We start from the raw sequence: 40,785 nt of genomic DNA on the forward strand, positions 1-40,785 counted from the left end.
ACACCAATACACATCGTTACCATACCATATTGTGTATCCGGGCGTTTTTTCATTTCTGAAAGTAATCTGCCAACCAACATCGCACCCGTAGCACCCAATGGATGACCTAAGGCAATTGCTCCGCCGTTAACATTCGTCTTTTGAGCATCTAAACCTGTCTCTCTCATTGAAGCGATTGTTTGAGATGCAAATGCTTCATTCAACTCTACTAAATCAATATCATCTACATTCAAGTTTGCCTGTTTTAACACTTCAGGAATTGCATAAGCAGGTCCAATCCCCATCAATTTAGGATCTACACCAACTGCTTTAAAACCTACGAATCTCGCAATTGGTTCTACGCCTAATTCCTTTACCTTTTCACCTGACATTACTACTACAAAGCCTGAACCGTCAGTTAAGGGTGCCGAGGAGCCTGCAGTCACTGTGCCATCCGCCTTAAAAACAGTGGGTAATTTAGATAATGCTTCTTGATTCGTATCTGGTCTAATCAATTCATCATCTTTAAATACTGCCTGCGATACGACCGGACCATTTTCATCATAATTCACTTTATTCACTTCAATCGGAATAATTTCATCTTCAAATTTACCTTCTGCTTGTGCTTTAGCAGCACGGGCATGACTTTGTACTGCATAGGCATCTTGATCTTCTCTAGAAACCTTGTAAGTGTCAGCCACCATTTCTGCAGTTAACCCCATTGGATAAGATACACCAGAATCTTCGTCTTGCAGTATCGGGTTATTGGTTGGCTCATTGCCCCCCATCGGTACCGCACTCATAAGTTCAATACCTCCAGCAACTAGAATGTCTGCTTGGTCCGCTATAATTTGATTTGCTGCATGTGCAATTGTTTGTAAGCCTGAAGAACAATAACGATTGACTGTTTGACCAGGTACTTCATTTGGCATCCCTGCTAATAAGGCGATTGTTCTAGCAATATTTTGTCCTTGCAAGCCTTCTGGAAATGAATTCCCAACAATGACATCTTCAACCATACTAGGTTCAAATGAACCTCCAACTCTTTCTAAAACACCTTTCAATACTTTTGCAGCTACTTCATCAGGTCTTTCATGAGTCATTGCACCATTTTTTGCTTTACCAGCTGCTGAACGTCCATAAGCTACTATATACGCGTCTCGCATTTAGTTTCACCCTTTCCTCTATAATGTTCGATTATTAGTTGCGTAGCGGTTTTCCTTTTTCTAACATGTGAGAAATTCTATCGTATGTTTTTTTATTTTGAAGTAATTCTAAAAATCTTTCTTTTTCTAGTTTTTGTAAATATCTTTGATTTACATAGGTGTTACGTGGAACATCTCCACCACTTAGTACTTCTGCAATCTTCAATGTTATTTCATAATCGTAATCACTAATAAAGTGACCCACACGCTGTGCATCTAATTGACCTTCCGCTAACGCTTTAAAGTCTCGACCTAAAGCGATATATTGAGTTTTTGGAAGTGGTACATAATTCGCTTCAGATTCATAGCGCGCACGTTTCAATGCAATTTCAATACGTCTTTCGGTATTTAAAATAACTGTATCTGTTTCTTTTAAATAGCCATATCTTTTTGCTTCATAAGCGTTTGTAGATACTTTAGCAAAGCCAATTTGCATTAAAATATTGGTAATAGACGCTTGTTTATCATCTTTTTTATGATTTGTACGCATAATACGATCTGTTAGTTCTGCTAGTCCGCCACCTGCTGGCAATAAACCTACACCTGTTTCTACAAGGCCAATGTAAGACTCACTCGCCGCTACAACAATTGGTGAATGTAATACAAGTTCACAACCGCCGCCTAATGCACGTCCTTGAACAGCTGTTACAACAGGTTTCAACGCATGTTTTAGTCTCGCAAATACATGGTGTAATTGTTCGACCGCTTCACCTACTTCAGAAACCACTTTCCCGTCTTCATGTGCTTTCTTCATTTGATATAAATTAGCACCTACACTAAAGTTGTTACCACCTGCGTAAATCACCATGCTCGTGAAGTCTTCATTTTCAAGCTTATCAATTGCTTCTAATAAGTCAGATAAAAAGCTATTTGAAATGACATTATTTTTACTTTGTAATTTTAATAATAATTGATCTTTATTTGCTATAGATAAATTAGAATCGGATCTATCCCACAATTCTGAATCGATATAAGCTGTTACAGGTGTCACGCGTTCAATAGATTCACCTTCAGCATAAAACGGTTCGTTGCGTTGCTCAATCCAATCTGGTAACTGACCTAATTCTTCTTTCATACGAGATTTAACACGTTCATATCCCATTAAATCCCATAATTGGAATGGTCCTAATTTCCAGTTGAATCCCCAAACTAATGCGCGGTCAATATCTTTAAAATCTTCCGCAGCTTTTGGTACATTCAATGCTGAATAATAGAAATTATTTCTCAATGTTTCCCATAAGAATACACCTGCATCATCTTGTGCATTAAAGATAACATCTAAATTTGAGGCAAGGTCTTTACTAAAATGACCTAAAATTTCTAGTTGTGGCTGCTTTGGCTCAACGTAGTCATTTTGCTGTTCATCATAAACATAACGTTGTTTATTTACTTTTTTATAAAACCCTTGTTTTGTTTTATTTCCGAGTGCACCATTTTCGGCTAATTTTTCAGAAAGTGTTACATCTTTGAAGAATGGTTGCTCTTCTGGAATTTTTTGCAATCCTTTGATTACAGCCATAGCAATATCTAATCCTACTAAATCAGACAGCCCATATGTGCCCATTTTAGGTCGACCAATAATGCGACCAGTTAATGCATCAACATCAGTAATAGAGAAACCTTGCTGTTCTGCGCGATACATAATATCATTCATTGTTTGTGTGCCAACTCTATTGGCAACAAAACCAGGTACATCATTTGCTACAATTACCCCTTTACCTAATACATCTTCTGCAAAGGTTTGTACCCGTTCAACAACCGCTGAATGTGTTTGTTTATTGGGGATAATTTCCACTAATTTCATGATTCTAGGTGGATTGAAGAAGTGCATACCGAAAAATCTTTCTTTATCACTATCATCAAATACCTCTGCAATTGCTTCAATTGGAATACCTGAAGTATTTGTTGCAAACACTGCATCATTATTCGCTACTTTTTTAACTTGATCCCAAATTTGATGCTTTATGTCCACTTCTTCTTTAACCGCCTCAATATATATATCTGCATCATCATCTTGTAAATCTTCATTGAAATTACCGTATGATAAGTTTGAGGCAAATGATAAATCAAACAGTTGTGGACGTTTAGGATTTGTAATTGCTTCATAAGCCTTTTTCGAGATTTTGTTAGGATCATTTTCATCAATGACAATATCCAATAATTTAACTTTTAAGCCTGCATTTACAAGTAGTGCAGCAATTTGACTACCCATTGTTCCTGCACCTAGCACTGTTGCTTTTCTTATCGTCATACTAAACCCTCCAATTTTTTCATTAACATCTTACACATAAATCTTTATATAAATGCGGAATCTCCTGTAATTGCTCTACCGATAACTAATGCATTGACTTCGTGTGTACCTTCGTATGTGTATATTGCTTCTGCATCTGCAAAGAAACGAGCGATATCATATTCTCCAGCTAATATACCGTTACCACCATGAACACCACGACCCATGGCTACAGTCTCTCTCAATCTTAATGAATTCATCATCTTAGCTGTTGAAGTCGCTACTTCATCATATTCACCGTTAGCTTGCATACGTGCGAGCTGTGCACATGTAGCCATGGCTTGTGCTAAGTTTCCTTGCATCATTGCCAATTTTTCTTGAATAAGTTGGAATTTACTAATTTCTTTACCGAATTGTTTACGTTTTGTTACGTAATCTGTCGTTGCTTTCAATGCGCCAGCCATTGCACCTGTCGCCATATAAGCCACACCTGCACGTGTTGAATATAAAACTTTCGCGATATCTTTAAAGCTATTAATATTTTGTAAACGCTGTTCTTCTTTGACGACAACATTTTTCAAACGAATTTTTGCATTAGGTACGATTCTTAGTGCAATTTTATGTTCTAACAGTTCAATTTCTACGCCTTCTTGACTTGGCTCAATTATAAATCCTTTCGGTTTGCCAGTTTCAACATCTACGGCATAGACTGGCATGACATCTGAAACATTTGCTCCACCAATCCATTTCTTTTCTCCATTAATAATCCATTCATCGCCTTGACGTTTTGCAGTTGTTTCTAACCCTCCTGCGACATCAGAGCCATGTTCTGGTTCTGTCAACGCAAAACAAGTACGTAATTCATGTGATTGTAACTTGGGTAGATAATAGGCCTGTTGTTCTTTACTACCGCCAAACCAAAATGAATTATGTCCTAATCCTTGATGCACACCTAACAATGTTGCTAAAGATACATCAAATCTTGCAATCGTATATGACATGAAAAACTGGAACATTTGACTCGGTGTACGGGCGCCTTCACGACCTTCAAACAGCAATGGATTATTAAAATAGTTAAGTTTTCCTAACTCGTCAAAATAACCTTCTGGCTCAGTGGCATTTAACCAATGTTCATTCACAGAATCACGATATTTTTCTTCTAACATATCATTCAATTGTTTTAATAATTTCACTTCGCCTTCCGTTAAATCTTTTCCAATACTTAAAATATCTTCTGGGTACAATGCTTTTAGTGTTTCTTCTTTTGTTGGCATAATTAAAACCTCCATTTTTTGATAGCGCTTACATTTATAGTAAAAAAATTTTGTGCTTTTCAGCATTTTATTTTAATTCAAATCGTCAACACCTTTGGCTTCTTGTTGAGCTTTCTCATTCATGTATTTCTGAAGTTCTAATTTGTCTGCTTTTGATGTAGAGTTCAATGGCATGTGTGTCAATTTCAAATATAATCTCGGTATTTTATAACCAGCAATATTTTCACGCATATGCGCATCTAATTTTGCTTCAAAATCCGGATCATCTTCGGTAAGCACAACTGCTGCAGCAACTGATTCACCATATTTAGGACTATCATATCCAACGACAACCCCTTGAGCTACGAGTGGGTGTTCTGCTAATACCGTTTCCACTTCGGAAGGTAGGACATTCTCACCACCAGTAATAATCATTTCTTTACGACGATCAACGATATAGACATCACCATCTTCGTCTACTTTTGCTAAATCGCCTGTTAAGAAATATTCGCCATGAAATGTTTTTGCAGTTTCTTCAGGTTTATTCCAATAACCAGGTGTTATATTATTACCACGAACGCCAAGTTCACCGATTTCACCAACTTCTACCTCTTCAAAGTTATCATCGAATATGCATATATCCATAAACATGACTGGTTTACCAATACTGCCTGGTTTCTGCGCACCATTTTCCGGTGTATTGACCATTACGAGCGGTGCTTCAGTTAAGCCATAACCGTTAATAATTGAATAGCCTAAACTATTAAATTTCTTTTGTACCATTGGTAAAGGTGATGAACCACCTTGAATTAAGAAATCGATACTTTCAAAGTTTTTTAAGTCGAAATTTTCTGCTACCAACATGGCATAATACATCGTTGGAATCTGAATTAAATAATTTGGTTTGTACTGAGCCATTAAATCATTTAGCGCTTCGCCATTAAAATAACGCTGTAATATCAGAGTGCCTCCAGCCATTAATAAAGGCAGCGTCAAATCGTTAAATCCTAAGACATGGAACATTGGTGTGGAAATAATTGTTGTATATGTCGAATTAATTTTATAAGTCAGTGCAATATTGATTGGATTATTTACAAAAGAATCGTATGAAAACATAACTCCTTTAGGTAATCCCGTTGTACCGCTTGTATACATTAACGATGCTAAATCGTTTCCTTCCACATTAACAGTATTGAAAGGACGGTGTTGCGAAGGATCTACTATATCATCATATACTTTTGAGTCAATATCCATGTGCAGTAAGTCATCTGCAATACCTTCTAAACTTGAGACATGCTTCTCAGCGTAAAAAATGAGTTTGACATTTGAATCTGCAATCACACTTTTTATTTCCTGTGTTTTCAAACGCCAGTTAATTGGTAAGTATACAGCCCCCAATTTAAATGAAGCGAACATCAAATCTAATAATGCTACGTCATTAGGTGTAAATATACCGACGACATCGCCACGTTTTACACCTTGATCTTGTAAATGATTAGCTAAATTTTCTGCACGAATATTTAAATCTTGATAAGTCCATTCTGTGCCTTTGAATGGGTCAATCACTGCGGCTTTTTCATCATCAAATGTCGCTCTTGTTTTAATCCAGTCGTAGTTCATATTTTTCTCCCCCTTAGTTTAAATACGATAATCCGACTTTATTGCATCAGACAATCCTCCCCACTTATCTTGATAAATATCGCTATTTATTTCTTTCAAATGCGTTGCAATGAGCGGCTTGAATTCCATATTTGCTAGAATATCTCGCTCTAAATCAAGACCAGGAGCTATTTCAATGAGCATTAATCCCTGTTGTGTGAGTTCAAATACAGCCCTTTCGGTGACAAAGTAAATCTCTTGTTCAAGCAAAAACGCATTTTCAACATTGAAATCAATATTATCAATTTCATTGATAAATTTTGGTATGTGACCTTCTTGTTCTACATTAACCTTGCGCTGTTCATAACTTAGTTGACCCCCGACAACTAACGAACCGGAAAAGACAATTGTTTTTACCGTTTGACTTATGTCGATAAACCCACCACAGCCATTCATTTTATTGCCAAATTTTGAGACATTTACATTACCCTTGGAATCTACTTGAGCAAAGCTTAGAAAGGCTATATCAACGCCTCCGTTATAAATGAAATCCCAAGTCATATCGTGTCTCATACGTGCACTTAAGTTATAGTTCATACCAAAATATTTTCCGCTGCTAATCAAACCACCAAACACGCCTGTATCTATATTGGGCTGTACTAAATTATTAACCCCTTCTTCAGTTAAAACATTGGATAACTCATTATTTATGCCAAAACCAATACTGATGACATCACCTTGAAGTAAAAATTGAGCAGCACGTCTCAAAATTACTTTTCGAGTGTTCAATTCTATATATGGTTCTCGCATCTCTGTAATTTGATAATGTCCTGAAAGTGCCGGATCATAGTACGTTTGAATCACTTGTCTATGATATTTTGGATCACGGTTCACTACAATATAATCTACTAATTTGCCAGGTATAAACACTTCATTTGGATTGAAACGACCACTTTGAATCACTTCTTTTACTTGAACAATGACCTTTCCATTATTTTTATGCGTAGCTGCTGCTAAACTAAAACCTTCTCCTAAGTGTGTCTCATGCTTCATATAAATATTGCCTGCTTCATCAGCATATGTACCTCTTAGTAAAGCTACATCAATTTCTGGAAACTGATATTTCAAATAAGTGTCATCATTGATATTTATTAAAGAAACCAAATCCTCAGTCGTACATGTATTGACTTTTCCACCAGAATAACGTGGATCCACATTTGTATTTAAACCAATTTTAGTAATCGGCCCTGGAAAAGCTTCCGTACTTCCTCGATAATGTGTGGTTATAACACCTTGAGGAAGGAAATAAGCCTCTATTTCATTGTTCTGCATTGCTTGAATCGTTGCTGGTGAACCAGTAATAATACTCGTGATTAATCGTTTAACCATACCCCTTGAAACGAATGAATCTAAATCATAACTGTCACCTCTATAGTCACTAATATCATTAGCAAGCATGAACGTTAAATTATTAAGTGATTGATCCTCATCATATTGTTCGACTAACGTTTTAAGTATCTCAGCTGGTAAATTTGCTGTAGATAAGGCTGCCAGAGCTATAACATCACCTTCTTTTACGATGTCTTTCAAATCTGAAAATGGAATAATTTTCATACAGTTTCTCCTATCTATGTTTAATCCAACTAATAAAGTATTGAGTGATAAATATCTCCTTTCTTTATGTATGTAAGCCCTTACATGTAATATACCATTATTTTTGAAATTTATGCAAAAATTTTAAATTTTACGATTATAGTGAATTGTGAAAATATCCACAACATCTGCTATGACGGTTTTAGAAGTGTGTGAAGGAAAATATGAAAATCATTGAAAGAGAACTAGGCAAACAAAATGTTTTATTAAAAAAAGGATATATCCGAAGACGATAAAAAATCTGGGACATCATTGCTTTGTCCCAGACGTATTCATTTTATCAGTAGATAATTGAACTGAAAATAAAAATTCCATTTTTCAATTAATTGTGTTGGTGGGATTTATGTATGCGATTTAGCTCAGATAGTCATTTTACACTTTTTCAACACATATATTGAGAAGGTTAGATATTTAGAAAAACACTCTTAAATTTGCCACTCTTCTCTCAAAACACCCATTTGTATCGCATCATAGAAATTACCATTAACTACTCTCCCCTTACGTATACGTGCTTCCTCAATCATCCCAGATTTACTTGCTACCTTCATCATTCTAATATTACCTGACCACGTTGAAATACCTATTCTATTAGCATCTGTTTCTTTAAAAAGATAATTAATCCAATTATTGAATAATTGAGAACCTAAACCCTGTCCCCAGTTATTATTTTTGTATATGACAATACCACATTCTAACCATTTGGACTTTTTATCTTTCCAATATGATGAAACTATACCTATAAACTCATTTTCATACTTTATTGCTAAGATAGATAATGCATTTTTATAAAGATATTTGTTTTCTTTATATTTATTTTTGAATTCAATAAACGTCATTTTTTCTTCCTCGATGTATGGTCCGTTCCATTCCTTAGCTTTTTGTAACGGATCTAAATATTTCCAGTAATAATAATTGTATAAATCATCTTCATTCAGTTCCACTAGCAGTGGCTTTTTATTTGTATTTTTCAATCTTAATCTACTCCTACATTGTTCATAATTTATTGATAGTATATACTTTTTATTGAAATGATTACACATGATAAATTTAATTATTTTCAAAATACCGGATTTATTTTTAGAATCTTGAATATTTTTATTAAGTTATATCTTGTTATTTAAAAATTAAAACACATACATATAGTGTATGTGTTTGGCTATATTTATATCTTATAATTTAAAGAAACTAATAAAAATCGATACAAAATACTCTTAAATTACATTTTCTATCGCATAGATTTTCTCTAGCTGGCAATAATTTTTATTTAAAGGTTAAGTACTATAAAAAATGAAAGTAGTAATTTGTATTTTCTTTTTTCTCGCGCTGTACTTTTATCTATTCATTCTCCAACAATTTAAATTTTTCTTCTAATGTTTGAAGCCCTTGATCTATAATCTTTTTTTGTTCAATTAAATTTTTTTGATGTTCCAAAAATATATTTTTCCGCTTCGTTTTTGTGTCACTACCTTGATGATATAACTCCGCAATTTCTTTTAATTTTGATATAGGCATATGTGTCTGACGCATGCATTTTATAAATTCAATCCAATATAAGTCTTCTTCTGAAAAATCTCTATAGCCATTCTTATTTCTCTGAACAAAAGGAAAGAGCCCTGCTTTATCATAATATCGAATGGTGTGTTCACTGATACCTAAATTATCGGCAACTTGTTTGACTTGCATAATTTACCTCCTAAAAAAGGTGACCTTATAAAGTCACCTTTTTGTCTATTTCATAAGTTGGACTAGCAATTCTTCATAGTCATTGTCAATGATAGCTTCAAATCCAAATGTTGATGTCATATCATGTTTTAATGACGCCACACTGTTATAACCAATGTGTTCAGGGTTATCTATACTTAAACCAATACTTTTAATATCATTATGGAATAAATTATTTTGATGCGATAGCTCAATAATCTCTTCGGCTAATGCTTTAACGTAATTATGACTTGGCACAGATACATTCTTTTCATCTATTACCTTGGCTTCTGTAATAATTTTGATATCTGTTTCTTTCCCTTTAAATATTGCTAAAAAGTAATACATATCAAAATGACCTCCTTATGATTAAAAAGTAAACTAGCGAGTCGTATAACCACCATTTGCAAATAATGTTTGACCGTTGATCCACCATCCATCTAAAGTTAAGAAAGTAATAATCGGCGCGATGTCTTCTATTTTTGTAAGTTGGTTATGAAGCGCTTGGGATTTATGGAATGCTACAGCATCATCGCCTTCTTGTGGATAGAAGAATGGCGTATCCATTGGCCCTGGAGCGACAGCGTTTACTGAAATCCCTCTATCCATAAATTCTGAGGATGCTGCGCGTGTATAATGCTCAACAGGTGCTTTGCCACCAGCATAAGTTGAATAAAAACCGGTGTAAGCAGCAAGCAATGCAGTAGCCAAAGTGATGATTTTACCATGATCATTCATATATTTTTCAGCATATTTAATAAAGAAATAAGCTGACTTTGCGTTGATGTCCGCCATGCTATCGAATTCTTCTTCAGTCGTTTCTGAAATCGGTTTTTTAAGCACTTTTCCTACAGTATTTATTGCAATATCTACTTTTCCAAACGTTGCTTCAGCATGCTGAAATAAAGCTTTGACATTGCTAACCTTGGTCAAATCACCAGAAAATAATGTACCTTCTCCGCCCAGATTTTCAACTTTTGTAAGTGTCGCTTTTGCATCATCTAAAGAATTTTCATCATGGTGATGGATTACTAATTTAGCGCCTTCTTTAGCGTAAGTAGTGCTTAATAAGCCACCAAGGTTCTTAGCACCACCAGCAATAACTACAACTTTGTCCTGTAGACTGTCAAATTTACCCATATTATATAACCTCCTTTGAATATAATTCAATCGTAAACCTTAGAGCGCGATATCAAGCAAGTGATTGCTGAAAAATGCTAATATTTTTAGTGGCGTCTTTGTTTCATGAGAATGTTCTGTATGTGAAGAAAAATGATGATATTACTTTGTTCTGCTGACTTTTATATCGTTATTTGTTGGCAACCTTCATTTCCTTACTTTTTTAGTTGCGCGTTAACTTTTTTACTGTGTAGTAGATTATTAATAAAAAATAATAACCATAATATTAGAAAAATAATCACAAATATAGTAATTGATGAAACCACTGTGGAAACCTCCATCGGTAACCAATGATTAAGATAAGCTACAACAATAAATGAAATAACACTACCACTTAAATGAATGAATAATTGCAGTAATAAAGGTATACTTTCTACTACATAAATACTAGATAATAAGCCACAAACAGCTCCAAAGAAATATATTCCTAATACATCACCAAAACCAATGCTCATGTGATTAGCTGCGAGAAAGATAATCGTGATGCTACTGCTAAATCCGACACCTTGTAACATTTCTTTTAAGGTTCTTTTCATTATAATCCTCTCCTTATATGTTATATGCCTAATGCTTTATTTAAATTTTTGACGTATCTTCGAGATATAGACACTTTCTTGCCATTCGTAAGTGTAGCTATTAGATTACCTGAGAAGGATGGATTAACTTTCTTTATAAAATGAACATTAATAATTGATGATTTAGATATTTTTATAAAGAAAGCGCCGGCCAACTTATGTTGTAATGTACTTAAAGTCATACGTGTTGTAAGTTCTTTTTCTGTTGTCGTAATTGTGATTTCTTTATCAAATATTTCAGCGAACATGATATCTGATTTACTGATCATGAATATACCTTCTGATGTTTTAATCCCTAGTTTATCTAAATTTGAAAATGTGAAATTATTAATGTGTTCTAATAAACTTTCACCTGTTTTTCTATCAAAAGTATTGATGTTTACTTCTGTTATAGTGCGAACTTCGTCTACTTTCAGATGAACTCGTACGTCACTTTCCATAGTACCGCCCCCCTCTTTTTACTTATACTATATAATTCTCTGCTATTTTGTCAGTACTTTTATCGTAAGAGGTCACCAATATAACGTAACCGGTTGAAAACATAATTATAAAATTCAAACTCTTTTTCTAATTCCATTCATAGTTTCCTTTTTAATAATATCAATAATAGTTATGTCTATTGCGGAACACATAATTTTGTATTCTTACCCATCAAAATGTAATAATCCACTTATAAAACAATAGCTGTGTTTAATTCACAAAAACCCCTCATTACTGAAAATAGTAAGGGGGGTTTGGAATGTGTCTTATTCGACTAATTTTATTCATCATTACGTAGAGGTATCCATACATAAACAACGCGACATAACACCTAATGATTAACTAAAAACTATTTTATATGCGTACAAGCAGTAAAAAAAGGATAAGTCAAAGTTTAATATAAAGGCTAAAAAGCGTCATAACCTCTATATAAAGAGATAATAAAGTTGATAAATCAATTAAAATTCTTTTAAAATAATAGCTACAAGTAAAATTGCAAAACAAACTCATGTAAATTGTTCTACAACTTATAGAGAATTTAAAAATCAGGAGGAATGAAATGGTTAAATCCGTGCAGGTTTATCATTATGACTCATTCAGTATAGAAGCCAATAAAGGGAACCCTGCTGGCGTTGTATTGGATACAGAAAATTTAACAGATTGGGAAATGCAAGAAATTGCATCAAAAATTGGCTTTAATGAAACTGCATTTCCTGTTAAATCTGATAAGGCAGACCTTAGAATACGTTTCTTCACGCCAGGCCATGAAATGGACCTTTGTGGTCATGCAACAATTGCCACGATTTATGCTTTAAAAGAAAAACAATTACTAAAAAATAAAAACGAAATTACAATTGAAACTAAAGCAGGCATTTTATCTATCGGAATGAATGTATCTCATAATGACCAAATATATATCACTATGCAACATGCCACACCACAATTTGAGACATTCAATGGCTCTAATAAAGATTTAGCTCATGCACTAAGTATCGAAGAAGAAGATATCGTCGATAATTTACCAGTTTTATATGGAAGTACAGGCGTTTGGACACTTCTGGTTCCAGTGACAAGTCTAGCTGTTTGTAAGAAAATGAAACCCAACAATGACCAATTCCCTTCTATATTAAGCGAAAAGCCTAACGTGTCTATTCATCCATTTTGTTTTGAAACATATCATCCAGATGCTAATATGCATGCACGTCATTTTTCTTCACCTTTCTCTGGAACAACAGAGGATCCAGTTACTGGAACCGCTTCTGGAATTATGGGAGCTTACTTTGTTAAATACATACATAACAATTCAGACCATCCACTCAATCTTATCGTTGAACAAGGCCAAGAAATTGGTAAAAATGGTAAGGTGAAGGTTAACGTTACTTTTAAAAACAATGAATGGGAAATAAAAATAACTGGAACAGCCGTTAGCGTTAAAACATTTATTGTTCATTTAACTGATTCTTAATTGAAATCAACTTAATAAATATATGTAATTGACTTAGTGATAGCTATAAAGTTCGCATTATAAATGATGTAAAATAAGCATCAACAACTGTAACTAATCGTTTAAGTAGTTAATAAGTTTAAACCGTTCGCTTATTAAACATGTATATCAAATTCATAATAACGGCAATATAAAAGGACCAATCCATGATTATCTTACGGATTAGTCCTTATTTTAAATATGAGATTTATAGCGCGGTATCATTTATTAATGAATTTCAATATATGCTTAAGCTTTTATATTTTTAGGAATGATGATTTGAGTCAAAATCACACCTATAATCATAATCAATAAACCTGTTAAAAATGAAGTCGTCGCAGCTACACTAGCACTATGGTTGACTTGCACTGCTGCAAAAATAGTTGTGTTAAGCGCAATGCCTAGTGCACCACCTAGTGTCGCACACATTTTGTAGATACCTGAAGCTAAGCCAACTTTTTCATCAGGAATTGTTAAAATTGCAACTGTAATTCCTGGTGTAGCACATAAGCCATTTCCTATAGCACAAATGACAAATCCAAACACGACAATGCCTACATACCAATCTGTTGGTAATACAGTTAAACTGATAAACATAATTCCTATTGCTGGAAATAGTGGTCCTACCAATAACAGTGGCTTGCCTCCAAAGCGTAAGGATAATTTTTCTCCTAAACGGATCATCACAACTGCCATAATGACATAAGGAACAGTCACAAGTCCTGCTTGAAAGGCATTTAATCCTAATTCTGTCTGCGCATACATATTAAATACTGTCGTCGTACCTATGCCAGAATTGAGTACAACATTGATCATTGAAGAACCAACAAAACCACGATTTCGGAATAATGAAAAATCAATGAACGGTGCATGTTTTTGCCTTTCAAAGAATATAAAAATAACTGTAGAAATTATAAAAATCACAAAACATGTAATTGAAAAGGTACTGAACCAACCTTGTTCAAACCCTTGTGTGGCAAACAATGTAATACTTCCTATTAAAACTGCAAATAAAAACATCCCAATATAGTCAAATGGTCTTGTGTCAATTTTTTCTTTTTCTACTTCTTCTGTTCCCCACAATAACCAAAATGCAATAATTGAAATAATGATAGAGATGATAAAGTTAGATTGCCAATTGACATATGTCGCTATCAATCCCCCAACCATCGATGCTAAACCGATACCACCAACGCTACCGATCATCAAGTAGCTAAATGCTCTACGCATTTCTTTACCTTTAAATTGCTCATTAATCACGCCTACGGTAGAAGGAAGTAAAATAGCCGCCGAAAGTCCTTGCAACATACGTCCTACCAATAAGAAAGCTGTCACACTAGACACAATAATAAGTAATGAGCCTAAAATACTAAAAATGATACCAATATAAGTCATTTTTAGTTTTCCAATTTTATCAGAAACGTCACCTGCACCGACCATAAAAATACCAGTAGCAAATGATGCTAAACTGACAGATAAGTTAACAACACCTGGTGTTGTTTGATAGGTATGTTGAACCTGTGTAGATATATTAATAAACGATTGAGCAAAAAGCCAATACGTTAACACACTTAACACAATAGCTAAAATCAATTTGTTGTTTGATTGTTGCTTTGTACTCACGATGCATGAACCTCCTCATCTAAATATTGCATATAAAAATACGCACTAGATAGATATTATCATACAAAGTACAATTTATTTTATGAATTCTTACTATTTTTCCAATTCATATAAAAATCTACTTTTATTTAAATCCTAAAAGTAAGTTTAAAGTTTGTACAACGCCATCTTCATTATTATTAATTGCAATTAAATTTGCCTCTTTTTTTAATTCAGGATAAGCATTATCCATAGCGACTTTATATTTCGCCGCTTTAAATAAATCTAAATCATTATACCCATCACCAAATGCAATAGTTTCTGAAGGTGTAATTTGAAGTAAATTCTGAATTCGATTAATTGTAGTTCCTTTATTCACGCCCAAGTCTGCAATGTCAATCCATGATTCATCTGAAGCTACGATATAAACATCTTTTTCAAAATGTTTTAGACGGTCGGCAGTCTCTTTACAGTGAGCACTTGCGTCATGAACAGTAATTTTCAATAAATCATCTTCAATATCGTTATAATCTTTAATATAGTGCACATGTTGATAAGAACCATGCACGTGCCTTTTCTCTGATTCAGAAATATTGTCTAACACGTATGCACCGTTTTTCGAACAAGCCAAAATGGTTTGTGTATCATCAATTGCTCTTATCGTATCAATAATTTCTTTTGCTTTTTTATTTTCTATCACTGCATTGTAAATAAAATCCCCATTGTATTTAATTCGTGTTGCACTGTCGCCTACAATAAATGTATTCGTTGCGAGATCACCTACAATCGTTTCTACACGCTCACATTGCTTACCAGTACAAAAGACAAAGCGAATATCTTGATTTGCACAATTTTCTTTTAACAATTGAAAAGTCCCGTAATTAAATTGGCTATCATCAGTTAAAAATGTGCCATCCATGTCCACGACAATCAGTTTAATATTCATAAAAACGACCCCTTTATTTGGCATTTAACTTATTGTATCTACTTATCATTATAATTAGCAATTTTTCTAATCCGTATTGAGTCATGACGTCGCAGTTATTTGCTTTTTCTGAAATTGTTTTGGGGTGAGCTTGTATTTTTCTTTAAAAACTTTAATAAAATAACTCGTTGTTGAAAAACCACATGCCATTGCAATATCAGTAATCGTATATGATTGTTTACTACGCAACATTCTTACGCTGTGTTCTAATCGTAAATTCACCAAGTATTGCATAGGGGTCTGATTTACATAAAATTTGAAACATCTAACCGTTTCAGATTTACTCATATGAATCTCATCACTTAACATTTGTAATGAAATTTTCTTGTGAAAATGATTTTGCAAATACGTTATCAGTCTTTTAATACGATAATCAAAGTAGTATCGCTTTTGTTCATTTACTACTGCAAAATGCAGTAATAACCATTTTATTGCTTTATAATATTTGGCAGTAATATCTAGTTCAAAGTATGAGTTTTGTTTTTCATAAATTTGACCAGCTGAGTTAATAATCTCTAAGAGTTCTCTTTGTTGTTTGTCATCTTGGGATAAGTATATATAGGGGACATAATGTGCTTTATTTATAATTTCTGATACATAATTAAATTCTAAATAATTGATCGTTTCTGGTATCTCAATATTCCAACAATAATACTCTGTTTGTGAAAATTCACTTGTTAACTCATGCACAACATTTGAATTGATAAAAAGCCCGTCTCCTTTTTTAATATTAAATGTGTCGTCACCAATTGAAACATCGAGTGTTCCATTAACCACATACATGAATTGTAATGCGTGGTGCCAATGTATAGGAATATAGCCAAAAATCGTGCGATTTAAATGTGTATGTAAAATAATATGTTTCCATTGTTTATCAGGAAATTGTATTAATTCTTCTCTTGTATTTTCTACGATAATTTCTTGATACATAAATGAGACACCTCAATATTTTGCTATTTTAAGCTTATTTTTATATATTATATCGCTTATTTTATCGCTATAGTATAAATATATTAATATTTCACAGGTGATGATATGGTAAATAAAACAAAATTTAGAATCATAGGTATTTTATTAGCTATTGTAGGGGCTTCATTTTGGGGGCTCGGTGGTACGGTATCAGATTTTCTTTTTCAACAAAGGGACATTGATGTCAATTGGTATGTAACTGCGAGGTTATTAATCAGTGGCTTCGTCTTATTAATGATTTACAAAATAATAAATAGAAAATCTTCATTATTCGATATATTTAAAAATAAGCATAGCTTATTTCAACTTATCATTTTCTCAATTCTTGGTATGTTACTCGTTCAATATGCTTACATGGCGTCTATCAATTTTGGTAATGCCGCAGTCGCTACTTTACTGCAATACATAGCCCCAGTATATATCATTATTTGGTATGTGATTAGACGTAAAGAACGCTTTAAACCTTTTGATTTGGTTGCAATTATCCTCACATTATCAGGTACATTTTTACTACTAACCAACGGATCTTTTAGTAAGCTTGTGGTATCTACACCAAGCGTAATTTGGGGGATTATATCAGGCTTAGCACTTGCTTTCTATACACTTTACGCAACACAATTATTAACTCGGTTTCCATCTATTTTAGTTGTCGGCTGGGCCATGTTAATTTCAGGCATTGTCATGAATTTCAAAGCACCTATATGGCAGTTTGACTGGTCTCATTTAACAGGATCGACTGCACTTTATTTAACTTTTGGTATTATTGCTGGAACCGCTATAGCATTCTTTTTCTTTATTGAAAGTTTAAATTACTTATCGGCAAAAGAAACAACGCTTTTCGGCACAATTGAACCTGTTATGGCCATATTAGCAAGTGCCTTTTGGCTTAATGTTACGTTTCGTAGTTTTCAATTAATTGGCATTCTACTGATTATCGCACTCATTTTGGCTTTATCATTAAAAAAACAACATAACATAGAATAATTTCTATAAAGCAAAAATTTAATATGTACTTGTAACACTATTGATCTTAGTAATAAAAAGGTTACTGCTAGCAAAGATAAAAAATTCTATAGCAAACATTATTAATTTACTTTTAAAATGTTTTGAACAATATTGATGAGGGGGTTATATTTATGATATTAATATAATAGTAAAGGGGGATAATTAATGAAAAAATCAAACATTTTACTTACGTCATTATTAGCAAGTTCAATAGCAGTGACGGGAATCAACGGCACAGCTAATGCTGAGGAAAATGGTGCTAAAACTGTTACAGGAGAAACGCTACCAAGTAGTACTGACCCTGACGGTGATGGTTGGGCAAACATGGACTTTGATATCTCTGCTCTACCACAAACATATCAAGATGAAATAACACAACTTACTCAGCAAAAAGATTCTGGCGAGTTATCTCAAGTCAATTATAATGAAAAAGTTGCAAGTATCTTTGAACAAGCAAAAGAAGAACAACAAGCACATCAAACTACGCAAGGTAATAGACCATATGGTGGTGTAAAACCTGATGGTATGTCTCACGAAGACTATCAACAATTAGAAAATAACGTACCAAAACGAACAGAAGTTTCACCAGAAGCATACGAACAAGCTATAGAAAATGAAACACAAAAAATTGCCAATAAAAATAATCAATCAATTAATACACCACAAGGAGTCGTTACACCAAACGCTCAAGATAACCAAATGGAACAACAAAATTTACCAGATACTGGACAACAGAATAATGCTGAAATTTTAAGTATTAGTGCTGGTTTATTAGCATTAACTGCTGGACTTAGTCTACTAATGTTTAAAAATCGTTTTGTTAATAAATCTAAATAATGATATACATATCACTACTCAATTCTATTGAGTAGTGATATTTTATATTTTAAAACTTAATTAAAACGCATTTTCATATCAATTCCTACCAATTAAACCCATATTATATTAAGGTTTAGCCTGAAATTTTAACATACTTCCTACTTTTTATTTTAAGACAAACTATAAAAAAGAGTAGAAACGGAATTAACAAAGTCAAGTCCAGACTCCTGTGTAAAATGCTATACAATGTTTTTACCATTTCTACTTATCAAAATTGATGTATTTTCTTGAAGAATAAATCCATTCATCATGTAGGTCCATAAGAACGGCTCCAATTAAGCGATTGGCTGATGTTTGATTGGGGAAGATGCGAATAATCTTTTCTCTTCTGCGTACTTCTTGATTCAGTCGTTCAATTAGATTGGTACTCTTTAGTCGATTGTGGGAATTTCCTTGTACGGTATATTGAAAGGCGTCTTCGAATCCATCATCCAATGATGCGCAAGCTTTTGAATATTTTGGTTGATCGATATAATCATGAATCAATCGATTTTTAGCCTCACGCGCTAAGTTAATATCTGTGAACTTAAAAATTCCTTTAACAGCTTCTCTGAAAGATTTTGAATTTTTTTTAGGAATGGTGGTAAAGATATTTCTTAGGAAGTGAACTTGGCATCTTTGCCAACTTACGTTGGTGAAGGATTTTCTAATGGCAGAGACTAATCCTTTGTGCGCATCAGAAATAACGAGTTCCGTACCTTGTAAACCGCGTTCTTTTAGGTATTCAAAAAATGTTGTCCAGGTCTCTTCGCTTTCGCCACTTTGAATCATGAAGCCGATAATTTCACGGTCGCCATCTTTGGTTATTCCAATCGCTATATGACAGCTTTTTGAGAGTACTCGATTTTCTTCTCGTACTTTTATATAGAGTACATCGGTCATTAAGTAAGGATAATTTTTTTCTGATAATAAACGATTCTGCCACTCGTTAACCATAGGTTCTAGCTGTTCTGTTAAGCTAGAAACGAAGGACTTAGAGACGGATTTACCACAAAGTTCTTCCACAATTTTTGATACTTTACGAGTTGAAACGCCTGATACATACATTTCCAACATTGAAGCCATGAGGGCTTTTTCGTTTCGTTGATAACGTTCAAACACTGTGGGTGAAAAATGGCCATCACGTGTTCTGGGTACTTTTAATTCTAGCGTGCCTACACGTGTCGTAAAGCTGCGCTCATAATAGCCATTTCGTTGACTTTGTCGGTTTTCTGTTCGTTCATATTCTTTTGCTTGAATATATTCTGTTCGTTGATTTTCCATTAGTTGATTAAATACCGTTGTTAAAATATTTTTAGAAACGTCATCCTTTACAGAATATTCAATAATGCTTTGAATCTCTTCGCTTTTCAGTGTAAAATGTACTTGGGTCATGTAAAAGTCCTCCTGGGTATGTTTTTGTCGTTAAAAACATTGTACCGTAAAAGGACTGTTATATGGCCTTTTTACTTTTACACAATTATACGGACTTTATCATTAACAATGTCGATTAATTCCAAATTTCTACTCAATCAGGACTAACACATACTATAATAATCAATGCATAGATTTTGTCTAAACCATTAAACTTTTTATTAATGTTTAAACCATAATGTGTTTAATTTTTGATGTTTTTAAGATTTTTTAAAATATACAATACATAATAAATGATGCCGACACAGAACCAAATTAATGTATAGATTTTAGCCTGACCACTTAATCCCCAGAACACAATAAATACACAAATAAAAATAATAACTGGCATCACTGGATAAAAAGGCAATTTAAATGCTGGTTCTGGTAAATCATGTCCTTCTCTTTTACGTAATGAAAAAATACCTACTGTCACAAACATAAAAGCTACAAGCGCACCCGCTGAAATTAATTGTGCTAAAAAGCCAAACGGAAATACAGAACCAATAATAATTGCAACAATCGATAGTACGATTAACGCACGGTTCGGCAAATTCTTATTATCTAATTTTCCTAACCAAGATGGTAAGATGCCATCCCTACCAAATGAATAAAGTAAACGAGAACCCGCCATCATCATACCAATTAAAGCAGTAAACATACCAATCACTGAGACTGCCTGCACTATAACCGCAACGGTACTATGACCACTCATACGCAAAGCCCAACCTACTGGTTCAGCATTATTTTTATATTGCGCATAGTCAAACATTCCCACTAATACAAGTGAAACGATTATAAACAAAGTAACCGCAATCAGTAAAGAGCCCAAAATCCCTCGTGGCATTGTTTTTTGTGGATTAATCGCTTCACCAGAGTTTGAAGCGATAGAATCAAAACCGATATAAGCAACAAAAATGACAGAGCTACCTGCATATATTCCCTGCCAGCCACCAAATGCACCTGCTGCAGTTTCACGGTACTCTGGAATAAAAGGTATGTAATGACCAATATCAATCACTGATAAACCTACAATAATAAATAAGAAAATAGCCAATACTTTGAGAATCACGAGTGCATTTTGAACACGGGCCGCTTCTGACGTTCCTCTATATAGTAATACCGCAGTAATAATGACTACAATAGCTGCTAATAAATCAACGATACCTCCGTCTGTACCGAGAGAGTTAGATAATGACTGAGGTAGTGATATATGAAAAGGCTCTAATAAACCTCTCAAATTAGCTGAAAATCCTGATGCCACAAATGCAACCGCAATTAAATATTCAGCAATTAATGCCCAACCTACAATCCATCCAAAAAATTCTCCAAATAATATGCTAATCCAAGTATATGCTGATCCAGCAAAAGGCATGACAGATGCCATTTCTGCGTAAACAAATGCTACCAATGCTGCCACAATAGCTGCTACTAGAAAGGATAAACTGACTGAAGGACCCGTGTGATCTGCAGCTACAACACCAGGCAACGTAAAAATAGCAGTAGAAACAATTGTACCGACACCTAAAGCTAAAAAGTCTCTTATTCTTAATGTACGCTCTAAATGAGCATCTTTATTTTGAAATTTAGCAATATCTTCCTTTTTGAAAATTTGTTTTAAAAGATTCATCAATTTTCTCCTTGTTAATAATGTACAAACACGTATTACAGTATAGTGATTTTTAATTGTAATGTACATATCCTTTTAAAAAAGAATCTTTTACAAATGCATGATTATTTCAAATATTTCTTAGCTAAATAAACACATTTTAGTAATTTCAAAACCTATATAAACATACTTTTTTCATATATTTATCATACAACTATCTCTTATATGGTACGTATATAATTTGAAAGATATGACCTTATTTTTGTCTTAATCTCCTTATTATAATCAATTTATTTTGCATAAAATGATGGCAATACTTGCTTTAAATCTAATTTTGCATCATTTAAAATGTCATTTTCAGATAATATCGCAGTTCCTTGAGCTCTAACTACATAAAATTCTTCAAACCCCATAATATCTTCAAACATCGCTTTCAAATAATGATAAGAAAAATCTAATAATTTATAACGATCATCATTTGTATAAATTGAACCACTTGCTTGTAAGTATAACGCTTTATAATTATCTGTCATTAAACCTACAGATCCATTTTCAGTATATTTGAACGTTTCACGTGCAATCATAATATTATCTATATAATCTTTAAGTCGTGACGTAATATTAAAATTGTGTAATGGTGAAATAATGACAATTCTTTTATACGCTTTAAATTGTTGTAGTAACTCTGATGTTTTGGTTGAAATCAGTTCTTCTACTTCGGATAATTTTTCTCCTTCACATTGCTTGTGCCATACATTCAGTAATTGATTTTTTTCAATACGAGGCAACTGAATGTCATATAAATTCAAAACTTCTGGTTGTTCATTTGGATACAATTGTCCATATGCTTCAAGAAACATTTCTTTTAATTTGAAAGAAAAGCTATCTTCTTTTTTAAAATCAGGATGTGCATTAATCATTAAAGTTTTCATATACATTCTCCTTAAAAATTTGTTAACCTAAGTATATATTTCAATGGTGTCTAAATAAGTCACCTTTAAAGGAGAAAATATGAAAAAATCTGAACGATTAAATCAAGAGCTTATCTTTTTAAGTAACAAACATGCTTTTCATTTAATTGATTTAATGAGAGAATTTAATATTTCAAAAAGAACAGCGTTAAGAGATGTACAAGAATTAGAAAACATGGGACTTAGTATATATGTAGAAAACGGGCGCTATGGCGGATATAAAATCATTTCACAGAATTTGTTAACACCCATATATTTTAATAATGATGAAGTATTAGCAATCTTTTTTGCACTTAAAGCTTTAGATTTATTATCTACAACACCCTTTCAAAAATCTTATACACAAATCAGTGAAAAATTATTAGCTACAATACCAACGGAACAGCAACATAAGATCTTGAAAACATTAGATTTTGTTACTTATCATAATGTACCACCTGTCAGTCATGTAAAATATTTATCTAGTATTTTAAAATCTATCATCTATGAACAAACCGTTCACATCCGTTATACACAATACAAAAAAATTGATACAGAATTACAGATTTATGAGTTGTTTTATAGAAACGGCATATGGTTCTGTAGCGCATATGATATAAAAAATGACAAATGGGGCACATTTCGATGTGATTATATCGAACAATTAACAATCAATCTTTCGAGAAAAAATAACTATACAAAAGAACAACTTGCTGAATTTCAAAAACAATATGAAAGCACCTATCATAATGTCACATTTAAATGTCAGCTCACACCATTTGGAGTAGAGCAATATTCCAAAAACAACTATCCCAATATGAACTTAGAATATATAAAAGGTACACCTTATATTACTGGTGGTTATAATATTGAAGAACTGGATTATATGGTGAATTATTTAATTGCTTTAGGTGAAAATGTCCATATCATATATCCTAAGCAACTAAAAGAAGCTTATTTAAATAAATTGAACAATATCATCGACAAATACGAGTAATATCTGTGTTACATGGCTTTTTATAGCTGTATACCTTATGGTTGATTGTATTATCGTGGTTGGTCTACTTTAATTTGAATATTATTTCACTTCTGCAGCACTTAATTTATCGTACCCTAAGTCTTACCTATGTTTAAATATTAAAAAGACTATTGATACAACTGTAAATAGTTATATCAATAGTCTTGGTTATCTTCTTATTTATTAAATCTTGGTTTAAATACAATATTTATGATTTCATTCGGTTTAACACTTCTTGCTGAATTGTCTTTAACGCCTCACTATACGCTTTATTCGTACTTTCTTGCGCATTTATAATTAATAAATCAATCAGTTCAGTATTATTTTTTTCACTTACTTCATGTTCAAATTGATGTAAGTGTTCTTCAGATGTTTTCGCATTTTGCTTTTCAATTTGATAATATTGGTCAGCTCCCAAACCACCTTCTTCAATCATGACAGAAATCCCACTTGAGCGCGTTTCATTTAAACGTTTTACTTTTATGCGTTTATTATCACGGATAACCATTTGAATCCCTCCTATCTCAATATGTAATTCAATTTTTAAACACACATATATTTTCATATAACGATTTATGATTCATATCCGAAACTCAAAAGCATTGAACACCAGTTAATCTTCCAAACATCTTTTGACTGAGTTATTTCATCTCGTACTTAGTATAGTTATTGTTTAATTTAAGTGTAATATTACATCTTCGTGATAGCAATTTCTTTGCTCAATGATTTGTCTTTTTATTTTTTAAAATCAAAAAAACAAAGTAATATATGTTACAGGCAATAATGCTTAACAAAACATTCACAGAATTATATTAAAATTTACTTCTATTATATTTGACATAATAGTATAATTGATAATGATTATTATTATCTCATTATAAGAAAGAGTGAGTTTTATGTTAAGCATAAAAAGTGGAGACTTAAAAAAGAGTTACAAAATCAAAGAAATGAACATTAAAAATCAACACATGCGTCATCGGTTAAATGCACTTGGTTTAGTGAATGGTACGAAGTTAAAAATTAAACAAAAGTGCTTGTTCAAGGGTCCTTGTATATTAGAAGTGAATGGTCAATGCTTAAGTATTCGTGGCTGTGATGCATGTCAGATTGAATTAGAGGAAGCCAATGACTAACAGTTATTGTATCTTAGGGAACCCTAACGTTGGAAAAACATCATTATTTAACGCATTGACTGGCACATACGAATATGTAGGAAACTGGAGTGGTGTAACTGTAGAGAAAAAAGTAGGTCGTCTCAAACAACATATTGGAGACCTCGTTGATTTACCAGGTATTTATGAATTATCACCTATATCAAAAGACGAAATGGTTGTTACTGATTATTTATTGAATAGTCAATTTTCTGGCATGATTAATATTATAGATGCCAGCCAACTCAAACGTAATTTGCAGCTTACAGTTCAACTAATGGAATTAGGTGCACCTTTAATTATTGGATTAAATATGGTTGATGTTGCTACAAAACGTGGTATTCGTATCAACCAGCAAGCACTTATGAAAAAATTAAAATTGCCATTACTACCTATAATAGCAAGAAATGGAAAAGGCACACATCAATTATTAGATTCTTTGAAAGACAATGGCTTATCCAAAAATAGACCGTTAAAATTAAATTATGGTAAGCACATTGAAGCTACAATATCACAAATTGAATCACATTTAACATCTAGCACCTCTATTGATAAACAATTGGCACGTTTTATCTCAATACAATTTTTATTAGAAAATCCAAAAATTCATGACTTTTTAGATGACGCTGTTTTGAAAGAAATAACATTATTGCGTCAAAATTTATCAGAAGAATTAGATAATTCTATACGAGATGAAATACAAGCAACACGCAATACATATATAGACAATATTTTAAAAGATACGGTTGAATATCCTGATGAAGAACGACAATATTTCACTCATCGTATAGATTGTATTTTAACAAATAAATATTTAGGTATCCCAATCTTTTTAATCATTATGTGGCTTATTTTCCACGTTACATTCACTTGGATTGGAACACCTATATCCGATGCATTAGATGAATTTTTAGGCGGTACCTTTACAGATACAGTATCCAACCTGATGGATAAGTTAGGCCTCGTTCCATTTTTACAAGATTTGATCAATGACGGTATTATTGCTGGTGTGGGTGCAGTACTTGTATTTGTGCCACAAATACTGGTGCTTTTCTTCTTCATTTCTCTGTTAGAAGACTCTGGTTATATGTCTCGTATTGCAATATTAATGGATCGTATTATGGAATACTTTGGTCTTAGTGGTAAATCTTTTATACCAATGATTATTGGATTTGGTTGTAACGTGCCAAGTATTATGGCGGCGCGTAGCATTGAAAGTGAAAAAGAAAGACTTACAACGATTTTGATTGCACCATTTATGTCTTGTTCAGCGAGATTACCCGTTTACGCACTGTTTGTAGGTGTGTTTTTTGAATCTCATCAGGCGCTCATCGTCTTAAGTTTATACGTACTTGGTATCGTCGTCGCTTTATTAACAAGTGTATTACTAACGAAAACAGTATTAAAAAATGATGATTCTGTATTTATTGTCGAATTACCTACTTACCGATTACCTTCAGTCAAAACACTGTGGAGAAGTACATGGGAAAAAGCTAAAGGTTTTGTTAAAAAAGCAGGAACATTTATCTTTGCTGGTTCAGTAATTATTTGGCTATTGAATTATACCGGTCCCGGTGGTTTTAATGTCGATGTTAATGATAGCTTTTTACATTCAATTGGAAGTTTCTTTGCTGTATTAGTTGCGCCATTAGGTTTTGGTTCATGGCAGGCGGGTGCTACGTTAATACCTGGATTCTTAGCAAAAGAAGTTATCGTTAGCTCGATGGCAATTATCTATGCATCAGACGAAGCTGGTCTTGTAAATATTATACAAAGTCATTTCACACCATTATCAGCATATTCGTTTATGATTTTCATCTTGCTATATATTCCTTGTTTATCTACGGTTGCGACCATTCGTAAAGAAACATATTCTCTTAAATGGACTATATTGGCTGTAGCATATCCATTAATCACTGCATATTTACTTTCATTTGTCTTTTATCAAATTGGATTATTATTTTATTAAGGATGTGATTTAATGACGATTATTATCAATGTAATTATCTTTCTAGCTATTATTAGTTATGTTGTTTTTACATTATTCAACTTTTTCAAGAAAGCCAAAGCAGGTAAATGTAATTCTTGTGGCTCTAAACGTGGATGTAGTACAGGAAAGAAAACATTATGACGCTCAATCAATTTTGATAGATTCATCAATTTTTGTAAAAATGACAGCATGCTAAAATCTTTTTATACTGTTCGATTCACATCACAAAGATAAAATAAAAAAGTTCTACGTTTTAAAATAGCTGTAAAGATGAGTATTTAATATTTTTGTATTAAGCCTAAACGTCAACACCTATTATATGAATAGATGTTGACGTTTGTTTTGTTGTTATACAATTAGTTACTCATTTTGAACGATTGTTTTGCTGAGTCGCAATTTTGCATTTTAATGAAATCCTGGAAAATAATATGAGCGAGAGATTACAGGCTCGAGTCATATCCCAAGGCAAGCATGCACGAACAAAATCAAAACATTTTTCATACAAAAAGGACTAATTCGTTTGAAAAACGAATTAGTCCTCTATTTTGAGATTGAAATTTATGTCCCAGTTATTTCTTATATTTAATAATTACTCTGATTTATTGCCGCTTCTATTTTCTGCAATTTTCGTATATTCTTCTAATCTATGTTTGTTTGGTGATAGTGTTAAACCTAAGAATTTACGTTCTTTATTCGCATCTTTATAGAAGCTGACCATCATACAAAGAATGATGATAGAGAATGGTAAGGCGGTCATGATTGCCATATTTTGTAGAGCATTTAATCCATTATCTCCACCTGAGAATAATAAGATAAATGCAATCAATGCTTGCGCAATACCCCAAACCACTTTAATCATAGCTGATGGGTTTAATGAACCAAATGTTGTTTGCATTCCTAATACGAAAGTCGCTGAATCGGCTGACGTAATAAAGAATGTTGCTATTAATAGCAATGTCACAATGGACAGCACAAAGCCTAACGGTACTTCATTAAACACACCAAATAATGCAGTTTCTGAAGGCATATCAAATATTTTTGGATTATCTTTCGCAGTTTCGATACCTAGAACACCGAATGCTGCAAACCAAACTAGACTTACAAGTACCGGTGCTAACATAACTCCAGATACGAACTCTCTAATTGAGCGTCCTTTAGATACACGTGCAATAAATATACCAACAAATGGACTCCAACTAATCCACCAAGCTAATTGGAAGAACGTCCACGATTTCATCCATTCATTTTTCTGTGGATCTAATGGTGCCGTATCAAACATGTTAAATAATAACGTATTTAAATACTCACCTGTTGAACTTGTTAGCATATTTAAAATAAGAACAGTTGGTCCTACAATAAAAATAAACAATAAGATTATGCCAGCTAAACCAATATTAGCGTTACTTAAATATTGGATACCACGGCTTAAACCTGACCAAGCACTCGCTAAGAATAAGATTGTAACAATCACAATAATAATACCTTGTGTCACAATATTATTCGGAATATCAAATAGGTAGTTTAGACCACCTGCGATTTGCATAGCGCCTAAACCTAGTGATACCGCAACACCACCAATTGTGGCAAAAACTGATACTACGTCAATAACAGTACCAAGCGGACCGTCTACTTTATTTCCGAAAATTGGACGTAATGTTTTTGAAATTAATGCAGGTTCATTTTTTCTAAATTGGAAGTAAGCTAACGCTAATGCTACAACACCATATACTGCCCATGCATGGAAGCCCCATTGCATAAATGCGCCTCTTAAAGCTTCTTTATAAGCATGTGCTGACTGTGGCTCTCCAGATGGTGGTGATACAAAGTGACTGATTGGTTCAGCTGCTCCCCAGAATACTAAACCAATTCCCATACCAGCACTAAATAGCATCGCAAACCATGAAATTGTGTTAAATTCAGGTTTATCTTCAGGTTTTCCCAATTTCAATTTTCCGATTGGACTAAATATTAAGAAAACACAGAAGAATATCATGAGTGCTACAATAACCATATAATACCAACCAAAGTATTCAGTAATCCAACCAGTAATATTTGTCCCTATTTCATTAAACTGAGTTGGAAAGATTGCACCCAATAATACAACTATTGCGGTAATAATAATACTATAAGTAAAAACAGAAGACAGTTTCTTCCCATTAGCATTATGTTGTTTATTTTCCAAAATTAGTAACCTCCCTTATAATTGAACATTAGGCAGAATAACAGACTTTATATATTAAAACAACAGTAGCAAAGCTTGTTTTAATATAATAAAATGCGGTTAAAGCCGTCATCAAAGGGTTACAAAACTAAAACTAAAAGTTCAATATTTCTAAAAATATATTTATGAAAGATAAAATCATTTACTTTAAAATAAACTTGCGCATATTTTAATTTCAAAACAAAAGACTAGAAAATAATTTTAGTATTACAATCTAGTCTTAAAAATATGATGTTTTTGAGAAATTATAACGCGTGTTACTACATTAAAAGCATTTCAATACATAATTTTGATGTTATTTCACTATCAGTACTGGTACAGGACTTCTTTTAGCAACTTTATGCGTAACATCTCCAAGTACATGTTTGATATCGATACTCACGCGATGGTTACTCATTACTACTAAATCAAAATCACCTACATCCATATCCCCAAAACTAATTCTCTCAAGTATGGTATCTTTTACAGGTCCAAATTCGATAGCGACTTTATAATTAATACCTTGTGCTTTTAATTTTTCAAGAAATGGAGAAAGCTCTTCTTCTTTTTCTTTAATGATATCTTCTTTATGTTTATTTTCATAACGTACACTCGCTAATAGATCATTTTCAGTCATGACATTATGAACAACTACAGTGGAATCTTCGCCGACTAATTTTGCTAAGTTTTCAGGAATGTTATCGAAATCATTATCAAAAGAGTATGGTAGTAAAATATTTTTATACATAATCAATCACCTTTCTTAATTAAACTGATACAAAACAGCACATGCAATTTTGCTTGTTTAAATATATTTTTGGTGCCTTAATGCGTATTTTACTAATGAAATAACTAACGTATTGAGCCGCATTTTATATTGAAACAATGAAGTATCGATACCATAAAAATTTTTAGTGTACTCACTTATTATTTAATTACCACATTTTTATATAAATTATTCATTAAATAACCATTATTAACATAATTTTTCAATTATTAATATTCTTCTTTTAATAATACCTATGGTTTATTGCTTACATGAACAACTAACCGTTACACGAATAATTTCTAAAATGATTTTCGTTTATAAAAATAGGCGCGACTATGAAGTCAATATCACTCAGTTGACCTCACACTCGCGCCATATATTGCTTATTTTTAATGTACTTGTTCTTGTCCTCGTTTATTCCAAGTTAAAATAAAACTTAACATCGCTAAAATACTAATAATGGTTAATAAAACAAAACCAAAATCCCATCCAAAATGTTGTACGACAAAACCTAAAACAATGTTTGCCATCACAGCTCCAAATAAGTAACCAAATAAGCCTGTTAGACCGGCAGCTGTTCCTGCTGCCTTTTTAGGTACATAATCTAAAGCTTGTAAACCAATTAACATCACTGGTCCATAGATTAAAAATCCTATTGCAATTAATGATAAATTATCTAACCATGCATGACCTGGTGGATTCAACCAATAAATCAATACAAAGATTGTAACGCCTAGCATAAAGAAGAAACCTGCTGGACCACGACGCCCTTTAAATACTTTATCGGAAATATAGCCACACAATAGTGTTCCTGGAATGCCAGCCCATTCATAAAGGAAATAAGCCCACCCTGATTCGTTTAAATTAAATTGTTTTTCTTCACTTAAATAAGTAGGTGCCCAATCTAGTACACCATAACGTACAAAATAGACAAAAATATTAGCAAAGGCGATCGCCCACACCCACTTGTTATTTAATACATATTTAAACAATATCTCTTTTGTTGTTAACTCTGTTTCAAGTGTTTCATGCGTCGTCGTTGAATAATCTTTGTTAAAACGTTCAATAGGTGGTAAGCCTTGTGATTGAGGAGTATCTCTGATCAAAAAATATGCAATAATTGCAATAACAATCGCCAATAACCCTGGATAAATAAAAACGCCTTCAAACCCTCTTAAATAACCAAAATTATAAAGCGCAGTCATAGAAATGCCCCATGTTGCAATCGGTGCCATTAGACCTCCTCCAACATTATGCGCTACGTTCCAAATAGACGTTTTACTACCACGCTCACTTACACTAAACCAATGTACGAGTACACGACCTGATGGCGGCCATCCCATACCTTGAAACCATCCATTTAGAAATAACATAATAAACATGATTGTAATACTAGAAGTAAAGAATGGTACGAATCCTAACAATAAATTAACAGTTGCTGTCAGTAACAAACCTAATGTTAAAAATACACGTGCATTACTGCGATCACTTACGGTGCCCATTACAAATTTACTAAAACCATAAGCGATTGAAATCGCTGAAAGTGCGATACCAAGTTCCCCTTTACTGAAACCATCTTCAATTAAAGAAGGCATCGCTAATGAAAAGTTTTTTCTCAACAAATAGTAACCTGCATAACCGATAAAAATACCTAAAAAAACCTGTAATCGTAATTTTTTATATGTATCATCTACCTTGTCAGATGGTAAAGGATCCACATGCTTTGCCGGTTTTAAAAAACGAAACATACAATCACCCCTAAATTAGCAATCATTTTTCTTAATATTTTATTTACAAATTATTTACTTAATATTAATATTTCCCGGGTGGTAAAGCAATACTATTATTAAAATTTGAATATTATTCTATAAGAAATAATATTTGTTCATGCGTAGTGTATACGATTGAAAAAATCATATATTTAATAAATAAAACACCTCGTAGTTATAATAAATCTTTAACTACAAGGCGTTACGAAAAATAACTATTACAATACATCAAAAAAATACATACTTAATAGCACAAGTATTATAAATAACCCAACACAAAGTATAAAACTATACATAAAAGTTACGGTATTACGTAATTTACTACTATAGATATCATTAGGGTCTTTTCCATGCATAAAAGCAACTATCCTATCATACGTTTGTATTCTATACGATTTTTTTAATGATTCTACTTTAAATGATGAAATAATCATTGTCGCTAAAAGTATAGTTTCAGCTATAATCCATAATGGCGTCCAATAGTAGAGGGTTGGACCTGCTAAGATTGCGGATAATAACATAGGCCAAATCATTAAATGACTCCATAAATTAAATTTGCTCTGTTTTAACTTTTGTTCCATAATCTCTATGTCTCCTTTAACTAAGTTATCTAAAGAAACTTGAAACAAAGAACTAAGCATTAACAAATTATGTATATCTGGATAACTTTTATCATTTTCCCAATTTGAAATTGTTTGTCGTGAAACATACAATTTTGCGGCTAAATCTTCTTGTGATAAATGATCGCGCTGTCTAAAAAATTTAATTTGATTACCTATGTTCATTTGCCAAGCTCCTTTAACTTGAGACTATAGTGTGTTTCTAATTTAGACTACCAAATTATATTGACATACGCACATTTAATTATGTAAAAACTCTTTGTCATGCTGCTATTACAGCATTTATTAGACATCCCTTAGTCTTACATAAAACAAGAGTAAGACCGCAACTAAATTATGTTTTAATTACGTATCTTACTCTCATTATTGTCATTCATCTTTAACTCGTTTTTATCACTGATTTTAAAAATCAGCATCCATCATCGTTTTATACTTACGTCACAGTTTGTTGTTGTTGATACGGTATAGGATGATCTAATTCAAATGAAGCACCTGCAGTAATTTTTTTATATTGATAAGTAAAGTAACCAATCCATAAAATTGTGAATACAAAGGCGAGAATATAACTTAAATTAAGATCCAAACCTAAACCTATCTTCTGACTTAAAATATAAGTGAAAATATTCCAAGTCATAAAGACTGCCGGAATTGCTGCCACCCAAAAATTCTTTTTCGCAATAAGTAAGTACATTGCACCTACCCATAAGGCGACGACAGCTGTAGTTTGATTTGCCCAAGAGAAATAGCGCCATAAAATAGTAAAATCTACCTGAGTCAAACCAAAGCTTACGATAAATAATGGTGCGGCTACAATCACTCGTTTTAACATACTACGCTGACCATAATTTAAATAATCAGCTATAATCATACGTGCACTACGGAAAGAAGTATCACCGCTGGTAATTGGTAAGATGATAACACCCAGTACTGCAATCGTTCCAAACACAGAACCTAATAATAGATGTGATGCTTCACTTACAACAAGTGCGGCTTCACCACGCGCTAAAACATCATTTAATCCACTATATCCATTAAATAAACTCATGCCTGCAGCAGCCCAAATCATAGCTATAATACCTTCAGCAATCATCATGCCGTAGAATATAAAGCGACCATTTTTCTCTTTGTTTGTCGTTCTCGAAATAATAGGCGTTTGTGTAGCATGAAAACCAGATAAAGCACCACAAGTAATTGTAAAAAATAGTAGTGGAAATATGGGAGCACCGTCTGGATGCATATTTTTCAAATTAATTTCAGGTATCGGTGCACCTGTTTGAATAAGACGGAAACCTATACCTACTGCGCTAATGAGTAATAATGCACCGAAAATTGGATAAATGCGTCCAATGATTTTGTCTATAGGTAAAATTGTAGACAAAATATAATAAACAAAAATCACAAAGATAATGATACCTAATGCAATGCGACCATCTAATAAATTATGTAGTAACAACGCTGGACTTGTCACAAAAACTGTACCAGTAAGCAATAATAATAAAATTGAGAAGATATTTACAAAGTGTTTCATGACCTGACCTAAAAATTTACCAGCAAGCTCCGGTAAGTGTGCCCCTTTGTTTCTAATTGAAATCATTCCAGTCAAATAATCATGCACTGCACCTGCAAAAATACATCCCACAACAATCCATATAAATGCTACTGGTCCATATAATGCGCCCATAATCGGTCCAAAAATCGGACCTACACCTGCAATGTTCAATAGCTGAATGAGTGAATTTGATGACGTCTTCATAGGTAAATAATCAACATTGTCACGTTGATTATATGCCGGCGTTGGCCTATCTTGTTTCGTTCCGAACATTTTATCAATATACTTCCCATAAGTGAAATAACCTATAACTAATAATATAATAGATACAATAAACGTTACCATTTTAAATCCCCCTTTAATATGTAAGCGTTTTCTTAATTTAATCACATATTTTATTATTCTACAATCCTACAAACGTTTTTTTATTTATTTATTTTTAATTTTTAGGGAATATAAAATAAATAATACTTTTAAAATAATCTTTGTATTTAAATGATAACTAATTCATAAATATTTATAATAAATAAAAAAAGTACAACCTCATTTAAATTAAAACGAAGTTGTACTTTTTGCGGAGGTCATATGTTTAATTAACCTCAAATGTTATTTTTTATAAAGTTTAATTTTGATTTCATAATAATCATCATGGTCTTTCGCTTGATGTTCAAACTTGATGCCACTTTTTTCAAGTTCTTCTAAACTTTTGCCTACCGCTTCACGTGCATCTGTTAAGTCTTTTTCAAATGCAAAACTTTGCGCTTTCACTTTTTCAGGGCCAACTTTTTGTTTTACTCTTGCTTCAGTTTGTTTCACATTTAACTTTTGGCTTATAATCGTTTCCACTAATGTTTCTTGATCTTCATCTGATAAACTTAGCATCGCACGTGCGTGACGTTCTGTAACTTTGCCTTCACGCAAACGTTCTATCACTTTAGGCGCTAATTTTAGTAATCTCAATTTATTTGCTATAAAACTTTGACTTTTACCTACACTTTTAGCTAATTCACTTTGTGTCGTATCGCCTAGTTCTAAAAGTTTCTTATAAGCTTCTGCCTCTTCAACAACAGATAAATTTTCACGTTGAATATTTTCTATTAAAGCTACCACTGCAGTTTCTTCATCGCCTAAATCTCTGATAATGACATCTGCGTATGTCTTATTCAACGATTGTAAGGCTCTAAATCTACGCTCTCCAGCAATAATTTCAAACATATCCTCTTCTATAGGACGCACTACAATCGGTTGTAACAATCCATGCTCATCTATTGATTCTGCGAGTTCTTTAATCTTATTTGGCTCAAATACTTGTCTTGGTTGATAACGATTTGGCACAATACGTTCAGTATGAATAGATTCAACACTATTATGATCCTCTTCAATATAACCAACAATGTCATCTTTATTTTTCAAACCAAATAATTTAGAAAAAGGTTTCTTCATATTTTATGCGCTCCCTCTAAATTAGTTGTATTAAATCACTTTTCTTTTTCAAGTAATGGAGACTTATTGGGCATTCCTGGTTTTCTTGGATATTTCTTTGGTGTCTCGCTTCTCTTATCTATCTTGATTATTTGCCTTTCACCAGCATCTTCTGGTAATTCATATGAAATGACATCCTGAAGTTTACCACCGAGGACTCCTATACCAAAACGCGCTTCTTCCAATTCTTCTTCGCCTTTAGCTGATTTTAAAGCAATGAATTGTCCACCCTTTTTAACTAACGGTAAACACAATTCGCTTAATACGGAAAGTCTAGCAACTGCACGTGCAGTTACAATATCATAAGACGCCCTGTAGTCTCCCTTCCCGTATATTTCTGCGCGATCATGTACAAAACTCACATTTTCTAAATCTAATGCTTCTGCTAACTGATTTAAAAAATGGATGCGTTTATTTAATGAATCTACAATTGTAACTTTTAAATTAGGATAAATAATTTTTAATGGAATACTTGGAAAACCAGCACCAGCACCAATATCACAAATTGTTTGCGCTTGTGTCAAATCCGTATAAAAACTGAGTGCAATCGAATCATAAAAATGTTTCAAATACACCTCATGTTCTTCAGTAATGCTTGTTAAATTCATTTTTTCATTCCATTCAACGAGCATTTGAAAATACGTTTGAAATTGATGTTGTTGATTCTCTGTAAGTTCGATACCTTGTGTGCTGAGTTGCTCAGTTAACCATTTTACACTCATCTTAACTTTCCACCCTTTGTATTTTACCTTGTTCTAGGAACACTAATAAGATCGAAATATCTGCTGGATTCACACCTGAAATCCGAGATGCTTGCGCAATATTTAACGGTTTAACTTCCGCTAATTTCTCGCGTGCTTCAGTCGCTAAACTATCGACTTTACTATAATCTAAGTCTTCTGGAATTTTCTTTTCTTCCATACGTTTTACTTTTTCAACTTGTTGTAACGACTTATTGATATAGCCTTCATATTTTGTCTGAATCTCAACTTGTTCTGCTACATCACTTGGTAATTGGTTTTCTTCTTCTAAAATTTCTAGAATTAAGTTATACGTCATTTCAGGTCTACGCAATAATTCCAAAGCTAATATACCATCTTTCAAACGAGAACCGCCTTGCGCTTCAATAATTTCTTGTACGCGTTCGTGAGGTTTTATTCTAATTTCATTTAAGCGTGCTTGCTCATCTTTTATCATTTGACGTTTTTCATTGAAACGTGCATAACGTTCTTCAGAAATCATACCTAATTTATAACCTAAATCTGTTAATCGTAAATCTGCATTGTCATGTCTTAATAATAAACGATATTCTGCACGAGATGTTAATAAACGGTATGGTTCATTTGTACCTTTTGTTATAAGGTCATCTATTAAGACACCAATATAAGCATCTGAACGACTTAAGATGACTTCTTCTTCGCCTAATACTCTTGACGCTGCGTTAATTCCAGCCATGATGCCTTGTCCTGCCGCTTCTTCATAGCCAGAAGTTCCGTTGATTTGTCCTGCAGTATATAGATTTTTAATTTTTTTAGTTTCTAGTGTTGGCCACAATTGTGTTGGTACAAGCGCATCATATTCAATGGCATATCCTGCACGCATCATATCCGCTTTTTCTAAGCCTGGGATTGTTTCTAACATCTGACGTTGAACATGTTCAGGTAAGCTTGTTGATAGTCCTTGTACATATACTTCATTAGTATTTCTACCTTCTGGTTCTAAGAAAAGTTGGTGTCTAGGTTTATCATTGAATCTTACAAATTTATCTTCAATTGATGGGCAATATCTAGGTCCTGTACCTTTAATCATACCGGAGTACATCGCAGATAAATGTAGATTGTCATCTATAACTTGGTGTGTTTCTCCATTCGTATATGTTAACCAACAAGGTAGCTGATCTAAAATATATTCCGTTGTTTCAAAACTAAACGCTCTACCAACATCGTCACCTGGTTGTATTTCTGTTTTAGAATAATCAATCGTTTTGGCGTTAACACGTGGTGGTGTACCTGTTTTGAATCTCACTACTTCAAATCCAAGATTTCTAAGATTATCAGCTAGTGAAATAGATGGTAATTGATGGTTTGGACCACTTGAATATTTCATATTACCTAAAATGATTTCGCCACGTAAAAATGTACCGGTTGTAATAATGACTGCATCTGCCCAGTATTCTGTACCAATGTTCGTACGTACACCTTTGATAACTTCATCTTCAATGATTAAGTCATCTACCATGCCTTGCATAATATCAAGGTTTTCTTCATCTTCAATGACTTGTTTCATTTCTTGTTGATAAAGTACTTTATCTGCTTGTGCGCGAAGTGCTCTGACTGCTGGTCCTTTACCAGTATTTAACATACGCATTTGGATATGTGTTTTATCGATTGTTTTTGCCATTTGGCCACCTAATGCGTCTATTTCACGAACTACTATACCTTTAGCCGGTCCACCAACTGATGGGTTACATGGCATAAATGCAATATTATCTAAATTTATTGTTAACATTAACGTTTTGGCACCACGTCTTGCTGAAGCAAGTCCAGCTTCTATACCAGCATGTCCGGCTCCAATTACTATTACATCATATTCTTGAGCCATATTTTTTTCCTCCCTTTTATTTCCCTAGACAGAATTGACTAAATAACTGATTTATCAATTCTTCACTTGCGGATTCTCCGATAATTTCACCTAAAATTTCCCAAGTTCTCGTTAAGTCTATTTGAACCATATCCATTGGCACACCCGCTTCTGCAGCATCTATAGCGTCTTGAATTGAATTTCTCGCCTGTTTTAACAATGAAATATGTCTTGAATTCGATACATATGTCATATCCTGATTTTGGACATCTCCTGCAAAGAACAAATCTCTAATTTGTATCTCTAACTGATCAATACCTTCTTGTTTTAGCATTGATGTTTGAATGATTGGCATATCTCCAACCATTTCTTTAACTTCTGAAATATCTAATCGTTTGTCTAAATCCATCTTGTTAATTATGACAATGGCATCTTCGTTTTTAATAACTTCATATAGCTTGCGATCTTCTTCTGTTAAAGGTTCGTTATAATTTAACACAAACAAGATTAAATCCGCTTCACCTAAAGCTTTGCGTGAACGCTCTACACCAATACGCTCAACGATATCTTCTGTTTCACGTATGCCAGCAGTATCTACTAACCTTAAAGGTACACCGCGGACGTTTACATACTCTTCTAAAGTATCTCGAGTCGTACCAGGTACCTCTGTTACAATCGCCTTGTTGTCTTGGATCAGGTTATTTAGCATGGATGACTTACCAACATTAGGCTTACCAACTATGACCGTTGCCAAACCTTCTCTCATTATCTTCCCTTGTGTACCTGTATCTAATAACTTATTAATTTCTGACTTAATTTGATTCGATTTTTCTAATAATACTTCTGTTGTGGCATCTTCCACATCATCATATTCTGGATAATCTATATTAACTTCTACTTGTGCAAGGATTTCGAGAATGGATTGTCGCTGTCGCTTAATCATATCACTTAAACGACCTTCAATTTGATTCATTGCAACTTTAGATGCACGATCGGTTTTAGAACGAATAAAATCCATCACCGCTTCGGCTTGAGATAAATCAATACGCCCATTTAAAAACGCACGTTTTGTATATTCACCAGGATCTGCCATTCTAGCACCGTGTGTCATCGTCAACTCTAATACCCTGTTGATGGTTAAAATACCACCATGACAATTAATTTCAACGATATCTTCTCTAGTAAATGTTTTCGGTGCACGTAAGACAGACACCATTACTTCTTCTACCACTTCATTTGTCTCAGGGTCAACAATATGTCCATAATTTATTGTATGAGAAGGTACATGTTCTAATGATTCCTTCCCTCTATATAATTTGTTTGCAATATTTACTGCGTCAACACCTGACAAACGTACAATACCGATAGCACCTTCACCCATAGGTGTGGATATACTCGTTATCGTATCTAAATCCATCATCCATCTCGCCTCCTTTTATTCTAAAATTTATCATTATAATATTGTAAATAGTTTTGGATTAAAAAGCTAACATCTTGTTTAAAAAATCTAATAAGTTAGTCTAAGGGTTGTCTGAGGTAATACTTACGAGGGTCTTAAATGTTCAATCTCCCCTACCCTATTTAATTCGTTTATTAAAAACTTTAGCGATTTTTAAAACATGTTCTAAACTTGCTTGGATTTGAAGTGTATCCATATCTTTAGCTGGCTGCCTAGCTATGACAATAATTTCCATTGGTAATATATTTTGCTTATGCACCTTGAAGCTTTCACGAATAGCACGCTTAATTTTATTTCTAACAACAGCATTACCTAATTTTTTAGAAACACTAATACCCAGTCTAAAGTGTTCTAGTTCTTTATTAGGTTTCGTATAGACTACAAATTGACGATTTGCTACTGATTTTCCTTTTTTGTATATAAATTGAAAATCACTGTTCTTTTTAATTCGGTATGCTTTCTCCACGAAACATCACTCGCTTATCTTTTCATTACATTCATTATTATATATCAAGCCATAACATGTATTGAATTTTTAATAATAACAATAATTTTGCTATTAATTTACGTTATTTTAAACCAAAAAAAAGACCACTGATGAGTCAGTGATCTTATGCTGATAATACCTTACGGCCTTTACGACGACGACGCGCTAAAACTTTACGACCGTTTTTTGTGCTCATGCGTTTTCTGAAACCATGAACTTTACTATGTTTACGTTTATTTGGTTGATAAGTACGTTTTACCATGCAAAAACACCTCCATCTGTATTCGGTTATCTAATTATTATAATAGATAAATTAATATAAGCTTTTTGCTTCAAGTCTTGATTTAATATTATTAATTTCTAGTCATAATTCAAGCAACTACTACAATATAACAAAATCTTTTTTATAAAGCAAGCATCAATTTCAAGCATATTTTCATCTTGCTAATAATGCAAATCAGCACTTGATACTTTAAAACTGTATTGATAAATACATCTATTAATATAGTAGATCCACTTTAGCATATAAATATTTTTCGCTTCAAATCTATCGATTTTTCAATTATACAAATTTCATACACTTTTATAAATTATTTCCCAAAACCACAAATTGGTTATTTTTTGATAGACTATTCATTCTTGTAAGTTATCCACTTATTCACAGATATACACGCTTGTTTTGTGGATAATATTCCATCTATACACAGGTTTATTGACGATTTAACAACATATTCACATCCATTTGACAGAGGTGTTTGTTAAAAAGTATAATTGTGTGGATAAGTTATGTAAATATTGATAAATAAGGGATTAATTTATAAAAATATATCCTAAATGGTTGTGTATAACTTATAATTTACTGTGAGTTATCCACTGAATGTGTGTAACTTGTGGATAATTATTAACAGCTTGTGATTATGTTTATTCACACATGTTATTTCTGTGTATAACTTTTAAAATATAGAAAGTTGGAGTTTGCTATT

General features: G+C 32.9%; 36 protein-coding genes (1 of these 36 only partly in view). 7 read left to right on the plus strand and 29 right to left on the minus strand.

All coding sequences use genetic code 11. The features are described from left to right. The 11 genes from JG554_RS12965 to JG554_RS13015 form a co-directional block, all read right to left on the minus strand. Nucleotides 1-1,145, minus strand: the 5' portion of a protein-coding gene (locus JG554_RS12965; protein ID WP_107359942.1) for a thiolase family protein. The gene continues 40 nt to the left of window position 1, outside the view; 1,145 of the gene's 1,185 nt are visible here — the first part of the coding sequence; the start codon lies at nt 1,143-1,145; its stop codon lies off the left edge, out of view. Nucleotides 1,146-1,179: 34 nt separating this feature from the next. Then, nucleotides 1,180-3,435: a 3-hydroxyacyl-CoA dehydrogenase/crotonase FadB gene (fadB, locus tag JG554_RS12970; protein WP_107359943.1), complete on the minus strand. Its 2,256-nt coding sequence runs from the start codon at nt 3,433-3,435 to the stop codon at nt 1,180-1,182. Between the two features lie 44 nt (nt 3,436-3,479). Next, nucleotides 3,480-4,688 (minus strand): acyl-CoA dehydrogenase FadE, encoded by a 1,209-nt coding sequence (fadE, locus tag JG554_RS12975; protein WP_046207142.1) that lies wholly within the window; start codon nt 4,686-4,688, stop codon nt 3,480-3,482. 72 nt (nt 4,689-4,760) lie between these two features. After that, a complete protein-coding gene (fadD, locus tag JG554_RS12980; RefSeq protein ID WP_064209693.1) occupies nt 4,761-6,287 on the minus strand; it encodes a long-chain-fatty-acid--CoA ligase FadD in 1,527 nt (508 codons plus the stop codon). A gap of 18 nt (nt 6,288-6,305) precedes the next feature. Next, the gene (fadX, locus tag JG554_RS12985; RefSeq protein ID WP_064209694.1) at nt 6,306-7,880 is read right to left on the minus strand and encodes a fatty acid degradation protein FadX; all 1,575 of its coding nucleotides are present in this window, start codon (nt 7,878-7,880) and stop codon (nt 6,306-6,308) included. 464 nt (nt 7,881-8,344) lie between these two features. Continuing rightward, the gene (locus JG554_RS12990) at nt 8,345-8,890 is read right to left on the minus strand and encodes a GNAT family N-acetyltransferase (protein ID WP_238394776.1); all 546 of its coding nucleotides are present in this window, start codon (nt 8,888-8,890) and stop codon (nt 8,345-8,347) included. Nucleotides 8,891-9,254: 364 nt separating this feature from the next. Further along, on the minus strand, nt 9,255-9,602 hold the full coding sequence (locus JG554_RS12995; RefSeq protein ID WP_046207145.1) for a MerR family transcriptional regulator: 348 nt from the start codon (nt 9,600-9,602) through the stop codon (nt 9,255-9,257). A gap of 45 nt (nt 9,603-9,647) precedes the next feature. Further along, nucleotides 9,648-9,968: a hypothetical protein gene (locus tag JG554_RS13000; protein ID WP_046207146.1), complete on the minus strand. Its 321-nt coding sequence runs from the start codon at nt 9,966-9,968 to the stop codon at nt 9,648-9,650. Between the two features lie 33 nt (nt 9,969-10,001). Further along, nucleotides 10,002-10,760: an SDR family oxidoreductase gene (locus JG554_RS13005; RefSeq protein ID WP_070038498.1), complete on the minus strand. Its 759-nt coding sequence runs from the start codon at nt 10,758-10,760 to the stop codon at nt 10,002-10,004. A 194-nt stretch (nt 10,761-10,954) separates the two neighbouring features. Then, complete coding sequence (locus tag JG554_RS13010) at nt 10,955-11,335, minus strand: DUF3021 domain-containing protein (RefSeq protein WP_103161311.1); 381 nt, start codon at nt 11,333-11,335, stop codon at nt 10,955-10,957. A gap of 20 nt (nt 11,336-11,355) precedes the next feature. Next, the gene (locus tag JG554_RS13015) at nt 11,356-11,814 is read right to left on the minus strand and encodes a LytTR family DNA-binding domain-containing protein (RefSeq protein WP_070657220.1); all 459 of its coding nucleotides are present in this window, start codon (nt 11,812-11,814) and stop codon (nt 11,356-11,358) included. A gap of 599 nt (nt 11,815-12,413) precedes the next feature. On the opposite strand from JG554_RS13015, the gene JG554_RS13020 reads away from it, so the two are divergent. After that, nucleotides 12,414-13,319, plus strand: a complete 906-nt coding sequence (locus JG554_RS13020) for a PhzF family phenazine biosynthesis isomerase (RefSeq protein ID WP_107360310.1) — start codon at nt 12,414-12,416, stop codon at nt 13,317-13,319. A 267-nt stretch (nt 13,320-13,586) separates the two neighbouring features. On the opposite strand, the gene JG554_RS13025 is transcribed toward JG554_RS13020, so the two are convergent. The 3 genes from JG554_RS13025 to JG554_RS13035 form a co-directional block, all read right to left on the minus strand. Next, nucleotides 13,587-14,963, minus strand: coding sequence for an MFS transporter (locus tag JG554_RS13025; RefSeq protein WP_371090914.1), 1,377 nt, complete (start codon nt 14,961-14,963; stop codon nt 13,587-13,589). 121 nt (nt 14,964-15,084) lie between these two features. Continuing rightward, nucleotides 15,085-15,885 (minus strand): Cof-type HAD-IIB family hydrolase, encoded by an 801-nt coding sequence (locus JG554_RS13030; RefSeq protein ID WP_070657214.1) that lies wholly within the window; start codon nt 15,883-15,885, stop codon nt 15,085-15,087. Nucleotides 15,886-15,966: 81 nt separating this feature from the next. After that, on the minus strand, nt 15,967-16,854 hold the full coding sequence (locus tag JG554_RS13035; protein WP_070657211.1) for an AraC family transcriptional regulator: 888 nt from the start codon (nt 16,852-16,854) through the stop codon (nt 15,967-15,969). A gap of 105 nt (nt 16,855-16,959) precedes the next feature. On the opposite strand from JG554_RS13035, the gene JG554_RS13040 reads away from it, so the two are divergent. Beyond that, nucleotides 16,960-17,877, plus strand: coding sequence for a DMT family transporter (locus JG554_RS13040; protein WP_070038513.1), 918 nt, complete (start codon nt 16,960-16,962; stop codon nt 17,875-17,877). 186 nt (nt 17,878-18,063) lie between these two features. Further along, complete coding sequence (locus JG554_RS13045) at nt 18,064-18,735, plus strand: LPXTG cell wall anchor domain-containing protein (protein ID WP_107360311.1); 672 nt, start codon at nt 18,064-18,066, stop codon at nt 18,733-18,735. Nucleotides 18,736-18,978: 243 nt separating this feature from the next. Here the strand turns inward: JG554_RS13045 and JG554_RS13050 are convergent, their stop codons facing one another. The 3 genes from JG554_RS13050 to JG554_RS13060 form a co-directional block, all read right to left on the minus strand. Beyond that, nucleotides 18,979-20,151, minus strand: coding sequence for an IS256-like element IS256 family transposase (locus JG554_RS13050; protein WP_000195429.1), 1,173 nt, complete (start codon nt 20,149-20,151; stop codon nt 18,979-18,981). Nucleotides 20,152-20,374: 223 nt separating this feature from the next. Further along, nucleotides 20,375-21,799 carry an APC family permease gene (locus JG554_RS13055; RefSeq protein ID WP_107360312.1) on the minus strand — a complete coding sequence of 475 codons (1,425 nt, stop codon included), beginning with the start codon at nt 21,797-21,799 and terminating at the stop codon, nt 20,375-20,377. A 269-nt stretch (nt 21,800-22,068) separates the two neighbouring features. Further along, entirely contained in the window at nt 22,069-22,710 is a 642-nt protein-coding gene (locus tag JG554_RS13060) for an FMN-dependent NADH-azoreductase (protein WP_107360313.1), read from the minus strand. 79 nt (nt 22,711-22,789) lie between these two features. Between JG554_RS13060 and JG554_RS13065 the strand changes: the two genes are divergently transcribed. After that, the gene (locus JG554_RS13065) at nt 22,790-23,725 is read left to right on the plus strand and encodes a helix-turn-helix transcriptional regulator (RefSeq protein ID WP_070038525.1); all 936 of its coding nucleotides are present in this window, start codon (nt 22,790-22,792) and stop codon (nt 23,723-23,725) included. Between the two features lie 229 nt (nt 23,726-23,954). On the opposite strand, the gene JG554_RS13070 is transcribed toward JG554_RS13065, so the two are convergent. Beyond that, a complete protein-coding gene (locus JG554_RS13070) occupies nt 23,955-24,254 on the minus strand; it encodes a hypothetical protein (protein WP_107360314.1) in 300 nt (99 codons plus the stop codon). A 388-nt stretch (nt 24,255-24,642) separates the two neighbouring features. Between JG554_RS13070 and JG554_RS13075 the strand changes: the two genes are divergently transcribed. Genes JG554_RS13075 through JG554_RS13085 form a run of 3 tightly spaced genes read left to right on the plus strand, consistent with a single transcriptional unit; the run spans nt 24,643 to nt 27,028 of the window. Further along, nucleotides 24,643-24,879, plus strand: a complete 237-nt coding sequence (locus tag JG554_RS13075) for a FeoA family protein (protein ID WP_046207160.1) — start codon at nt 24,643-24,645, stop codon at nt 24,877-24,879. Beyond that, the gene (feoB, locus tag JG554_RS13080; protein WP_107360315.1) at nt 24,872-26,866 is read left to right on the plus strand and encodes a ferrous iron transport protein B; all 1,995 of its coding nucleotides are present in this window, start codon (nt 24,872-24,874) and stop codon (nt 26,864-26,866) included. The genes JG554_RS13075 and feoB overlap by 8 nt, the downstream gene beginning before the upstream one ends. A 12-nt stretch (nt 26,867-26,878) precedes the next feature. After that, the gene (locus tag JG554_RS13085; protein WP_073345459.1) at nt 26,879-27,028 is read left to right on the plus strand and encodes a FeoB-associated Cys-rich membrane protein; all 150 of its coding nucleotides are present in this window, start codon (nt 26,879-26,881) and stop codon (nt 27,026-27,028) included. A gap of 448 nt (nt 27,029-27,476) precedes the next feature. Here JG554_RS13085 and JG554_RS13090 read toward each other — a convergent pair whose 3' ends face one another. From JG554_RS13090 to rpmH, 11 genes are all read right to left on the minus strand, one after another. Next, a complete protein-coding gene (locus JG554_RS13090) occupies nt 27,477-29,072 on the minus strand; it encodes a BCCT family transporter (RefSeq protein ID WP_238394798.1) in 1,596 nt (531 codons plus the stop codon). Nucleotides 29,073-29,403: 331 nt separating this feature from the next. Next, on the minus strand, nt 29,404-29,835 hold the full coding sequence (locus tag JG554_RS13095; RefSeq protein WP_064209818.1) for a universal stress protein: 432 nt from the start codon (nt 29,833-29,835) through the stop codon (nt 29,404-29,406). A 410-nt stretch (nt 29,836-30,245) separates the two neighbouring features. Further along, on the minus strand, nt 30,246-31,604 hold the full coding sequence (glpT, locus tag JG554_RS13100; protein WP_046207164.1) for a glycerol-3-phosphate transporter: 1,359 nt from the start codon (nt 31,602-31,604) through the stop codon (nt 30,246-30,248). 239 nt (nt 31,605-31,843) lie between these two features. Continuing rightward, entirely contained in the window at nt 31,844-32,410 is a 567-nt protein-coding gene (locus JG554_RS13105; RefSeq protein ID WP_064209816.1) for a helix-turn-helix transcriptional regulator, read from the minus strand. A 268-nt stretch (nt 32,411-32,678) separates the two neighbouring features. Then, nucleotides 32,679-34,139 (minus strand): carbon starvation CstA family protein, encoded by a 1,461-nt coding sequence (locus tag JG554_RS13110; RefSeq protein ID WP_046207166.1) that lies wholly within the window; start codon nt 34,137-34,139, stop codon nt 32,679-32,681. Nucleotides 34,140-34,400: 261 nt separating this feature from the next. After that, on the minus strand, nt 34,401-35,237 hold the full coding sequence (locus JG554_RS13115) for a ParB/RepB/Spo0J family partition protein (RefSeq protein WP_046207167.1): 837 nt from the start codon (nt 35,235-35,237) through the stop codon (nt 34,401-34,403). A gap of 35 nt (nt 35,238-35,272) precedes the next feature. Continuing rightward, the gene (gene rsmG, locus JG554_RS13120) at nt 35,273-35,998 is read right to left on the minus strand and encodes a 16S rRNA (guanine(527)-N(7))-methyltransferase RsmG (RefSeq protein ID WP_046207168.1); all 726 of its coding nucleotides are present in this window, start codon (nt 35,996-35,998) and stop codon (nt 35,273-35,275) included. 1 nt (nt 35,999) lies between these two features. Continuing rightward, nucleotides 36,000-37,877, minus strand: a complete 1,878-nt coding sequence (gene mnmG / locus JG554_RS13125; RefSeq protein WP_046207169.1) for a tRNA uridine-5-carboxymethylaminomethyl(34) synthesis enzyme MnmG — start codon at nt 37,875-37,877, stop codon at nt 36,000-36,002. Nucleotides 37,878-37,893: 16 nt separating this feature from the next. Further along, nucleotides 37,894-39,273, minus strand: coding sequence for a tRNA uridine-5-carboxymethylaminomethyl(34) synthesis GTPase MnmE (gene mnmE / locus JG554_RS13130; RefSeq protein WP_203265404.1), 1,380 nt, complete (start codon nt 39,271-39,273; stop codon nt 37,894-37,896). A gap of 160 nt (nt 39,274-39,433) precedes the next feature. After that, nucleotides 39,434-39,781 (minus strand): ribonuclease P protein component, encoded by a 348-nt coding sequence (gene rnpA, locus JG554_RS13135; protein WP_046207171.1) that lies wholly within the window; start codon nt 39,779-39,781, stop codon nt 39,434-39,436. A 145-nt stretch (nt 39,782-39,926) separates the two neighbouring features. Beyond that, entirely contained in the window at nt 39,927-40,064 is a 138-nt protein-coding gene (gene rpmH, locus JG554_RS13140; protein ID WP_000240855.1) for a 50S ribosomal protein L34, read from the minus strand. Nucleotides 40,065-40,785 lie beyond the last annotated feature (721 nt).

The organism is Staphylococcus sp. 11-B-312 (genome assembly GCF_016743055.1).
GTDB classification, from domain to species: Bacteria; Bacillota; Bacilli; order Staphylococcales; family Staphylococcaceae; genus Staphylococcus; species Staphylococcus ureilyticus.

Coding starts and splice junctions, on each gene's coding strand:
- fadD (WP_064209693.1), bottom strand. CDS start 6,287: ATGAACTACGACTGGATTAAAACAAGAGCGACATTTGATGATGAAAAA.
- rpmH (WP_000240855.1), bottom strand. CDS start 40,064: ATGGTAAAACGTACTTATCAACCAAATAAACGTAAACATAGTAAAGTT.
- mnmG (WP_046207169.1), bottom strand. CDS start 37,877: ATGGCTCAAGAATATGATGTAATAGTAATTGGAGCCGGACATGCTGGT.
- rsmG (WP_046207168.1), bottom strand. CDS start 35,998: ATGAGTGTAAAATGGTTAACTGAGCAACTCAGCACACAAGGTATCGAA.
- JG554_RS13015 (WP_070657220.1), bottom strand. CDS start 11,814: ATGGAAAGTGACGTACGAGTTCATCTGAAAGTAGACGAAGTTCGCACT.
- JG554_RS13040 (WP_070038513.1), top strand. CDS start 16,960: ATGGTAAATAAAACAAAATTTAGAATCATAGGTATTTTATTAGCTATT.
- feoB (WP_107360315.1), top strand. CDS start 24,872: ATGACTAACAGTTATTGTATCTTAGGGAACCCTAACGTTGGAAAAACA.
- JG554_RS13055 (WP_107360312.1), bottom strand. CDS start 21,799: ATGAATCTTTTAAAACAAATTTTCAAAAAGGAAGATATTGCTAAATTT.
- JG554_RS13000 (WP_046207146.1), bottom strand. CDS start 9,968: ATGTATTACTTTTTAGCAATATTTAAAGGGAAAGAAACAGATATCAAA.
- JG554_RS13095 (WP_064209818.1), bottom strand. CDS start 29,835: ATGTATAAAAATATTTTACTACCATACTCTTTTGATAATGATTTCGAT.
- JG554_RS13050 (WP_000195429.1), bottom strand. CDS start 20,151: ATGACCCAAGTACATTTTACACTGAAAAGCGAAGAGATTCAAAGCATT.
- JG554_RS13065 (WP_070038525.1), top strand. CDS start 22,790: ATGAAAAAATCTGAACGATTAAATCAAGAGCTTATCTTTTTAAGTAAC.
- JG554_RS13030 (WP_070657214.1), bottom strand. CDS start 15,885: ATGAATATTAAACTGATTGTCGTGGACATGGATGGCACATTTTTAACT.
- JG554_RS13060 (WP_107360313.1), bottom strand. CDS start 22,710: ATGAAAACTTTAATGATTAATGCACATCCTGATTTTAAAAAAGAAGAT.
- JG554_RS13005 (WP_070038498.1), bottom strand. CDS start 10,760: ATGGGTAAATTTGACAGTCTACAGGACAAAGTTGTAGTTATTGCTGGT.
- glpT (WP_046207164.1), bottom strand. CDS start 31,604: ATGTTTCGTTTTTTAAAACCGGCAAAGCATGTGGATCCTTTACCATCT.
- JG554_RS13085 (WP_073345459.1), top strand. CDS start 26,879: ATGACGATTATTATCAATGTAATTATCTTTCTAGCTATTATTAGTTAT.
- JG554_RS13070 (WP_107360314.1), bottom strand. CDS start 24,254: ATGGTTATCCGTGATAATAAACGCATAAAAGTAAAACGTTTAAATGAA.
- fadB (WP_107359943.1), bottom strand. CDS start 3,435: ATGACGATAAGAAAAGCAACAGTGCTAGGTGCAGGAACAATGGGTAGT.
- JG554_RS13075 (WP_046207160.1), top strand. CDS start 24,643: ATGTTAAGCATAAAAAGTGGAGACTTAAAAAAGAGTTACAAAATCAAA.
- JG554_RS13020 (WP_107360310.1), top strand. CDS start 12,414: ATGGTTAAATCCGTGCAGGTTTATCATTATGACTCATTCAGTATAGAA.
- fadE (WP_046207142.1), bottom strand. CDS start 4,688: ATGCCAACAAAAGAAGAAACACTAAAAGCATTGTACCCAGAAGATATT.
- mnmE (WP_203265404.1), bottom strand. CDS start 39,273: ATGGATTTAGATACGATAACGAGTATATCCACACCTATGGGTGAAGGT.
- JG554_RS12995 (WP_046207145.1), bottom strand. CDS start 9,602: ATGCAAGTCAAACAAGTTGCCGATAATTTAGGTATCAGTGAACACACC.
- JG554_RS13035 (WP_070657211.1), bottom strand. CDS start 16,854: ATGTATCAAGAAATTATCGTAGAAAATACAAGAGAAGAATTAATACAA.
- JG554_RS13105 (WP_064209816.1), bottom strand. CDS start 32,410: ATGAACATAGGTAATCAAATTAAATTTTTTAGACAGCGCGATCATTTA.
- fadX (WP_064209694.1), bottom strand. CDS start 7,880: ATGAAAATTATTCCATTTTCAGATTTGAAAGACATCGTAAAAGAAGGT.
- JG554_RS13045 (WP_107360311.1), top strand. CDS start 18,064: ATGAAAAAATCAAACATTTTACTTACGTCATTATTAGCAAGTTCAATA.
- JG554_RS13110 (WP_046207166.1), bottom strand. CDS start 34,139: ATGGTAACGTTTATTGTATCTATTATATTATTAGTTATAGGTTATTTC.
- JG554_RS13010 (WP_103161311.1), bottom strand. CDS start 11,335: ATGAAAAGAACCTTAAAAGAAATGTTACAAGGTGTCGGATTTAGCAGT.
- JG554_RS13115 (WP_046207167.1), bottom strand. CDS start 35,237: ATGAAGAAACCTTTTTCTAAATTATTTGGTTTGAAAAATAAAGATGAC.